General features: G+C 40.9%; 61 protein-coding genes (2 of these 61 cut by a window edge). All 61 read right to left on the bottom strand.

What is annotated here, in order from left to right:
• Window positions 1–76 carry the 5' end (the start) of a PolC-type DNA polymerase III gene (locus JI665_RS03855; protein WP_206836487.1) on the bottom strand. It extends 4,235 nt beyond the left edge of the window, so 76 of the gene's 4,311 nt are visible here — the first part of the coding sequence; the start codon lies at window positions 74–76; the stop codon falls past the left edge of the window.
• Window positions 77–509: 433 nt separating this feature from the next.
• Window positions 510–2,213 carry a proline--tRNA ligase gene (locus JI665_RS03850; protein ID WP_206836484.1) on the bottom strand — a complete coding sequence of 568 codons (1,704 nt, stop codon included), beginning with the start codon at window positions 2,211–2,213 and terminating at the stop codon, window positions 510–512.
• A 139-nt stretch (window positions 2,214–2,352) separates the two neighbouring features.
• Window positions 2,353–3,615, bottom strand: a complete 1,263-nt coding sequence (gene rseP, locus JI665_RS03845) for an RIP metalloprotease RseP (protein WP_206836481.1) — start codon at window positions 3,613–3,615, stop codon at window positions 2,353–2,355.
• Window positions 3,616–3,708: 93 nt separating this feature from the next.
• Entirely contained in the window at window positions 3,709–4,851 is a 1,143-nt protein-coding gene (gene dxr / locus JI665_RS03840; protein ID WP_206836479.1) for a 1-deoxy-D-xylulose-5-phosphate reductoisomerase, read from the bottom strand.
• Between the two features lie 173 nt (window positions 4,852–5,024).
• Window positions 5,025–5,819 carry a phosphatidate cytidylyltransferase gene (locus JI665_RS03835; protein ID WP_206836476.1) on the bottom strand — a complete coding sequence of 265 codons (795 nt, stop codon included), beginning with the start codon at window positions 5,817–5,819 and terminating at the stop codon, window positions 5,025–5,027.
• 17 nt (window positions 5,820–5,836) lie between these two features.
• A complete protein-coding gene (locus JI665_RS03830) occupies window positions 5,837–6,616 on the bottom strand; it encodes an isoprenyl transferase (RefSeq protein ID WP_206836474.1) in 780 nt (259 codons plus the stop codon).
• 354 nt (window positions 6,617–6,970) lie between these two features.
• On the bottom strand, window positions 6,971–7,528 hold the full coding sequence (gene frr / locus JI665_RS03825) for a ribosome recycling factor (RefSeq protein WP_206836471.1): 558 nt from the start codon (window positions 7,526–7,528) through the stop codon (window positions 6,971–6,973).
• Window positions 7,528–8,253, bottom strand: coding sequence for a UMP kinase (pyrH, locus tag JI665_RS03820; protein ID WP_009330717.1), 726 nt, complete (start codon window positions 8,251–8,253; stop codon window positions 7,528–7,530). The genes frr and pyrH overlap by 1 nt, the downstream gene beginning before the upstream one ends.
• A gap of 120 nt (window positions 8,254–8,373) precedes the next feature.
• Window positions 8,374–9,255, bottom strand: a complete 882-nt coding sequence (tsf, locus tag JI665_RS03815; protein ID WP_206836468.1) for a translation elongation factor Ts — start codon at window positions 9,253–9,255, stop codon at window positions 8,374–8,376.
• 189 nt (window positions 9,256–9,444) lie between these two features.
• Window positions 9,445–10,146, bottom strand: a complete 702-nt coding sequence (gene rpsB / locus JI665_RS03810) for a 30S ribosomal protein S2 (RefSeq protein WP_206836465.1) — start codon at window positions 10,144–10,146, stop codon at window positions 9,445–9,447.
• A 147-nt stretch (window positions 10,147–10,293) separates the two neighbouring features.
• Entirely contained in the window at window positions 10,294–10,884 is a 591-nt protein-coding gene (locus JI665_RS03805) for a hypothetical protein (protein ID WP_206836462.1), read from the bottom strand.
• A 9-nt stretch (window positions 10,885–10,893) separates the two neighbouring features.
• Window positions 10,894–11,205 (bottom strand): hypothetical protein, encoded by a 312-nt coding sequence (locus tag JI665_RS03800; RefSeq protein WP_206836459.1) that lies wholly within the window; start codon window positions 11,203–11,205, stop codon window positions 10,894–10,896.
• A 6-nt stretch (window positions 11,206–11,211) separates the two neighbouring features.
• A complete protein-coding gene (locus JI665_RS03795; RefSeq protein WP_206836456.1) occupies window positions 11,212–12,597 on the bottom strand; it encodes a DUF342 domain-containing protein in 1,386 nt (461 codons plus the stop codon).
• A 37-nt stretch (window positions 12,598–12,634) separates the two neighbouring features.
• Window positions 12,635–13,390: a FliA/WhiG family RNA polymerase sigma factor gene (locus JI665_RS03790; RefSeq protein ID WP_206836454.1), complete on the bottom strand. Its 756-nt coding sequence runs from the start codon at window positions 13,388–13,390 to the stop codon at window positions 12,635–12,637.
• 281 nt (window positions 13,391–13,671) lie between these two features.
• A complete protein-coding gene (locus JI665_RS03785) occupies window positions 13,672–14,169 on the bottom strand; it encodes a chemotaxis protein CheD (protein ID WP_206836451.1) in 498 nt (165 codons plus the stop codon).
• Window positions 14,162–14,803, bottom strand: a complete 642-nt coding sequence (locus JI665_RS03780) for a chemotaxis protein CheC (RefSeq protein WP_206836448.1) — start codon at window positions 14,801–14,803, stop codon at window positions 14,162–14,164. The genes JI665_RS03785 and JI665_RS03780 overlap by 8 nt, the downstream gene beginning before the upstream one ends.
• Window positions 14,800–15,276 (bottom strand): chemotaxis protein CheW, encoded by a 477-nt coding sequence (locus JI665_RS03775; RefSeq protein ID WP_206836446.1) that lies wholly within the window; start codon window positions 15,274–15,276, stop codon window positions 14,800–14,802. Before JI665_RS03775 ends, JI665_RS03780 begins: the two co-directional genes overlap by 4 nt.
• Before the next feature lie 32 nt (window positions 15,277–15,308).
• Window positions 15,309–17,345, bottom strand: a complete 2,037-nt coding sequence (locus tag JI665_RS03770; protein ID WP_206836443.1) for a chemotaxis protein CheA — start codon at window positions 17,343–17,345, stop codon at window positions 15,309–15,311.
• Window positions 17,346–17,364: 19 nt separating this feature from the next.
• On the bottom strand, window positions 17,365–18,462 hold the full coding sequence (locus tag JI665_RS03765) for a protein-glutamate methylesterase/protein-glutamine glutaminase (protein ID WP_211202421.1): 1,098 nt from the start codon (window positions 18,460–18,462) through the stop codon (window positions 17,365–17,367).
• Between the two features lie 6 nt (window positions 18,463–18,468).
• A complete protein-coding gene (locus JI665_RS03760) occupies window positions 18,469–19,341 on the bottom strand; it encodes a MinD/ParA family protein (protein WP_206836440.1) in 873 nt (290 codons plus the stop codon).
• Complete coding sequence (gene flhF, locus JI665_RS03755; RefSeq protein ID WP_206836437.1) at window positions 19,338–20,486, bottom strand: flagellar biosynthesis protein FlhF; 1,149 nt, start codon at window positions 20,484–20,486, stop codon at window positions 19,338–19,340. The genes JI665_RS03760 and flhF overlap by 4 nt, the downstream gene beginning before the upstream one ends.
• Window positions 20,483–22,519, bottom strand: coding sequence for a flagellar biosynthesis protein FlhA (gene flhA, locus JI665_RS03750; protein ID WP_206836434.1), 2,037 nt, complete (start codon window positions 22,517–22,519; stop codon window positions 20,483–20,485). The genes flhF and flhA overlap by 4 nt, the downstream gene beginning before the upstream one ends.
• 193 nt (window positions 22,520–22,712) lie before the next feature.
• A complete protein-coding gene (gene flhB, locus JI665_RS03745; protein WP_206836429.1) occupies window positions 22,713–23,798 on the bottom strand; it encodes a flagellar biosynthesis protein FlhB in 1,086 nt (361 codons plus the stop codon).
• Between the two features lies 1 nt (window position 23,799).
• Entirely contained in the window at window positions 23,800–24,576 is a 777-nt protein-coding gene (gene fliR / locus JI665_RS03740) for a flagellar biosynthetic protein FliR (protein WP_206837652.1), read from the bottom strand.
• 4 nt (window positions 24,577–24,580) lie between these two features.
• Window positions 24,581–24,850 (bottom strand): flagellar biosynthesis protein FliQ, encoded by a 270-nt coding sequence (gene fliQ / locus JI665_RS03735; protein ID WP_009330744.1) that lies wholly within the window; start codon window positions 24,848–24,850, stop codon window positions 24,581–24,583.
• A 17-nt stretch (window positions 24,851–24,867) separates the two neighbouring features.
• A complete protein-coding gene (gene fliP / locus JI665_RS03730) occupies window positions 24,868–25,533 on the bottom strand; it encodes a flagellar type III secretion system pore protein FliP (RefSeq protein WP_206836426.1) in 666 nt (221 codons plus the stop codon).
• Window positions 25,526–26,212 (bottom strand): flagellar biosynthetic protein FliO, encoded by a 687-nt coding sequence (locus JI665_RS03725; protein ID WP_206836424.1) that lies wholly within the window; start codon window positions 26,210–26,212, stop codon window positions 25,526–25,528. Before JI665_RS03725 ends, fliP begins: the two co-directional genes overlap by 8 nt.
• Window positions 26,213–26,238: 26 nt before the next feature.
• On the bottom strand, window positions 26,239–26,601 hold the full coding sequence (locus JI665_RS03720) for a response regulator (RefSeq protein WP_206836421.1): 363 nt from the start codon (window positions 26,599–26,601) through the stop codon (window positions 26,239–26,241).
• An 18-nt stretch (window positions 26,602–26,619) separates the two neighbouring features.
• The gene (gene fliY, locus JI665_RS03715) at window positions 26,620–27,918 is read right to left on the bottom strand and encodes a flagellar motor switch phosphatase FliY (RefSeq protein WP_206836418.1); all 1,299 of its coding nucleotides are present in this window, start codon (window positions 27,916–27,918) and stop codon (window positions 26,620–26,622) included.
• Window positions 27,908–28,906 carry a flagellar motor switch protein FliM gene (fliM, locus tag JI665_RS03710; protein ID WP_206836413.1) on the bottom strand — a complete coding sequence of 333 codons (999 nt, stop codon included), beginning with the start codon at window positions 28,904–28,906 and terminating at the stop codon, window positions 27,908–27,910. The genes fliY and fliM overlap by 11 nt, the downstream gene beginning before the upstream one ends.
• 40 nt (window positions 28,907–28,946) lie before the next feature.
• Window positions 28,947–29,375 (bottom strand): flagellar basal body-associated protein FliL, encoded by a 429-nt coding sequence (gene fliL, locus JI665_RS03705; protein ID WP_206836411.1) that lies wholly within the window; start codon window positions 29,373–29,375, stop codon window positions 28,947–28,949.
• Entirely contained in the window at window positions 29,362–29,583 is a 222-nt protein-coding gene (locus JI665_RS03700) for a flagellar FlbD family protein (RefSeq protein WP_206836406.1), read from the bottom strand. The genes fliL and JI665_RS03700 overlap by 14 nt, the downstream gene beginning before the upstream one ends.
• Window positions 29,584–29,637: 54 nt before the next feature.
• Window positions 29,638–30,822 (bottom strand): flagellar hook protein FlgE, encoded by a 1,185-nt coding sequence (locus JI665_RS03695; RefSeq protein ID WP_206836403.1) that lies wholly within the window; start codon window positions 30,820–30,822, stop codon window positions 29,638–29,640.
• Between the two features lie 83 nt (window positions 30,823–30,905).
• The gene (locus JI665_RS03690) at window positions 30,906–31,292 is read right to left on the bottom strand and encodes a TIGR02530 family flagellar biosynthesis protein (RefSeq protein WP_206836400.1); all 387 of its coding nucleotides are present in this window, start codon (window positions 31,290–31,292) and stop codon (window positions 30,906–30,908) included.
• Between the two features lie 18 nt (window positions 31,293–31,310).
• Entirely contained in the window at window positions 31,311–31,949 is a 639-nt protein-coding gene (flgD, locus tag JI665_RS03685) for a flagellar hook assembly protein FlgD (RefSeq protein WP_206836397.1), read from the bottom strand.
• A gap of 12 nt (window positions 31,950–31,961) precedes the next feature.
• A complete protein-coding gene (locus JI665_RS03680) occupies window positions 31,962–33,218 on the bottom strand; it encodes a flagellar hook-length control protein FliK (protein ID WP_206836394.1) in 1,257 nt (418 codons plus the stop codon).
• A 29-nt stretch (window positions 33,219–33,247) separates the two neighbouring features.
• Window positions 33,248–33,859 (bottom strand): MotE family protein, encoded by a 612-nt coding sequence (locus JI665_RS03675; RefSeq protein ID WP_206836389.1) that lies wholly within the window; start codon window positions 33,857–33,859, stop codon window positions 33,248–33,250.
• Window positions 33,860–33,867: 8 nt separating this feature from the next.
• A complete protein-coding gene (gene fliJ, locus JI665_RS03670; RefSeq protein WP_206836386.1) occupies window positions 33,868–34,311 on the bottom strand; it encodes a flagellar export protein FliJ in 444 nt (147 codons plus the stop codon).
• A 3-nt stretch (window positions 34,312–34,314) separates the two neighbouring features.
• The gene (gene fliI, locus JI665_RS03665; RefSeq protein WP_206836383.1) at window positions 34,315–35,631 is read right to left on the bottom strand and encodes a flagellar protein export ATPase FliI; all 1,317 of its coding nucleotides are present in this window, start codon (window positions 35,629–35,631) and stop codon (window positions 34,315–34,317) included.
• A complete protein-coding gene (gene fliH / locus JI665_RS03660) occupies window positions 35,628–36,413 on the bottom strand; it encodes a flagellar assembly protein FliH (protein WP_206836381.1) in 786 nt (261 codons plus the stop codon). The genes fliI and fliH overlap by 4 nt, the downstream gene beginning before the upstream one ends.
• On the bottom strand, window positions 36,397–37,413 hold the full coding sequence (fliG, locus tag JI665_RS03655; protein ID WP_206836377.1) for a flagellar motor switch protein FliG: 1,017 nt from the start codon (window positions 37,411–37,413) through the stop codon (window positions 36,397–36,399). Before fliG ends, fliH begins: the two co-directional genes overlap by 17 nt.
• A gap of 12 nt (window positions 37,414–37,425) precedes the next feature.
• Window positions 37,426–39,030 (bottom strand): flagellar basal-body MS-ring/collar protein FliF, encoded by a 1,605-nt coding sequence (gene fliF, locus JI665_RS03650; protein WP_206836374.1) that lies wholly within the window; start codon window positions 39,028–39,030, stop codon window positions 37,426–37,428.
• Window positions 39,031–39,163: 133 nt separating this feature from the next.
• Window positions 39,164–39,469, bottom strand: a complete 306-nt coding sequence (gene fliE / locus JI665_RS03645) for a flagellar hook-basal body complex protein FliE (RefSeq protein ID WP_206836372.1) — start codon at window positions 39,467–39,469, stop codon at window positions 39,164–39,166.
• A 12-nt stretch (window positions 39,470–39,481) separates the two neighbouring features.
• Window positions 39,482–39,934 carry a flagellar basal body rod protein FlgC gene (gene flgC, locus JI665_RS03640; RefSeq protein ID WP_206836369.1) on the bottom strand — a complete coding sequence of 151 codons (453 nt, stop codon included), beginning with the start codon at window positions 39,932–39,934 and terminating at the stop codon, window positions 39,482–39,484.
• Between the two features lie 2 nt (window positions 39,935–39,936).
• A complete protein-coding gene (gene flgB / locus JI665_RS03635) occupies window positions 39,937–40,332 on the bottom strand; it encodes a flagellar basal body rod protein FlgB (RefSeq protein ID WP_206836364.1) in 396 nt (131 codons plus the stop codon).
• A 429-nt stretch (window positions 40,333–40,761) separates the two neighbouring features.
• Complete coding sequence (gene codY, locus JI665_RS03630) at window positions 40,762–41,541, bottom strand: GTP-sensing pleiotropic transcriptional regulator CodY (RefSeq protein ID WP_206836360.1); 780 nt, start codon at window positions 41,539–41,541, stop codon at window positions 40,762–40,764.
• A gap of 138 nt (window positions 41,542–41,679) precedes the next feature.
• Window positions 41,680–43,083, bottom strand: a complete 1,404-nt coding sequence (hslU, locus tag JI665_RS03625) for an HslU--HslV peptidase ATPase subunit (protein ID WP_206836357.1) — start codon at window positions 43,081–43,083, stop codon at window positions 41,680–41,682.
• A gap of 18 nt (window positions 43,084–43,101) precedes the next feature.
• Window positions 43,102–43,644 carry an ATP-dependent protease subunit HslV gene (gene hslV / locus JI665_RS03620; RefSeq protein ID WP_009330767.1) on the bottom strand — a complete coding sequence of 181 codons (543 nt, stop codon included), beginning with the start codon at window positions 43,642–43,644 and terminating at the stop codon, window positions 43,102–43,104.
• Between the two features lie 70 nt (window positions 43,645–43,714).
• Entirely contained in the window at window positions 43,715–44,617 is a 903-nt protein-coding gene (xerC, locus tag JI665_RS03615; RefSeq protein ID WP_206836353.1) for a tyrosine recombinase XerC, read from the bottom strand.
• 64 nt (window positions 44,618–44,681) lie between these two features.
• Window positions 44,682–45,989 (bottom strand): FADH(2)-oxidizing methylenetetrahydrofolate--tRNA-(uracil(54)-C(5))-methyltransferase TrmFO, encoded by a 1,308-nt coding sequence (trmFO, locus tag JI665_RS03610; RefSeq protein ID WP_206836349.1) that lies wholly within the window; start codon window positions 45,987–45,989, stop codon window positions 44,682–44,684.
• 246 nt (window positions 45,990–46,235) lie between these two features.
• Window positions 46,236–48,311, bottom strand: coding sequence for a type I DNA topoisomerase (topA, locus tag JI665_RS03605; RefSeq protein ID WP_206836346.1), 2,076 nt, complete (start codon window positions 48,309–48,311; stop codon window positions 46,236–46,238).
• A gap of 496 nt (window positions 48,312–48,807) precedes the next feature.
• Complete coding sequence (gene dprA / locus JI665_RS03600) at window positions 48,808–49,683, bottom strand: DNA-processing protein DprA (protein WP_206836343.1); 876 nt, start codon at window positions 49,681–49,683, stop codon at window positions 48,808–48,810.
• A 113-nt stretch (window positions 49,684–49,796) separates the two neighbouring features.
• Window positions 49,797–50,699 (bottom strand): succinate--CoA ligase subunit alpha, encoded by a 903-nt coding sequence (sucD, locus tag JI665_RS03595; protein ID WP_009330772.1) that lies wholly within the window; start codon window positions 50,697–50,699, stop codon window positions 49,797–49,799.
• 131 nt (window positions 50,700–50,830) lie between these two features.
• Entirely contained in the window at window positions 50,831–51,991 is a 1,161-nt protein-coding gene (gene sucC, locus JI665_RS03590; protein ID WP_206836341.1) for an ADP-forming succinate--CoA ligase subunit beta, read from the bottom strand.
• Window positions 51,992–52,296: 305 nt separating this feature from the next.
• A complete protein-coding gene (locus JI665_RS03585) occupies window positions 52,297–52,593 on the bottom strand; it encodes an EscU/YscU/HrcU family type III secretion system export apparatus switch protein (protein WP_206836338.1) in 297 nt (98 codons plus the stop codon).
• A complete protein-coding gene (locus JI665_RS03580) occupies window positions 52,590–54,449 on the bottom strand; it encodes a hypothetical protein (RefSeq protein WP_206836335.1) in 1,860 nt (619 codons plus the stop codon). The genes JI665_RS03585 and JI665_RS03580 overlap by 4 nt, the downstream gene beginning before the upstream one ends.
• Before the next feature lie 11 nt (window positions 54,450–54,460).
• The gene (locus JI665_RS03575) at window positions 54,461–55,240 is read right to left on the bottom strand and encodes a ribonuclease HII (protein ID WP_206836333.1); all 780 of its coding nucleotides are present in this window, start codon (window positions 55,238–55,240) and stop codon (window positions 54,461–54,463) included.
• Between the two features lie 86 nt (window positions 55,241–55,326).
• Entirely contained in the window at window positions 55,327–56,199 is an 873-nt protein-coding gene (gene ylqF, locus JI665_RS03570; protein ID WP_206836330.1) for a ribosome biogenesis GTPase YlqF, read from the bottom strand.
• Window positions 56,200–56,241: 42 nt separating this feature from the next.
• The gene (lepB, locus tag JI665_RS03565; protein WP_035328928.1) at window positions 56,242–56,793 is read right to left on the bottom strand and encodes a signal peptidase I; all 552 of its coding nucleotides are present in this window, start codon (window positions 56,791–56,793) and stop codon (window positions 56,242–56,244) included.
• Window positions 56,794–57,004: 211 nt separating this feature from the next.
• Complete coding sequence (rplS, locus tag JI665_RS03560) at window positions 57,005–57,349, bottom strand: 50S ribosomal protein L19 (protein ID WP_009330779.1); 345 nt, start codon at window positions 57,347–57,349, stop codon at window positions 57,005–57,007.
• 137 nt (window positions 57,350–57,486) lie between these two features.
• On the bottom strand, window positions 57,487–57,671 hold the final stretch of the coding sequence (trmD, locus tag JI665_RS03555) for a tRNA (guanosine(37)-N1)-methyltransferase TrmD (protein WP_206837649.1). It continues 553 nt past the right edge of the window; the window shows 185 of its 738 coding nt (coding positions 554–738); its start codon lies off the right edge, out of view; its stop codon occupies window positions 57,487–57,489.

Raw genomic sequence — 57,671 nt, 5'->3', positions numbered from 1 at the left:
GAAAGTGCTGCACAAAGGCATCTTCAGTTAGCTGCATCTGCTGGAGCAAGAGCTGAAATCTAGAAGGTTCGCTCATCTTTCTCTCTCCCATCTTATAAACTTAGTTTTTACACTTCTATTATTTAAAGTTGTTTTTGCTTATGAATTCTGCCCGTTGATTTCCGCCTCAGGCACTTGCTTTCCGCGGGGAAAGATGAGAGCCTCCTCGGCTTCGCCTGCGGGGTCTCTCACATCCCTCACTTCCCGAAGGACATTGAATAAACTTCCAAGAATCAACACCGCACGAAGAAAATGTGGATGCATTTTCGAGGATCAAGTGCCCTCCGCTACAATCAACTCAGTATAAAATTAAGTTTCACCGTTCAAAAACAGAGCAAACTCTATCACAATTTAGAAAATAGACAGACGGACTTAATTATAACATATCGAATCAGATAGTGATTGAAAAAACGGATTCCATTTTGGAACCCGTTTTTTCCTCTAAATCAAAAGGAACACTGCCCATATTTTTATAGTGCAGACATCATTTCAGCGATTTTATTTGCAAGCTGATCTTTGTGAATTTCCTGCATTTCACCTGTTTTTCTAACTTTCACTTCGACGATGCCTTCTGAAGCTTTTTTGCCGACAGTTATGCGGATTGGCAAACCGATAAGGTCGGAATCTGCAAATTTGACACCGGGACGTTCCTGACGGTCATCCAGTAATACTTCATAGCGATCCCTCTTTAGCATTGTATATAATTCTTCAGCAACTGCAGCCTGAGCTTCGTCCTTCATGTTAATAGGGATGAGATGCAAGTCGAATGGAGACAGTGAGCGCGGCCATATAAAGCCATTCTCATCGTTGAACTGTTCGGCAACTGCAGCCATAGTGCGGGAAACTCCGATGCCATAGCAGCCCATAATCATTGGCTGTGTTCTGCCATTTTCATCTAAATAAGCCGCTTCCATTGCTTCACTATAGCGAGTTCCCAGCTTGAAGATATGTCCAACTTCAATTCCTTTTGCAAATTGAATCGTTCCTTGTCCATCTGGTGAAGGGTCGCCCTTTTGAATGAAACGAAGATCTGCATATTGGGTTACACTAAAATCACGCTCTGGATTAGCATTGACATAATGAATTCCTTCTTCATTGGCGCCGCATACACCATTCACAATAGCTTCCACTGCATGGTCTGCAATAATATCAATATCCTTCACTCCAATAGGTCCCAAAGAACCAACTGCACAGCCGAGAATTTGCTTCGTCTCTCCGGCATCGGCAAGCTCCACGGCAGAGGCCTCAAGCAGATTTTTAAGCTTGATGTCATTTACTTCATGGTCGCCGCGGACAAGAACAAGAACATATTTTTCATCAGCCTTAAAAAGAAGCGTCTTTATGCACTGCTCTTTAGCAACGTTTAGGAAAGCCGAAACTTCTTCAATTGATTTCTGGTTTTCTGTCGCTGCCTTTTCCAGTTCCTCAGGTTCCTCATTGCTCTTTGAGTATTGTGCAAGCACTGGGGCCATTTCAATATTGGCTGCATAGTCGGAAGTATCTGAATAAGCAATCGTATCTTCTCCAACTTCCGAAAGAACCATGAACTCATGTGTATCTTTACCGCCCATTGCACCCGAGTCAGCAATGACAGCTCTGAAATTCAGGCCGAAACGTCTGAACACATTGGAATAAGCTGTATAAAGTTTATTATACATTTCATCAAGGCTCCCTTGATTTGAGTGAAATGAATAAGCATCCTTCATGATAAACTCACGCCCGCGAAGAAGCCCAAAGCGAGGACGCTTCTCATCCCGGAACTTGGTCTGAATCTGATAAAGAGCCAATGGTAATTTCTTATATGATTTTACGGCATCACGAACCAGGCTGGTAATCACTTCTTCATGAGTGGCACCCAAAGCAAATTCCCGCTCATGGCGATCCTTCATTCTCATCAGTTCAGGTCCATATGTATACCAGCGCCCGGATTCCTGCCATAGTTCAGCCTGCTGAAGAGCTGGCATCAGAAGCTCGGCAGCCCCTGCATTATCCATTTCTTCCCTGATTATCGCTTCAGCCTTTTGCAGAACTTTTTTCGCTAAAGGCATATAGCTATAAATTCCGCTTGCGTTCTGGCGGATAAAACCAGCCCTAAGCAATAATTGGTGGCTTCTTGTTTCCGCATCTGCAGGCACTTCTTTTAATGTAGGAATAAGCATCATGCTCTGTTTCATTTATTTGCACCTCAATTAAAAATATGTATTGAAACTGCTTTCTAAACAAAAGAAGGGTCTCCCGGTCTTCAGAAAAAGCTATTAGCTTCCTAAAGACCTGAGCCCTCACCCTTCTTCTTCATGCAGCTCTTCTAAGTTTTTACAGGAAAAATCTCTGAATATCATTCCAAGTGACCACGAGCATTAATAGCATTAAAAGGGCAAACCCAATAAAGTGGACCATCCCCTCTTTATGGCGGTCAATTGGCTTCCCTCTTACAGCTTCAACAGCAAAGAACATTAATCTTCCGCCATCGAGAGCCGGAATTGGAAGCAGGTTCATAATTCCCAGATTTATACTTAGGATGCCTGCCCATTTCATTAAGTAATATATGCCTGATTTGGCTACTGTATCTGTTGAAACATAGATTCCTACCGGACCAGATAATGCATCAATGGAAAACTGTCCAGTGACAAGCTTGCCTAGCATGACAAAAATCTCTTTAGTCCAGAAATAGGTTTCCTTGGCTCCATATGTTATGGCCTTTAAAGGTGATTTCTCCATTGGACTATATACGCCAATGATTCCAATCTTTTCGCCTTCAACATCCTGAACCTTCGGAGTAACCGGTATTGTATATTCCTGGCCGTTTCTTTCCACTAAAAACTCCAATTCTTCACTTGGATTCTGTCTAATGATTTCCACCACATCTGACCAGCTTGAAATTTCTGCTCCATCAACACTTTGAACCAAATCGCCTTCCTTAAGCCCGGCTTCATAAGCTGCACCATCAGGGGTCAGCTTGCCCAACGCAGGTTCATTAGTCGGAATACCCTGAAGTAAGGCTATTAGAACAAAAACGATAAAGGCAAGAACAAAATTCATCATAGGGCCTGCGAAAATCGCCATTGTTCTCTGGCCTAATGTCTTTGATGCAAATTGACGGTCATAAGGGGCAATGAGCGTCTCTGTTCCATCCTCTACCAGCACCGCTGAACGGCTGATTTTAAAGATCTGGATTGACTCTTCCTCTTCACCCTCAACATATCCTTTTATTTCAAGGTCATGCTCAATGTCAGCATCCTCAACTTCAACTATTCTTGCATCTGGATATTTTTCTTTATTGTTTAATATAATTTTGCTTACTTCCTCGTTGTCATCAAGGATCAGGCCAATGCGGTATCCCGGTTTAATTTCCACCATCTCGGGATCTTCCCCGGCCATGCGCACAAACCCGCCTATCGGCAATAGACGAATCGTATAAACTGTTTCATCTTTTTTAAAGGAAAACACTTTAGGGCCGAACCCAATAGCGAACTCCCGGCAGAGAATTCCTGCTCTTTTTGCAAATATTAAATGTCCCAGTTCATGGAAAAATACCAGTGCCCCGAAAATAACAATAAAGGCTATTACTGTACTCAAGTTTTAACCACCTTTTTTTAGAGGTCGTTCAAATGCGCTGGTGAGTGTTAATGATTTTATACTGCTTCCACCATTCTGCACTTGAACGCAAGCTTATAGAAGCGAGTTAACATATTTCCTCGTTTCCAAATCTGTTTCCTGGATCTCATCAAGACTTGGATTTGAAATTATGTCATGGCTGCCCAGTGCTCTTTCGATGAAATCTTCTATTTGCAGAAAGGTAATCTTTCCATCTAAGAATGCAGCAACCGCAGCTTCATTTGCTGCATTTAATACAGCTGGCATTGACCCGCCAGCTTTTCCGGCTTCATAGGCAAACTTCAGGCAGCGAAAGCGTTCAAAGTCCATTTCTGCAAAATGGAGCTTGCCAATTTCAGCAAGGTTCAGCCGGTTTGCTGTTCGGAGCGGAAGCCTGTCAGGATAAGTTAAAGCATACTGAATAGGTACTCTCATATCAGGAGTGCCAAGCTGTGCGATTACACTGCTGTCATGAAATTCCACCATGGAATGGATAATGCTTTCTTTATGAAGAAGGACATCTATTTTACTGTAATCCATGGAGAAAAGCCAATGTGCCTCAATTACTTCAAGCCCCTTATTCATCATTGTGGCTGAATCGATGGTTATTTTTGCTCCCATTGACCAATTCGGATGATTAAGTGCCTGTTCAACTGTCACATTTTCCAATTCCTTGCGGGAGCGGTCTCTGAAGCTTCCTCCAGAAGCTGTCAAAATGAGCCTTTCAATATTTTTCTCTTTTTCCCCCTGAAGGGATTGAAAAATAGCTGAGTGTTCACTGTCTACAGGAAGAAGCATTACACCGTTTCGCTTTGCTGCTTCCATAACCAGATGGCCGGCAGTCACAAGGGTTTCTTTATTTGCGATGGCGATTGTCTTCTTTTCCTCAATCGCCTGCAATGTGGAATCAAGTCCTACGCTGCCTAAAACTGCATTAACCAGTATTTCAGATTTTGGGTAAACAGCTACTTCTATCAAACCTTCATGTCCATATGTAAATGTTATGCCGGGAAACTCAGCTTTAAGAATATCTGCAGAACTTTTTTCTGATAGTGAAACAAGTTCCGGCTGAAAATCAGAGATAATTTTCCGGGCAAGATCTATATTTCTGCCTGCAGACATGGCTGCTAGCTTAAATTCCTCTGGGTTTTCCTTAATGATATCAAGAGTCTGTGTACCAATGGACCCTGTTGCACCCATTAAACTGATATGTTTCATAGTCTCCTCCTATAAGAAAAGCGGAAGCGCCTTTGGAACAAGTAAAGATAGCTTGTTCCTGCAAAGTTAGTCCAAGGAAGCATTCCTTGGCGCCCACTCCAGACACCTCTAGGGAGCAGGCGCTGGAGCTAGGCAGATATCTGGTATTCGCACACTGCTCTCTGCCCAATGCATTACAGCAAGTGAAAAAAGTGGAGCAATGGCAGGACGAATAATAAGCTGTCAAAACGGTCCAGAATCCCGCCATGGCCAGGAAGAATATTCCCTGAGTCTTTTACATTATAATGACGCTTTAATGCTGATTCCACTAAATCCCCTATTTGCCCGAACACCGACAAGATGGCTGTAATCACTAATAATCCCAGCATGGACTCATCAATATCTGTGAAGATAATAAACAATACCGCCACGGCAAGAGCACAGACCACACCACCAAGTGACCCTTCCACAGTCTTATTTGGGCTGATTTCAGGCCAAAGCTTCTTCTTTCCCATCGCTTTCCCTATGAAGTAGGCACCAGAATCCGTTGCCCAAATAAGGAATAATGCAAAAAAGAGATAGGTCAGACCCTGATCTGCGAAGCGGGTCTCCATAAAATAGTAAAACCCAATTCCAACATATAAAGTAGACATAATCGAAAACGCCACATCATCAAAAGTAAATTTATTTTTTGTTGCGACTGTATACGTTAAGAAAAGAAGCACCCCAAAAAGGGCAACCTCAATTTTTGTATAATTCAAATCATCCAGGATTGACTGAAATTCTTTAGGCAAAAGGAAAATCCACAATAATAGTAAAGAAATAATGCCTGGAATCGAGAATAAGTTTAAATTTCTCATCTTCAATAGTTCATATAGTGCAATAGATGCCAGCAAGTATGCCAGGATGATGATTGGCATGCCTCCATAGATAATGACTGGCAGGAGGACTGCCCCAAATATAATTGCTGTGATAATACGCTGCTTCATTCAATATTTCAACACCTTTATTGTACTCCCCCAAAACGCCTTTGGCGGCTTTGGAATACCTCGATTGCTTCGAGCATTTGCTCTTCATTGAAATCCGGCCATAATACATCCGTAAACCAGAATTCTGTGTATGCAAGCTGCCAAAGCATAAAATTGCTTAATCTGATTTCACCGCTTGTACGAATCAGCAGATCGGGATCCTTCAGCCCGCCCGTCATGAGGTAGGATGAGAATTTTTCTTCATTCAATTCGTTTTCATTCATTATACCACTTTTGCAATCATTTAAGACATGCTTGACGGCTTCGAGTATTTCGGCTCTGCTTCCATAATTAAGTGCAAAGTTCAATACCAGACCCGTGTTATTTTTTGTCTCTTCCATCGCTTTGGAAACTGCATTGCGGGTATGGGCAGGCAAGTGGTCAAAATAACCAATCATTCTTACTTGCACATTCTCTTCTATCAGTTCTGGGAGGAAAGTTCCCAGAAATTCCTCAGGCAGTTTCATAAGAAAGTCCACTTCCATTTTAGGCCTTTTCCAATTTTCAGTAGAGAATGCATATAAAGTTAAGGTCTTTACTCCAATATCGCTCGCAAATCTTGTGATTTTTCGGACAACCTTCATTCCCTCATGATGGCCGGCAACTCTTGGTAAAGCTCTTTTTTTTGCCCATCTTCCGTTTCCATCCATAATGATGGCAACATGCTCAGGAATTTGCAATTCTTTTATTTTTTCAACTCTCTCTCGGAGATTGGAAGAACTGTTTTGGGACTTCCATAACTTCATTTTATCAAACATAAGTCTGCTCCTTTAAAATAGGTTAATCCTCCGATAAAAGATAAAGTGAAACTTCAGTCATTGGGGGGTTTTTCCCCGCTGATTGATAGCTGATATTCAGTCATAGTATCTTTTAGAGATTATTCTAATGGTAAAATTATGATATTTCCTCTTTCCGCATGATAATATCATACCAAAAATAATTAAATATATCTCTATAAAAGAGTATGTTGCCAGAAACTAAATTCAGGATAGGGCTGCTGGACTTCTGCGCATATTTCATTGATGTCAGCACGTAAACACACGATCTGAATATGTATACTCCCAAAGAGTAAAAGAACCCCCTATTGATAGAGGGTTCTTGGTATAGAGTCATTAGACTGCAAGAATTTCTTTTTCTTTTTCTTTAGTTAAATCGTCAATCTTACTGATGTGGTCATCAGTAAGTTTTTGAATGTCGTCAGAAAAACCGCGAAGATCATCTTCTGTGATCTCTCCATTTTTCTCAAGCTTTTTAAGGTCATCATTGGCATCGCGGCGAACATTCCGGATAGCAACTTTTGCGTCTTCAGATTCTTTTTTGACAACCTTTACTAGCTCTTTGCGGCGTTCTTCAGTAAGCTGAGGAATAGCCAGTCTGATAACACTGCCGTCATTTGACGGATTTAAGCCGATATCAGATTTAAGAATGGCTTTTTCAATTTCTCCAAGAATGGATTTGTCATAAGGAGTAATGACTAAAAGGCGTGCTTCTGGAGCAGACACCCCGGCAAGCTGATTTACAGGAGTCGGCGCACCATAGTAATCAACAGTGATGCGATCAAGTAATGAAGCATTTGCTTTACCTGCACGGATGCTTGCAAGCTCTCTTGTATAAGCTGAAATTGCCTTAGTCATTCTTTCTTTTGCATCTGCAATAACTTGTTTTGGCATTATTTTTTCCCCCTAACGATTGTTCCGATTGTTTCACCCATTACGGCGCGGTTAATATTGCCTTTTTCCATAATTGAGAACACAATTAATGGAATGTTGTTATCCATGCATAAAGATGAAGCTGTAGAATCCATGACAGCCAATCCTTCTTTCAGAACATCAAGATAGGAAAGCTCATCATATTTCTTAGCATTTTTATCAATGCGAGGGTCAGCTGAATAAACACCATCTACATTGTTTTTCGCCATTAGAATTACTTCTGCTTCAATTTCTGCAGCTCGCAATGCTGCTGTTGTATCAGTAGAGAAGTAAGGATTTCCGGTTCCTGCAGCAAAGATCACAACCCGCTTTTTCTCAAGATGGCGGATGGCTCTTCTGCGGATGTACGGTTCAGCGACCTGCCTCATCTCGATTGAGGTTTGAACTCTCGTCTCTACACCGAGATTCTCGAGGCTATCCTGCAACGCCAATGAGTTCATGACAGTAGCAAGCATTCCCATGTAGTCGGCATTTGCCCTGTCCATCCCCATTTCTTCTCCGATCTTTCCACGCCAGATGTTTCCGCCGCCGACAACAACGGCAACCTCAACACCTAATGCAGCCAGATCTTTAACCTGTGCAGCTATTGATTTAATCACTGAAGGATTAATTCCGAAACCTTGCTCTCCTGCTAAAGCTTCTCCACTTAATTTTAAGACCACGCGTTTGTATTTAGGGCTGCTCATAAGAACCTCCATATGTAGTATAAAAACTCACCATAGCTTCTTTAATTTTATCTCATTCTTGAAAAACAGGGAACACAAAGTGTTCCCTGAATCATAGCTGAATTAATTATTATTCAAAAATTACTTCTTAACCTGGTTCATTACTTCTTCAGCGAAGTTGTCTTCACGCTTTTCGATGCCTTCTCCAACTTCGTAGCGAACGAACTCAAGGATTTTTCCGCCTTTAGATTCAACGAATTTGCCTACTTTTTGATCAGGGTTTTTAACAAAAGCCTGGTCGTTTACGCAAACATCTTCGAAATATTTGCCAAGGCGTCCTTCAACCATCTTAGCAACGATGTTCTCAGGCTTGCCTTCGTTAAGAGCTTGCTGAGTCAATACTTGACGCTCGCGCTCTACTTCATCCTGTGATACTTCATCACGAGATACATATTTAGGGTTTAGGGCAGCAATATGCATTGCAACATCTTTCGCTGCATCTTCGTCAGTTGTTCCCTCAAGAACTGTTAACACACCAATGCGTCCGCCCATATGAAGATAAGCACCGAAAGCATCGCTCTCAGTTTTTGTTTTGATTTCGAAGCGGCGAAGAGAAAGCTTTTCACCGATTTTAGCAATTGCACTGTTGATGTGAGATTCTAAAGTTGCACCGTTAGCCATTGTCTGGCCAGCGGCTTCTTCTACTGAAGCCGGCTTGTTAGCAAGCAAATGCTCAGCGATTTCTTTTACAAGAGTTTGGAATCCTTCGTTTTTGGCAACGAAATCTGTTTCAGAGTTTACTTCAAGGATAACTGCTTCGTTTCCGTCAACTTTAACAGAAGTAAGACCTTCCGCAGCAATACGGTCACCTTTCTTAGCAGCTTTAGCGATTCCTTTTTCACGAAGGAAGTCGATTGCTTTTTCCATATCACCATCAGTTTCCTGAAGTGCTTTTTTGCAGTCCATCATGCCTGCGCCTGTTTTTTCACGAAGTTCTTTAACCATTTGAGCAGTAATTGCCATTATGAGATCCTCCTTAATGAGTTATGTAATAATATCTTTACCATTTATAGCTGTATGGAAAACTAAACTTTGCCTTTTCTTTAAAAAAAGGTGATAAAGGGTGCTCCCTCTTATCACCTTCTTTAAAATCAAGAAAAAGCACCTTAGAGCAGTACAGCTCCCGCGCTCCAAGGCGCCTCCGCTTTTTTATTAAGCAGTTGTAACTTCTTCACCTTGTTTAGCTTCAAGGATAGCATCTGCCATTTTGCCTGTTAACAATTTAACAGCACGGATAGCATCATCGTTTGCAGGAATTACAACATCAATTTCATCCGGATCACAGTTTGTATCAACGATACCAACGATAGGGATGTTTAATTTATGTGCTTCTGCAACAGCAATGCGCTCTTTGCGCGGGTCAATGATGAATAGAGCATCTGGAAGGCTCTTCATGTCTTTGATTCCGCCTAAGAACTTCTCTAAGCGCTCTTGCTCTTTCTTTAATTGAACAACTTCTTTTTTAGGAAGAACTTCGAAAGTTCCGTCTTCAGACATTCTTTCGATATCCTTTAAACGCGCAATACGCTTTTGGATTGTTTCAAAGTTTGTTAAAGTTCCGCCCAACCAGCGCTGGTTGACAAAGAACATACCAGAACGGATTGCTTCTTCTTTAACAGAATCTTGAGCTTGTTTCTTAGTTCCTACGAAAAGGATTGTACCGCCGTTTCCAGCAAGCTCCTTAACGAAGTTGTAAGCTTCTTCTACCTTCTTAACAGTCTTTTGAAGGTCGATGATGTAGATGCCGTTACGCTCAGTGAAGATGTATTTCTTCATCTTAGGGTTCCAGCGGCGTGTTTGGTGTCCGAAGTGTACACCAGCTTCAAGCAATTGCTTCATTGAAATTACTGACATTTGTGTTTCCTCCTAATGGTTTTTATTTCCTCCGCCCATATCATTTTCAGCCGGCAACTGCATGTGAACAGCACCATCCGGCTAAATCCATAAGCGTGTGTATTAACACCATTTGTTAATATAGCATAAGTGTTTTTCACAATCAAGCTATTCTTGCTGATTTTGACGAAATTTAAGCATTAATTCGATTTCTGTCTTCCCTTTTCCTAATTTTTTTGCAATATCCTCCACATTCATTCCCTGTTTTTTCATCATAAACACTTGATCTTCCAATGATGAAAAAATCGCTGCTTTAGCCCGCTGACTGCTGTCTGACTGCATTACAGATTCAGCTTCCTTCAAACCTTCTGTTTCATTCAATTCTTCCTCTAAAGCCCTTAAATTATTTTTGTAGGCTTTAGAAGCCTGGTATACAGATGCTCTGGCTAATCGCATTGATTTCTCCTCAGCTCCAGCTATATGTTCATCACTTTTTCTTTCCTTATTTAACTGGATACTTTTTTCTTTTACAGATATTTGGTTTTTAGCATTTATCTGCGAAAATTTGTTTATAAAATCATCGTTTTCTTCCTTCATTTGAATAAGGTAAGAAGATATGACTTCTTCCATTTCAACAAGCACTCTTTCCTGTTTTTTCTCTGTTTCCATTAATTTGTTCTGACGCAGAAACAGCAGAATAATGGCTAATAACGCTACAATATTAAGCAGCAGGCTAATAGCTAATAGAAAAGCTGTCATGATATCCCTCTATCCGCTGTAGTCAATAACCTTCCCTTTGTATGGATGGTTCTGTTTGTCATGGTTATCCTTTTTCTGATTTTCTTTCCGATCATGTCCACCGGCCTCTTTTTGGCTTTCGCTTTCATCATTGAAAAGAGTGACATTTTGTTTTTGCTCATGTTTTATCACGGTCGTCCGCCGTTTCTCAGCATTTTCCCGTGTGCTTTCGGCAGCAAACCCGCTGATTGCCTGTCCCCTCTGCTGAAGCTGATCCTGGATTTTACCTGCGTCAAACGTTCTTGGCAGTGCTATCTGCAGTTCTATTGATTTTAAACTCATCCCGGATCACTTCCTTATTAAAGGATCGTTTTTGGCTGTTTCTAAAGGATCACTTCTTATTTCTCCATTTGAAAAACGGAACTTAAATGATTTAACTGTCTGCCGGATCACTTTTGAATATTTTCCAAAATGCATAGTAGTGTTTGGATAAACCTTCCCATAGATAAGAATCGAAGCATTTATTTTTTCTTCTTTTTCTTTTTCCAGTTCGGCAAGCTCTTCATTAAGTTTGGTCAATTTATCCTGCAAATGGGCTTTTGTGGCCCTTTGTTTGAGAATAATAGTTCTTTGCTCTTCCGACAGATTTCCTGTAAGCCTGGCCATTTCTGTCAGTCTTCCTTCAATACTATCCAGCTTTTTGATTGTTTCCTGCAGTCTGGCTGATTCGTTTAAGAGATCTTTTTCGGCCTTAGCCAATTTGGAGTCCATCCCTGCAAAAAGCTCCGTTTTAGTAAATAAGTGATTCCCCAGCTCTTTAATCTCCATATCAGAGCCGGACAGAAGCTTGCCTCCAATGACCAAAGCGCCGCCGCACCTGATCGCTCCGCCAGCATGTACATGACTGTGAAGGATTGACTTTGTAATAACTACGTCCTGTTCAGCCTTCACTTTTGCCTGATTTAGATATGCTGCCTGAACAGAGCCACCCGATATAACTGAACCTCTATGACTTCCGGAAATTCCGCCAGAAATAAGCACATTGCCATCAGCCTGAAGGAAAGAGCCTTCCACCAGACCGGTAACAATGATGTCGCCTCCAGCTTTAATTTCATAACCGGCAGGAACATTGCCGCGTATCATAACATTCCCAACAAAATTTATATTCCCGGTTTTCAAATCAAGGTCGCCTATCACTTCAAACACCGGATTTACAGAAATGCTGATTGGAGTAAAGCTAACCTGACCATCCATTAGCGAATAATATTTGCCGCCATTTTCTAATACATTGTTTCCTGCTTTGACTCTTAAAGGTTTTCCATTCCTTGCTGGTATGGACTGTCCAAAAATATCTTTTCCGGGAGCACCGGGGGTAGAAGGAATTACAGATGCCAGGAGCTGTCCCTGTTTAACAGAAGGAATATGGAGAACATCTCTAAAATTAAACCCCTTTCTCCTCGTTTGCTGGTCAAAAGAGACTTCATTTAACAGGTATGCATCACTGCCGTTTTCTGCAGGAATTCCTTTTGCTACTAAAATGGGATATTCCACTGAGAAAGGGTCTTTGCAGATACTCTGGATTATTTCTTCGCTTACACCAAATGTGATTTTTTCGTCAGTAAGCAATTTGTGCAAATATTCAGAGTGAACGGCTCCATCCAGCTTATTAATATCTAACGGCTTAATCAATGCAGCTAAGCGTTGAGCATCGACTAAAATTTGAAATTTTTCCATGCTGATTCCTTCCTTTGCAGAAAGAAATGACATAAGATTATATTGCTTTTTCCAGCAGCTGCCTCAGCTTAAAAATTGACTTTGAATGTATTTGGGATATACGGGAGGTAGATAAACCCATTACTTCGCCAATTTCTGTCAGCGTTAATTCCTCTTTATAAAATAAACTTAGCACCAGCTGTTCTTTTTCATTTAATTGTAAGATTTTTTCAGCCATTTCTTCCAAAATTTCATTCTTTAATACCTTTTCTTCTGGAATAATTGCTTTTTCATCCTTAATGGAGTAACTGCCATCTTTTTCTTCAGCATCGGGCTGTTCATCAATTGAAAGGATGTTTGCGTAAAAATGTTCGTTCATAACAGAATATACTTCATCTTCCTGCATCTCTGCTTCTTCAGCAATTTCATGAACAGTTGCATTTCGCATCAGCCGCTGCTCCAGCTTCTCAATGGCAGCTTCAATTTTTTTCGCCTTATCCCGCGTACTTCGGGGAAGCCAATCTTCTTTTCTTAATCCATCAAGAATTGCACCGCGAATGCGAAAAGAAGCATATGTATCAAATTTCAAATCTCTTGCAGGATCAAATTTTTCCAGCGCGTCATATAACCCCATTAGCCCCAGGCTTCGAATATCATCTCTTGAAACATTCTTCGGCAGGGTAGCGGATATCCGCTGTACATGATAGCTTACAAGAGGCAAATATTTTTTCACAAGAAAATTCCCCGCTTGAGCATCTCGAGAGTCGACCCATTTAGCCCAGTATGTGCTTTCTTCAGTTATCAGGTCTGCCATGGCCATCCTCCTCAAACGTTTCCATTTCTATTAACTATTGTTAGTATATCAAAATGTTTCCTATAAAAATATTAACTTCAGCCTTCACCGCTCACTTTTTAATCGATAAAGAGGGGAGGTTTTCTTCGAAGAGTTATTGTAGAGATTTATAAATAAGCCGGAGAAAAATCTGATTTTATGGCTAGCGGTGATAATCTTGTTATTTGCGATTTTGCTTTAAAGATTTATAAAGCCGAAATAAAAAAGCTGATTCACTAACTGCAAATTCATAAATCTGGAGCTTAAATAATCACTTGGCCTTTGTTTACAGTCCGAATCATTAGTTCTCCTGATTGAGGGTTGAATTCGATAGTTCTGCCGCTATGGCCCCCCACATCTTCCCCTAAAATGGCAATTTTTAAAGATGAGAGTTCTTTTTTTACCGCCTCTACATTCCTTGGGCCAATCCTCATTAAATCACTTCCAGAAGAGTACTTAAACATTTGAGCTCCGCCGGCAATTTTCGCTTTTAATCCTGTTGGTCTTGCTCCACTTTTCGAAAGAAGGCTCACTAAGTCACTGATAGCTGTATCAGCATATTTAGCTGAATTAAAGCTCGTACCTTTGGCAAGAGATGAATCAGGCAGCATAATATGTGCAAGCCCGGCAATTTCTGCACTGAGGTCATATAGAACCACACCGACACAGGAACCAAGTCCTGATGTCCTGATTAAGCTGGGGGTTTTCACAATATTCATATCTGCGATGCCAACTTTTACAACTTCAAGAAGATTATTCATGCTCTGAGACTCCCAAGGCCTTAAAAATAATTTGAAATGATTCAGGATCTGGAAGCAAAAAAAAGTGGCCATTTACAGCATCCGTATTATGGACTTCTTCATTTAAAGCTGTATCAATGACTATAGCGTAATCGCTCACTTGTGAAATTTCCAGCAGCCCCGTGCCAATTATTGCTCCCACCATATCGATGCTTAGCATCGGCACTGAAGGAAAAAGTGATAGTTTCGTAAAATCCGATAAAGAAGATAAATAAGAACCTGAGAGAATGTTTCCAAGCTCCTGAAGTGCCGATAATGCAAGTTCATCATATGGCAGCTCATCTGTACAGAAAGGTATGTTTCCAGGCAGTTCCCGAATAAAGATTTCAGCCTGTTCAAGAGGCAGGACAAAAAACATGCTGCCAGGGGCGTCTCCTTCTATCCTCAGAAACACCCCGGCCACTACATTTTCTGCCCCTCCAGCCATATTGATCATTTCATCAAAAGAAACTATTTTTACATCCGGGACAGACATATCAATTTTTTTATTAAGAAGAGTTGATAATGCAGTCGCCGCATGTCCTGCTCCAATATTCCCGATTTCTTTAAGAATATCCAATTTCAGGCTGCTGATATTCTTGTCTAAAAAATTCATCCCGCTATCCCTTGTCCATCCTGAGCTGCCAATTCTTCAGGATTGAGGACTCTTTCCAAATCTATAAGGATAAATAATCGCTTTTCGATTTTCGTTACACCCTTGATAAAATCGGCCTCTTCAGAACCGATTACCTCCGGCGGGGGTTCAATCGATTCAAAGGCCACGTCAATGACATCATTTGCAGAGTCTACAATCAGCCCAACTTCCATATCATCCAATACCGCGATAATTACTCGTGAATGCTCATTATATTCAGCCTCTTCCAGATTAAATCTGCTTCTGAGACTAATGATCGGCGTCACAACACCCCGTAAATTGATTACTCCTTTTACAAAGCCTGCTGTTCGTGGAACCCGGGTTATATGCTCAACCTTTTCAATTGAACGCACCTGATTAACCGGAATCGCATACTCTTTATCTTTCAGCTGAAATACAATCAATTTTAAATCCGCGGCTGCCGTCTCAGTCATCCTGTTCACTCCTTTATAAACGTCAAATTAATTTATTTAATCAATGCATTGCAGTCCACTATCAGAGCCACCTGTCCATCACCTAATATGGTTGCACCGGAAATAGCAAACACACTGGTTAAGTAGTTTCCAAGGGACTTTAAAACTACTTCCTGCTGTCCAATAAAGGAATCTACAACAAGCCCGGCCATCTTTTCCCCTTTTCTGACAATGACAACAGAAATGAATTCGTCTTCCAGACTCTCGGATGGCACCTCAAAGATTTCCTTTAACGAAAGGAGCGGAACCACTTTTCCTCTGAAATCAATCACCTTTTGATTATGTGCACTTAAGATGTCTCCTTTTCTGATAATAGCTGTTTCAATAATAGACGATAGAGGGATTGCATATTTTTCCTTCTCAATCTCAACTAGCATGACTGAAATAATGGATAAGGTTAATGGCAGCTGTATGGAGAAAATGGATCCCTGTCCCACTTTTGAATCAATTGAAACTGATCCTCCCAATGACTCGATTGTATTCTTTACAACATCAAGCCCCACACCCCGACCGGAAACATCTGAGATTTTATCCGCAGTCGAGAAGCCAGAAGCAAAAATCAGTTCATAAGCTTGTTTGTCCGTTAGAGTGGAAGCCGTTTGCTCTGTAATGATACCGTTTTTCAGTGCTTTCTTAATAACCTTATCTTTGTTTATGCCTGCACCATCGTCCTCTATTTCAATGAACACATGATTGCCGCTGTGATATGCCTTTAATACGACATTTCCTTCTTCACTTTTTCCATTTTCTTTGCGGACTTCTGGTGTTTCAACCCCATGGTCCAATGCATTTCGGATTAAGTGCACAAGCGGATCGCCAATTTCATCAATAACCGTCCGGTCAAGTTCAGTTTCTGCCCCGACAATTTCGAGATTGATCTTTTTATTTAAATCCCTTGCCAATTGTCTGACCATTCTTGGAAAACGATTAAATACCGTTTCAATTGGGACCATTCGCATATTCAGAATAATATTCTGAAGGTCTCCTGAGATCCTTGACATATGCTCAACCGTTTCATGCAGTTCCTGATTGTTTAATTCCTTGGATATTTGTTCAAGCCTTCCTCTGTCAATCACCAATTCTTCAAACAGATTCATAAGGATATCCAATCTCTCGATATTTACCCTAATCGTTTTATTGCTGACTTGCTTTGCTGCCGGGGCTTTCTTCTCCTCTTTTGGCATATCTGAAGCAGCCTCTGCGACCTCTTCCGCGGCAGGCAGTGCAGCTTCTTCCACTTTCACAGCTTCCTGAAGGCTATAGTCCCCCATAGATAGCGGCAGCACTTCTATTCTTTCCACTTCCGATACCTTCAAGAGTTTCTGACGGATAGCTTCAGTTGTTTCTTTTGTCACAATTGTTACGGAGAATTCCTGATCAAATTGCTCTTCTTCGAGCTGCTCAACTGATGGTGTTGCTTTGATCACTTCCCCACTCTTCTCGAGTACTTCAAAAACCATATATACTCTGGCAGCTTTCAGCAGGCAATCTGCCCGCAATGCTATTGATATTTCATAGGACTCAAAGCCCTGCTCCTTCGATTGCTGAATAACTGTCCATTCAAAATCATCATATGTAGTCTTGATCAGTCCTTGCGGTTCTGCAATGGCTGCCGCCGTTTCAGCTCTTGCCGAAGACTGTGCCGGACTTTCCCCTTTTTCGATCAGCATTAATTTTTCTACTGCTTCGGAAACATCCCTTTTGCCGTCACCGCCTTCCGCAATTGACTGGACCATTGCTTCAAGATCATCAACAGCCAGAAAAACGACATCCAGAATTTCAGCATTTACTTTAATTTTCTGATTTCTGATTGCATCAAGCACATTTTCCATTTGATGGGTTAGATTTGCTAGATCTTCGTACCCCATGGTGGCTGACATGCCTTTAAGCGTATGCGCTGACCTGAATATCTCATTAACTATTTTTATATCTTCAGGATTTTTCTCTAATTCAAGAAGCTGTTCATTGCACGCCTGCAAATGCTCCTTGCTTTCTTCAATAAATACTTCTAAATATTGATTCATCTCCATGTGCCTGCACCCCTCGGCTTTAAACAAATTTCAATATGGATTCTGCTATACGTTCAATATTCTGCACATCATCTGCCAGACCGGACTCAACCACTGCTCTCGGCATTCCAAATACAATCGATGTTTCTTTTGATTCAGCAATGGCCTTTACTTCAACGTTTTTCTTCATTGCCATCAGGCCATTTTTTCCATCTGCACCCATTCCTGTCATGATAACAGCAGTTATTTGAATCCCATTAATTTCACCTAATGACTCAAACATCACATCAACCGAAGGCCTGTGTCCGTTCCTTGGCGGTGAATCATCCAGATGAATAACAAGATCATTGCCTGATCTTACTGCAGTCAGATGAAAGCCACCTGGAGCTATATATGCCGTGCCGTTCTGAAGAATATCCCCTTCCTCAGCTTCCTTTACCGTTAAATCTGATAAACCGTTTAATCTGATTGCCAGCGATTTCGTAAATCCGGCAGGCATATGCTGTACAACCAGGACCGGTGCACTAAGATTTCCAGGAAGGTCACTCAGCACTCTTTGAAGAGCACGCGGTCCGCCTGTCGAAGTACCTATGCAAACTAGCTTTCTGAGATTTGAGTTCGGTATGAAAGCAGATCGGCTGATCTGTATAGATTGACATGGTTCTATTTTACTATAATTTTGCTGAAGTACGGCAGATTTTTTTCCAATAGCTGAAAATTTAACCAGCCCTTTCAAATTAGCATTGCTCGCCTGTACTATTTTTTCAGTTAATTCAGTTTTTATTTTATGCAGGTCCAGTGAGATTGGACCTGATGGCTTCGCAATAAAATCTACTGCACCATATTCCATAGCTGTGAGGGTGTTTTCAGCTCCTGCCTTCGTGGTGCTTGAAAGCATCACTACAGGGACCGGCATGGTCTTCATGATAATTTTGAGAGCTTCCAGGCCATTTAAAACCGGCATTTCAACATCCATGGTTACTGCGTCAGGATTTAATTCTTTTATCTTCCTTAGTCCCTCTTCCCCATTTCTGGCTGTACCGACAACTTGAATTCTGTCATCTTCAGAAAGGAAATCCGCTATCAGTTTTCTCATAAAGGCTGAATCATCTACTACAAGCACTCTGACTATCTTCATGCTGATTCACCCCCTATTAAAAAGAAATTTTTTCAGTTTTGTAATAAATTGGGCAGAATGGAGTTCACCAGTATGGCCGATAGGCCTTCCGCCAACTTTCTCAGTCATATTCCGAATTGCTTTCGAAGCCGCTGAATTCCCTTGATGCAAAATGAAAGGGACTTGCCGTTTAACAGCCTGCTGTAAGCTGCGATCATCCGGAATGATTCCTAAGAGGTCAGCTTTCCTCCCTAAAAATCTTGAGACGACAGCAGAAATCCTCTTATACGTTTCCTGCCCTTCTCTCTCTCCTTCAGATCGATTAATGACCAAATGAAATGGAATATTATCATCCAAAAGATGTATATGCTTCATTACTGAGTATGCATCAGTGATAGACGTTGGTTCTGGTGTAGTAATAACCGCAATTTCCTGGACTGAGAGTATGAACTTCGCCGATTCTTCTGTAATGCCAGCACCCATATCAAAGATGATATAATCATAATTTTGAATGAGATCAGCAAGTTCTCCTGTGAATCTGGAAATTTGCTCATCATCCAGTTTCACAAAATGCGAAAGGCCAGACCCTCCGCCAATATAGTCAAGTCCCTGAGGTCCCTCAGAAATAATATTTTTCAGTGGGATATTTTTTTCTAAAAAGTCAGCAATTGAATATTTAGCCGACCTTCCCATTAGAATCTCAATATTTCCCATACCAATATCCAAATCGAATAACAATACCCTGTGCCCGTTTTTGCATAGGGAAATGGAAAAATTCAATGAAAAATTAGATTTCCCTACTCCCCCTTTTCCGCTTACAACTGCTATTGTTTTAAATTGATGATTTCGGCTGTCTACTTCTTTCAGCCTGGCTCTTAGCCTTTCTGCCTGATCGTTCATTTCTTATTCCCCATTAGTTGATTAACAATAACCTCTGGCCCTGCCATCAGGATATCATCAGGAACATCCTGTCCATTTGTAATATAAGCAGCACCTTTTTTATATTTGTGAATTATGTTATACATGGAACCATAAGTTGAGGTTTCATCTGCCTTTGTGAAGATAAGCTTATCAATGTCTATAATGGAAAACTGGTTATAGATATCTTCCATATCCTTTTGTTTCGCGGTAAGCGAAAGCACTAAAAAGGTTTCCATATCATTCTCAAAATCAATGACATTCTTTAAATCTTCTACATACTGTTTGTTTCTGAAATTCCGCCCTGCTGTATCAATTAAAACCAAGTCATATTCTTTCAGTTTATCGGCTGCATGTCTGAAATCTTCTATTGTGTAGCAAACTTCCAAAGGTACATTCAGGATACTTGCATAGGTTTTTAATTGATCGATTGCTGCTATCCTGTATGTGTCTGCTGTGATAAATGCAGCCTTTTTTTTATGTTTAATTACACACTCTGCTGCCATTTTTGCCAATGTAGTAGTTTTTCCTACACCTGTTGGACCTGCTACATTAATATATTTTTTGCTGAAAGAAATCCCACTGAATGGAATATCCTCAATTTGCTTTATTAGTTCATCGTGCAGCCAGGCCATTATTTCAGAATCCTTAGCGTTCCCTTTGCACAGATACCACTTTTCCATTAGCCCTTGAAGCACCAGATCCTGTACGGACTTTTCAATTTCCTGCTCATCAAGAATGAACAGGACTTCTCTTATCGCTTCAGGGTAAACAGTACCTGCCTGCTTTGTACTGGTCAAAGATGACATCATCTTTTTCAGGCTGCTTATCTCCCTAATCAGCTCATCTGAAGTTTTCGAACTGGAAAATTGAGCTTCTCTTTCATTCCACTTGTTATGGTCTGATGGAGACGGAACCGCAGCAGGCTTTACTGCTGGCTTTTGCTCTAATTCCTGATTCGAGTCTACCGCGGCCATCACTTCAATATTCCTCTTCTTAAAAAAACCTAGGACTCCGCCGGTAAATACTATTCTTGAATTTAGAATTACAGCATCCTTGCCTAGCTCCGCACGGATTTGTTTCATCGCATCAGGCATCGATGCTGCCATAAACTTTTTTACCTTCAATCAATATTCACCACCCCGACACTTTGAACTTCCGCATTTGCTTCCAGTTCGTTATAGGAAAGAATCGGTATTTGCGGAAAATACCTTTCTGTTAATTGCCTTACATACATTCTGACTGCAGGAGAACAAAGGACAATTGGCGTCTGCTCCATCAGTGAGAGCTGTTCTACCTGCGATGCAATGGATTCCAGGATATTCTGCGATACCGTTGGGTCCATGGATAAATAATTGCCATGCTCTGTCTGCTGAACGCCTTCTGCAACCATTTTCTCGACTTTCCCTGATAGGGTTACGACTTTTATGGAGTCACCCTGCTGTGAAAACTGGTTAGTAATTTGTCTGGCCAATGCCTGGCGGGCATACTCGGTAAGAAGGTCAGTATCACTGGTAGACTTTGCAAAATCAGCAAGTGTTTCAAAAATAACCGGTAAATTCCGGATGGAAACATTTTCCCTTAATAATTTTGCAAGTACCTTTTGAACTTCACCCACTGCCAATGGGTTTGGGGTCACCTCGTCAACAAGGATAGGATAGCTTTCCTTGACATGGTCAATCAGCTGTTTTGTTTCCTGGCGGCCTAATAACTCATGGGCATTGCTTTTAATTACTTCTGTAATATGAGTAGACACAACAGATGGCGGGTCAACGACTGTATAGCCAAATATTTCTGCCTGCTCTTTCATTTCTTCTGTTATCCATTTAGCTGGCAGACCAAATGATGGCTCAATCGTATCAATACCTTCGATGCTATCATCTTCTATACCAGGACTCATGGCTAAATAATGATCGAGCAGAAGCTCGCCGCGTGCCATTTCATTTCCTTTTATCTTCAATCTGTATTCATTCGGCTGCAGCTGAATATTGTCACGGATCCTTACCACAGGTATGACAAGCCCTAACTCGATTGCCAGCTGCCTTCTGATCATAACAATCCTGTCCAGAAGGTCGCCGCCCTGATTTGTATCAGCAAGTGGAATTAGCCCATAGCCAAACTCGAATTCAATTGGATCTACATTTAAAAGGTTAACCACACTTTCAGGACTTTTCATTTCGTCGGTTTCAATTTCTTCTTCCATCTCCAGCAATTGTTCCTTATCAGGCTGAGGAGTCCTTGCAATCGTGTAACCTCCGAAAATCATTAAACCGCCAATCGGCAAGGTTAGTACGAGCCCGATTGGAGTCAGTAAGCCTAAAAGAATAATAGTACCGCCAGTAACATATAACATTTTCGGATAAGCAAACAGCTGGGAAGTAATATCTTTACCAATATTTCCATCAGATGCTGCCCTTGTTACCACAATACCCGTTGCAGTGGATATTAACAGTGCCGGGATTTGGCTGACAATTCCGTCACCAACCGTTAGCGTCGAGTATTTCATGGCTGCCTCTCCAAACGGAAGTCCGAGCTGCATCATCCCGATGACCACACCGAATAGAAGGTTAATTAGAGTTATAATGATCCCGGCAATAGCGTCACCTTTTACAAATTTGCTGGCACCATCCATCGAACCGTAAAAATCAGATTCACGGCTGATTTTTTCGCGGCGTTCCCTGGCTTCATGCTCAGAAATCATACCTGCATTCAAATCTGCGTCGATACTCATTTGTTTACCTGGCATCGCGTCAAGTGTAAAACGCGCTGCTACTTCGGAAACCCTCTCAGATCCCTTAGTAATGACGATAAACTGGATAATGATGAGTATTAAGAATACAACGAGACCGACAATGACGTTTCCCCCTGTTACGAAAGAGCCAAATGTTTCAACAACTTTCCCTGCTTCCCCTTCTGATAGAATGGATCTGGTCGTAGAAACATTTAACCCAAGCCTGAATAAAGTCATTAACAATATTAATGAAGGAAAAATGGAAAATTCGAGCGCTTCCTTCATATTCATGGCTGTCAGCAAAACCATAAGTGCAAGCGCAATATTAATAATGATCAGTACACTTAAAAGCCAAGGCGGAAAAGGAATAATAAGCATGGCTACTATTAGAATTACACTCATCAATACTGATAAGTCTCTTACTTGCATCGAAACTCTCTCCTTACAAGAAAAGCGCAAGTGCCTTGCTCACCCCCGACACCTCGAGGGGGTAGGCGCTGGAGCTAGACAGTTATCACAGTTCAAAGATCAATACTTTTTTTATTTCACAAAAAGCGAAAACGCCTTGGCAGCCATTCAACAGCTCCCTAAGACCAGCTATTTCTAATAAATATTTCTCTGGTTAAATTTTGTTTTTGGTTCTATACACATAAGCTAAAATCTCTGCGACAGCTTTGAAAAATTCCTCAGGGATGGCCTGCCCTATTTCCGCCTGGCTGTATAGTGCCCTGGCAAGCGGCCTGTTTTCAACAGCAATCACATCATGTTCCTTGGCAATTAATTTAATTTTTTGGGCAACAAAGTCAACGCCTTTCGCTACCACAATGGGGGCATCACTTTTGGATTCATCATAGCTCAGGGCAATGGCAAAATGAGTTGGATTGGTGATGACCACATCCGCTTTAGGGACTTCCTGCATCATCCTTCTCATCGCCATTTCCCGCTGCCTCTGTTTAATCTTGGATTTAATTAATGGATCCCCTTCAATATTTTTGTGCTCATCTTTAATATCCTGTTTTGACATTCGAATGTTCTTTTCAAAATCATATTTTTGATATAGATAATCCAGCACGGATAAAAACAAGAGTGCCGCTGAAGCAATCAAACCCATTTGAACGGTCAGGCTGGCAAGAGTGGCCATCGCCGTTCCAACCGATTTTTGAGAGAGAATTAATATTTCATCTATTCTTAGCCATAAAACAGCAAATGCAGCGACACCCACAAAAGCTATTTTGAGCATCGACTTCAACAGCTCCACAATTGCTCTCATGGAAAAAATCCGCTTGAATCCTTTTATTGGATCCAGTTTCTCCATTTTAGGCTGTATAGCTTCTGTTGAAAAAAGAGTGCCCACCTGCATGAAGTTTGCAGCAATACCCGCCAGCATAGCAACCAGCATGATTGGACCTAAAAAAAGAACCAATTCCTTTAAGACATCGAGAAAGATTACCTGTATATTCGCCTCCGTCAGCGGCATCATCATATAATCATTAAATGAGTGCGTAAAAATATATAGGATGATATTCTTCAAATACGATCCGGCAAACAGCAGAAACAGAAACACCGCAATTAGGACGATGGCTGTATTTACATCCTGGCTTTTTGCTACCTGTCCCTTTTTTCTGGAATCCTGCCTCTTTTTCGGAGTGGCTTTTTCTGTTTTTTCTCCGGAAAAAAGCTGAAGATCTAAAGAGAGCAAAAAATTCATTCTAAGAACCTCCCATAAGCTCCATAAGCCCTCTCATTGTCTGCAGCATCGTTTCAAACGCAAGGGATACAGCATACATTAATATGCTCATTACAATGATTATAACAATAAAACTTACGCCAATTTTCAAAGGAAGGCCGACGACAAAAACATTTAGCTGCGGAACTGTCCTTGCAACAATCCCTAATGCGACATCTACAAGAAATAGACTGCCGACAACAGGAATGGACATCTGAAAGGCAATAACGAACATCGTATTCAGGGCTTTTATAACATATTCAGCCATATCCTCATCCCCAAAAGAAATCCATGCCTGATCCAAAGGGATAAAATGATAGCTGTAGAATACTCCATCAAGCATTAAATGGTGCCCATTGACAGTTAATAGAAAAAAGAGAGCTATCGTATACAAATACTGGCCCATTAATGGACTTTGTGCACCTGTTTGAGGATCAATCACATTTGCAATGGCAAAACCCATCTGGAAATCAATGAATCCCCCGGCAATTTGAATCGCAGAAAGAATCAAATACGCTATAAATCCGACCATCAGCCCTACTAATGCTTCTTTAATTATTAAAAGAAAATAAGTGCCGTCAATTTCAATCACTGGCACGTCCATTCCCAGGAACATTATCCATGCCAGAAAGAAGCCAAGGCCGATTTTATGTGCAGCCGGAATGGATCTGTATGAAAAAAGGGGCATCATTAAAAAGAAAGATGTCACCCTAACAAAAATAAGTAAAAAGGCAGGAAAAGAAGGCAGGAAATCTAACATGTCATCAGCCAACAAACCTGGTCAAATTAGAGAAAATTTCATTTGCATAGGAGAGCATATGGCTAAGCATCCAGGGCCCAAAGAAAACAACACCTACTAGGACTGCTACGATCTTAGGAATAAATGCCAGCGTCTGTTCCTGAATTTGAGTTGTTGCCTGAAAGATGCTGACAACCAAGCCGACTACTAGAGCCAGAATTAGCAAGGGACCGCAAATCATAAGTACGGTAATAATTCCTCTTTCTGCAATGGATATAACGGTTTCTGGAGTCATTCTGAATGTTCACCTGCTTAAAAGCTTTGTAAAAGGGATTTAACAACTAAATACCAGCCGTCTACAAGTACAAATAATAATATTTTAAACGGCAAAGAAATCATGACTGGTGGAAGCATCATCATCCCCATGGACATTAATACACTGGCGACAACCATGTCGATAACGAGAAATGGAATAAAAATCATAAAACCAATTTGGAAAGCTGTTTTGATTTCACTGATGGCAAACGCCGGAACAAGACTCGTAAGCGGGATATCTTCAATGGAAGATGGCGTCTCAGCCCCGGAATATTCAAGAAATAAAGCCAAATCTTTCTGTCTTGTGTGGGCACTCATAAACTCTTTAAAAGGAATTGAAGCTTTGTTATAAGCTTCTTCCAGATTTATTTCTTCATTAAATAAAGGTGTTAAAGCCTGTTCGTTCACTTCCTGCATTGTCGGTGCCATTACAAAAAATGTCAGGAACAAGGATAAGCCGATTAAAACTTGATTCGGTGGCATCTGCTGAGTAGCCAGCGCCGTTCTGACAAAGGAAAGAACGATGACAATTCTTGTGAAACACGTCATTAAAATTAGAATACTTGGCGCGAGAGAAAGTACCGTCAGCAATAAAAAAAGCTTCACAGATACAGATACATTTTCAGGAGAACTGCTATTAAAAAACTCCATGAATTCATTCATCTTTCTTCTGGCCCTTTCTTTCTAACTCATCAAACAGTTTCTTTCTGCCCTTTTTGATCTCATCCAGCTGAATACCGAGCAGCGAGCTGAAGTTCGGGCTGCCTTGCTTGCTTCCTTCTGTTTGCTGTGTTCTTTTCATCACCTTTGTCACAATATCGCTTGGACGGATAAGCTGTTCCAGTTTGTCATTATGTTCTTTGATGATTTGACTGTATTCTTCCGAATCGTCTATTTCTTTTAACAGCTGAATATTTTCTCCTACCCCTACTACAAAAATGCGATTTCCCACTTTTATCAGCTGAACTGACCTGTTCGCACCTAAAGCTGTACCACCGAGGTTTTCAACTAACTGCGACCTGTTATATACCTTACTTTTTTTGTTAATGAACTTTAGAAGAGCATACAAAAGTCCGATAGTGAAACCTGTTGCTAAAATCATCTTTATAAAGTCCCAGAAAGTAAGACCAATTTTGCCGCTTTCATCCTGCTGAGTCTGCTCTTCGTCTGTCTTTGAATCTTTTGATTCCTTTGTTTCCTGCTTTTCGCATTCCTTGGGATTTTCCATACATTCTTTAACACTATTATTCAATTGCTCTGCCTGGGCCAGAGGCTGCACGCCCGGCAGAACAATTGAAAACAACAGCAGCAAAGAAATTACTTTCTTTACATTCAACACCATTTTGCACCCTCTAAAAAGAATTATCACTAGCCCAAAGTTTTGCCGATTGCCTCAAGTACCCTATCAGCCTGGAAAGGTTTTACGATAAAATCCTTGGCACCTGCCTGAATGGCATCAATGACCATTGCCTGCTGGCCCATAGCAGAACACATAATGACTTTTGCACTCGGATTTAATTTTTTGATTTCTTTTAGAGCTGTAATTCCATCCATTTCCGGCATGGTTATATCCATTGTGACAAGATCAGGCTGAGTTTCCTTATATTTTTCAACAGCTTGTGCACCGTCAGCAGCTTCACCCACTACCTCATAGCCATTCTTGGACAAAATATCTTTTATCATCATTCGCATAAAAGCTGCATCATCAACTATTAATATTTTATGTGCCATTTTAATAACCCCCGCTTATCATCTTAGTTTTTTTATTCTGTCGCTCTGGCTGATAATATCTGTAACCCTCACACCAAAGTTTTCATCAATGACAACCACTTCACCCTGTGCGATTAATCGGTTATTAACCAGAATGTCAACAGGTTCCCCTGCCAGTTTATCCAGTTCAATAATCGATCCGGAAGACAGTTCAAGAATTTCTTTAACGGAGCGTTTGGTCCTTCCGAGTTCGACCGTTACCTGAAGCGGTATGTCCAAAAGCATATCTAAATTCTTTGTTTCATTCTCCTGCATGTGGTATGGTTCAAAGCTCGAAAAAGCAGCCGGCTGTACATTCGGCTGCACTCCATTTGAATAAGAGCCTCCGAAATGCTGCGGACCGGATTGCTGAGCCTGGTTTTGAGCCGGTATATAGCTTTGATTGTTTGATGCCTGATTCATAACTGGCGGTGAATATGCCGTCTGCTCTCCGGAATAACCTGTTTGACTGTATGGCTGGTCAAATCTGACTGAGTGTACTTCATTTTTCTGATCAAACGAAAGCTGGCTTTCCTGATAATCGGGCTGTACTTGAGCCGCTGTCTTCTCATCAGAAACAGCGCTATCTTCTGGAAGATCCTGACCCGGATTTAATAATTCATTAACTAGGCTTTTTCCAAATTCCAGAGGAAGCAGCTGCATAATATTCGAGTCGATCAGACTTCCTATTTTTAATCGGAATGAAATTCTTATTAGCATGTCATCAGCAGGAACTCGATCAGCACCTTCTCCCTGCGGCAAATCGAGAATATCAATTGCCGGCGGTGAAATATCAACCTTTTTTCCAAAGATGGTTGACATCGAAGTTGCTGCAGAACCCATCATCTGGTTCATTGCCTCCTGAACCGCGCTTAACTGAATTTCCCCCATTAGTTCAGCCGGATTGGTTCCATCTCCCCCAAGCATCAAGTCAGCAATGATGGCTGCATCCGACTGCTGAATTACAAGCAAGTTGCTTCCGAAAAAACCTTCTGTATAATTCACCTGAATTGCTACATAAGGATGTGGGAATTCCTCAGCTAATTTCTGACGCAAGACAACTGAAACAGCTGGAGTTGTGATATCAACTTTCTGATTCAATAACGTAGACAATGCTGTTGCAGAGCTTCCAAAAGAGATATTGCCGATTTCCCCTAACGCATCCTGCTCCATATGGGACAGATAATCTTCGGTTTGAAAAAATGCTTCATTATAACTTTCTGTTTCATCGCTGTCGTCAGCTGCTCCCCTTAACAGAGCATCAATTTCATCTTGTGAAAGCATATCATCACTCATCATCCTCATCTCCCCCTTTCACTGTGTCTAAAATTTGCACGGCCATTTTTTTGTTCAATTTTCCAGGCTGACCGATGAATTTTGGAATATTCCCGACTTTAATAGTGAGCGACTGGTCAATTCCCTGATTTAACTCAATGACATCACCAATATCTAGAGATAGGAAATCCTGAATGGCTATGTCGGAACTGCCGAGTTCACATATGACTGGAACTTCCGCTTTATGAATATTTCGTTCAAGCCGGGCAATGACCTCAGGCTCCCTTTCCTTTTTGTCAGTCTGCATCCAATAATGTACAGACAGCTTGGGAATTATTGGCTCAAGAACGACGTGAGGTATACATATATTAATCATCCCGCTCGTTTCCCCAATAGTCGTGTTTAATGAAATAACGACGACTGTTTCATTCGGTGAGACCATTTGCAGAAATTGCGGATTCACCTCAAAATCAGCCAGAAGCGGATCAATATCCGCGATTGTGCTCCAGGCTTCCCTTAGGTTTTCAAATGCCCTTTCAAATGTAGCAGACATGATTTTTGTTTCAATTTCTGTTAAGTTGTCAACTTTATTTATGCTTGTCCCCCTGCCGCCCATCAGCCTGTCCATCATGGCATAGGCTACATTTGGATTCACTTCCATAAGAATTCTTCCATCCAGAGGCGGCACTTCGATTACATTAAGTATTGTCATTTTCGGAATGGACCGGATAAATTCCTCATATGGTATCTGATCTGCAGAAGCAACCGATATCTGCACATAGGTCCTCAGCTGGGCAGAAAAAAAGGTGGTTAAGAGCCTGGCAAAATTCTCATGTATTCTTGTTAAACTGCGAATTTGATCTTTAGAGAATCTTAATGCTCTCTTAAAATCATAAACTTTTACTTTTTTCTCTGTTTGTTCTTTTTTCAGCTCATCTGCATCCATTTCTCCGGTAGAGAGAGCGGAAAGCAGTGCATCAATCTCGCTTTGCGATAAAACCTCACCTGACATGAATCCTCACCTCCATTTATTGCAGTTAGTTATTTGATTATCACTGGAGGAGAGATTCAGTAATGTACACCTGAACGATCTTTCCTTCTTGCATTAAACCGTTAATTTTGGTTTTCAAATCTTCCTGCAGCTTGATTTGACCTTCTTTCCCCTGTATATCCTCAGCTTTCATTTCAGACAATTCCTGAATGATAAGGTTTTTCACCTGAAAATCTCTTTTCTGCAATTCCTCTTTAGCTTTTTTGTTTTCAGTCTGGATTTTAAAAGAAATCCTGATATAATCATCACTCGCTAAATTGGCTGTTATTTGCGGGATATCAACAGAGGCTTCCAGTACATCATCAATGGTCGGCTCTTTTGTTTCATCATCACCCGAAAATTTCATTACAATCACCAGGGCAATAGCTCCTACAAGTGTGATCGCTACAAGCATCATTAACATTATCATTAACAGCTTATTGTTCTTCATTTTCATTTCCCTCCGCCAGCTGCCCCAGAAGATTAACAGATTGATAGAATCCTAAAATCGATTGCATTACTTGATCTTCAGATTCTTTTACAACATACTTCTTTCCATTAGTGAGCGTAATCGTCGTATCTGGAAAAGATTCTACTGTTTCTATGTACAAAGCATTTAATACAAATGATTTGCCGTTCAGGCGAGATACTTTAATCAATGTCATTTCCAGGGCTAAAGAATTCTGTGCCTTCAGCCCTGACCCTCCTTTAGATTATCGTTTTAAATTAACAAGCTCCTGCAGGATTTCATCTGATGTTGTAATGATGCGGGTATTAGCCTGGAAACCGCGCTGAGCTGTAATCATTTCAGTGAATTCTTCTGAAAGGTCTACGTTGGACATTTCCAAAGAGCCCGAAGCAATTGAGCGCCGTCCTTCACCTGCTACGTTGATATTTGCCGTACCTGAGTTAATAGATTCCTGGAAAAGATTATTTCCAGATTTTGTAAGACCTGAGGTGTTACTGAATTTCGCTAAGGCTAAGACACCAAGTGTCCTAACTAAACCATTTGAATAAACACCATTTATTTCACCCATTGCTCCAATGTTGAAACTCTCAAGAGAACCCTCAGTATTTCCATTAGGGTTAACTAACGCATTTGATTGATTCCCATTTTGCACAAGTTTGGATATATCAAGAGTTATTGTATCTGGATTTCCAGAACCATCTAAATCTAGTGGCCATGTTATTGGCCCAGTAGGAGGAGTGTTTTGAAAGTTAATATTTCCGGCACTCGTTCCATTAACTGAAACATTCCATTGGTTCGCAACGTTTAATTTCTTAAACGTAACCTCCACTGTATGGGAAACACCCTTCGAATCGACTACTTTTATTTGTTGCATATACTCGTAGTCTTCAGTAGCAGTCGCACTTAGTGCCCCCTCAATAGGAATATTTGAAGTAGGTGTTGGTGACATAATAGAATTTACATTTACTGCAATATCTCCTAATTGATTTGTTACATCTCCTGTTGCTGGATTAACTCCATAAGCTTGGACTTTAAGGCCATCTGCATTTACGAGATTTCCATTATCATCTAGATAAAAGTTACCGGCCCTAGTATAAAATTGTGCATCACCCTGTCTTACAACAAAATAACCATCACCATCAATCCCCAGATCCAATGAGCGGCCGGTGGTCTGCAAACTTGATCCAGTATGAATCGTATCAATAGTTGCAAGTGTTGTACCAAGTCCAACCTGCATCGGGTTCTTACCACCGCGATTATCCTGTGCGGCACTTGCTCCAGAAATTGTCTGGCTCATTGTATCTTTAAACGTTACGCGGCCCTTTTTATAGCCGAATGTATTTACATTCGCAATATTATTCCCAATGACATCAAGCTTCGTCTGAAAATTTTTCATTCCGCTTATTCCTGAGTACATCGAACGTAGCATATCTTAAATGGCTCCTCTCTTTATTGGCTGCTTCTGTCAGTCCGCAGCCCAGGCTTCCTTTATGAAGGTCCAGCCTTGTTTATTTAATCAAGAATAATAGTTCCATTAATGTTGGTGAATATTTGAGCACCTGCTTCTTGTCGATCCATAGCAGTAATTACAGTATTGTTTTTTGCGCTGACAACGAGTGCCGCATCCTTTAGTATTACAAGGGATTCATTTACGCCCATCTTTTTTGCTTCATGGATTTTATTTTCAATTTGCTGCCAGCGGTCGCTTGTAATTTCTATGCCTCTTTGGTTCATCCGCTGTTCAGCATGCTTGCTGACAATTAGTGTGCTGTTATTTTCCAGGGCAGTCTGTAAATGTTTTGAAAAACCATTTTGCACCTGGTATGCTGCAGGAACAGCTTTTGCCTGTTTGGTGACTACATGCTGTGTATGGATCGGACGAAACATCAATTTATCCATCCAACCACGCTCCTTTGGTTATTCGACACCTATAATTTGTGACGCTGTTATACTCTTTTCTCCATCATCTAATTGGAAAAGTGTCTTGCCGTCTCTAAAAGAAACTGACTTGATTAGGGAAGTAACCTCTTTATCATTAGCATCCAAAAAAGTAACCTTTTTGCCAATCATCAAACTCGCCTGCAGTATATGACTATCATTTGATGCTTCATTTACTTCTGAAATATTTGCTGGTTCCAGATTTGTGCCGTCTTCTAAGATAAATACAACACTATTATTCTTAAACTGAATAGAAGCTATTTTCCCTCTGCCCTCTTCAATTGTGGGAGGCTGAGTTGGATCATCTGACTCTTTAAGTTTATGCCATGTAACATCCTTCCCCACAAATTGATTGTATGAAATTAATTGATTTTGCTCATTGGCTTGAACAAACTTCTCCATCGTCTTATTCATATTAGTCATTTGCTCCAATGACGAAAAGGTTGCCATCTGTGCAATAAAGTCCTTGTCCTGCATAGGGTTCATAGGATCCTGGTTTTGCAGCTGTGTCATTAGAATCTTAAGAAAATCATCTTTGCCTAATATATCTGAGCCCGTTTTGCGGTTTTGGCTTTGGTAGTTTGATAGCATTAGGGAAGAATCTATTGTGTTTGCCAATTACTATCACTCCTATGCTTCTGTATTAAGAAGGGCTTCTTCAAAAGAGCTGTTAAATTCACTCTCAGGCTGCTGCTGATTATTTTCATTCTTGTTCTGCTGATGTTTCTGTTCCTGCTGCTGGGGGTCCCTGTTAAAGGAGCGATCCTGCTGCGTCATTTGCTGAGAGATTTCAATTCTCTCAATCTGAATGTTTTGTGAACTGAAAGCCTGCTTTAGGCCATTAATATGTGAATCAAGAATTTCTTTTGCTGAACCAGTTGATGTAAGAATCCTGGCAATCATCGCAGAGTCCTTTTGAATAATCTCTATGCGCAGCGCTCCGAGATGGTCAGGATTCAGCTTGATAAACAACTTTTGTGTTCCTCCTGTTTTGAGAAAGCTGCTCTTGGATAATATGTTTTCAAATTGATGCATAAGCTGATCTGGACTTACTGTCCTTCCCTGCGGATTCAGCAGAGACATCTGTTCCGGTTTTGAAAATGATTGAACCTGAATAAATCCCTGCAAAGCAGTTTCCGGTCTGTTAATGATCTTAATGGCTGCCTGACCCGAATTTTCATTAGCTGAGTTATTTTGTGGCTTTGCAGAGTTTAATTCGTTTGCAAGCGGGGCAAAAACTTTTTGTATAATACTGCCTTTATCAACAGAAGTACTGTTTATTAACCCATCAATTTTTACCTGGACATAATTTAGAAATTCCTTCAGATTTATTTTGCTGCTGAAAAAATCCTTCTTTGCAGACAGAATGTCATACAATTTCAAAACTTTTAGTGCTCCGCTAAAATCTTTCCCTTGCAGGATGATACCTTCTTTTTGATCAAAATTTAAAATTGCTGAAATTAATAATTGGATTTTGCTGCCATCACCTATATCTTCTTTAGAATATACATCTTCAAGCTTTACACCTGGCAGAACCTGGTCCATAAAACCCTCCAGCATCTGCACCAATTCTTCCTGTGAAAGATTCAGCTGCTCTGAAATGACCTCTATGATGCCAGATTCTGTTTGAAAGGAAATCTTCTCCAGAAGCTCGCTTCCGTTTTCTAATTCGGTGATCTCACTCACTTTAAGAAACTCCATTAATTCTGTTAACTGTTCGATCTTTTCCTCATCAGCTGATGCAGGTAAGCTTTCTGCTTGCGGTTTGGCGGTTCCGGTTAAAGAAAAGAAAAGACTCCCAAAGCCAGTTCTGCTTGTATCTTGCAGAGATCTTTTAGCTTCGGATGAATATTGTGCCTGAATAAATCCTAATCCTCCGATTTGCACTTAAATTCACCTCCTCTCAAGACTTTTTGTTAATTATCCGATCCGCTTTTTTCTTTGGCAGCGGTCAGGAGTGCAGTATAACGTGCGGCATCCTCCGGGTTCATCTTCTCCATAATGGCGGCCAGCGTGTCAGAATTAACATTTGATAATATTCTTACAGCTTCCTCATCCTTCATCTCAGTTAAAATGGGTGCTGCTTTTTTAGCGGAAATATTTTCATAGGTCTTTACGATATCTTTAAATGCTCGCTTGTTTTCTTCCTTTATAGCCGTAAGCTCGCTGATTTCTTCTTCCAGCCTCTGCTTTTCGAGTCCTGCTCTTTCTAATTCCAGATCTTTGCTGTCAAGCTGGCTTTCCAGCTGAGATATCCTTGCTTCTCGATCTTTAACTTCTGCCTGCAGTCCGATGAGCTGCTCCTCCATTACCTCCTGCGAATGGGATTTATCCCCATCAATAACGGAAGCTAAAAATGGAACTTTTTGGCTATATTCTCTGGCTGTTTCAAAAATATTGTTTCCTGATAATGTGAAAACCAGCAGGGCCACTGTTATTCCGAAAAGAATCGGAATCAGGAAAGCGAATATAAACCATTGAAACCTGCTGGTTTTGGGTGTCTCTTGTTCTTCTGGCATTTTTTCCATTTAACCACCTAATTTCCCCGATTCATATACATCTGTATCGAGATATCATCCATTTGCCTTCCTTCTGCTTGCTTCATGTTTTCCAAAAAGCCAATTAAATCTTTTTCCTGCATCTTTTCATATTTCTTAACTTCAATATTCTTTTCCATTAGTTTTTCCTGCTGGAAATTCATTTGGGTTCGCGCATTGGCGACCATCTTTTGATAATGGTCAATTGTTTTCTCAAGACTGCTTACAAAATGCTGGTGATGCCTGATTTCCTGAACCGGAAGTCCTTCAGCCAGTCTTGATTGCTGATATTCCTCCAGATCTTCTTTCTTTTTCAGAAGATCGTACAGCTTATTGGCAGTTTCTTCAAATCGTTTGACAGCCTGATTGTATACATCAAACGCATGATCTTTTTCTCTTTCTTTTATCTTCAAGATTTTTTTGAACTTAAATTGATACTGCAATTTTTATTCCCCTTTTCCAGCTAATCCTTTTAATTGGCCGATGCTTTCCAAGATAGAAATTTTTTCATTCGTTTCTTGTTTCAAGAAAGAGATAATCGAAGGATACAACCGAATGGCTTCGTCTATTTCCATTGAGGACCCGCGCTTGTAGGCTCCAATATTAATCAAATCCTCTGCATTTATATATGTGCTCAGCATTTCTCTTACTTTTTCAGCTGATTTTATATGGGAGGCATCTGCAATATGGTTCATAACCCGGCTTACACTTTTCAGGACATTAATAGCCGGATATTGCCCTTTGTTCGCTAACGCCCGATCCAAAATAAAGTGTCCATCCAGTATTCCCCTGACTGTATCTGCGATTGGTTCATTCATGTCGTCACCGTCGACCAATACAGTATAAAATGCAGTTATAGAGCCATATTCGTTTGTTCCTGTTCTTTCAAGCAGTTTAGGAAGGACCGCGAAAACAGAAGGAGTATACCCTTTTGTTGTTGGCGGTTCACCGACTGCGAGGCCGACTTCCCTCTGTGCCATTGCAACCCGGGTTACTGAATCCATCATTAACATGACCTTTAAGCCTTTGTCCCTGAAATACTCAGCAATCGCTGTGGCGGTGTATGCCCCTTTAATTCTCATGAGTGCCGGCTGGTCTGACGTAGCTACCACAACAATGGACCTTTGCAGACCTTCCGGACCGAGGTCCCGCTCAATAAACTCCCTAACCTCTCTGCCCCTCTCCCCAATAAGGGCGATCACATTTAAATCTGCATTGGTATTGCGGGCTATCATTCCAAGAAGGGTACTCTTACCGACACCACTTCCCGCAAATATTCCGACCCTCTGCCCGTTTCCTACTGTCAGCAGGCTATCAATCATCCTTACTCCTACTTCAATAGGTTCTGAGATTGGCGGCCTTTTGAGCGGATTAGGAGGTGTTTGTTCAGTTAGAACCGGTGTCAAACCCTTTGGCAAATCCCCTCCATCGAGAGGCTGTCCCAGTGAGTCTATTGCCTGTCCTATAAGAGCTGGGCCAATTTTCACCTCAAGAGGTCCTGAGGTTGTCTCGACAAGAGAGCCTGGTGAAATATCCTGTACATCTGTATAAGGCATAAGTATCACATTCTCATTCTTAAAACCGACTACTTCCGCCTGGATCCTTCTTGTGCGCCCTTTGCCTATATGAATAATGCATACATCCCCAATAGAACTTTCAGGCCCTTGAGACTCAATCATCAAACCGACAACTCTTTTTACTCTGCCAAACCGCTTAAAGGTATCAATTTTTTCCACCTCGCTGATCAGCTGTTCAAGTTTCAATTTGGTTCACTCTCCAGCATCTCAAAGAGTTTTCTTTTTATTTCTTCAAGCTGGCTGTCAACACTGGCTTCAATTCGTCCATTTGCCGATTCAATTATGCAGCTTGTGTTGCTCAGTTCCTCATCGGGATAAATATATAAATCCGTCTCTTTTGGAAATACCCGGATTAGTTCTTCCTTATGGGATAGAATCAAATCATAATGCATAGGGTGTACATGGAGCTGAATCTCAGTGTACTCTCTCACTTCCTTTAGTGCTCTTTTTACTATAGAAAGGAATTGGTCGCTATTTTGATCTAGAACTTCTCCAAGAATTTTTCCTGCAACCTTTAATCCCAGATTTAGAATGGTCCTTTCTGATGATTCGATATGCTGCTTATAATCATGTTTGGCTGAGTTTACAACTTCTCTTGCCATATGAATCAGTTCACTGTATTCCCGGAGAGAGCTTTGTCTGCCTTCATCAGCGCCAGCAGCAAATCCTTCAGAGCGGGCTTCCTCAAGAACCTTTTGTTTTTCCTGTTCCAGCGCTTCAAGCTGCTCCTCCATTTGCCGAGTCTTTTTTTCTGAATCTATTCTCGCAGCATTTACAATCCTTTCAGCTTCCTCACGGGCACTGTTCATCATGGCTTGAAGCTCTTCATCTGTTCTATCCGTGTTTTGCTCAGATACATCTTCAATATGATTTAAATTGCTTTGCAGCAGTCTGATAGAAATGACTTTCTTTTCTTCTTTTGGCACTGCGGAAGTATATGATTTAATAAGCCTAGACAATAATATCATCCCCTCCGCCGCGAGCGACGATGATCTCTCCTGATTCTTCTAATCTTCGGATAATGCCGACTATTCTTGATTGGGCTTCCTCAACATCTCTTAATCTCACAGGACCCATGTATTCCATCTCATCCTTAAAGGTTTCAACCATTCTGGATGACATATTTTTAAAGACGATTTCTTTAACTTCATCACTGGACACTTTCAAAGAAAGCATGAGGTCCTCACTTTCACAATCGCGGATCACACGCTGTATGGCGCGGCTGTCAAGGGTAACGATATCCTCAAATACAAACATTCTTTTCTTAATTTCCTCAGCAAGCTCTGGATCCTGAATTTCCAGTGCGTCCAGAATGGTCCTTTCTGTCGCCCGGTCAACTCCATTAAGAACATCCACAACCGATTCAATGCCGCCGGTCTGAGTATAATCCTGTGTTACAGTAGATGACAGCTTTCTCTCAAGAATCTGTTCAACTTCATTGATAATTTCGGGAGATGTGCTATCCATAACGGCAATCCTTCTTGCAATATCCGCCTGCATTTCCTGCGGCAGCTCAGAAAGGATTTGCCCCGCCTGCGCTGGATCAAGATAGGACAATATCAATGAGATCGTTTGCGGATGCTCATTTTGAATAAAATTCAGGATTTGTGCCGGATCTGCCTTTCTGGCAAAATCGAATGGCCTTACCTGCAGAGAAGACGTCAGTCTGTTAATAATGGCCGATGCCTGCTCGGTACCGAGTGCTTTCTCGAGAACAGTTTTTGCATAACCAATCCCGCCCTGAGTGATATAGTCCTGTGCCAGGGCAATTTGATGGAATTCTTCAAGTATTTCTTCTTTAGCAAACGAATCAACTTTTCGGACTCCCGAGATTTCCAGGGTCAATTTCTCAATTTCTTCCTCGCTTAAATGTTTATAAACAGAGGATGCTACATCAGGACCAAGTGATATAAGAAGAATTGCCGCTTTTTGTTTACCTGTTAGTTCTCTTTGCTCTTTCTTTGGCATTTTTCATCCCCCTTAGTCTTCTGCGATCCAGGTGCGAAGCAGTTTTGCAAAGTCTTCAGGCTTTTCCTTCGCCATTTTTTCCAGCTGCTTGCGCCTCATTGTACTTTCGGTTTCATGCTCTTCATTCACATCCGGAAGATTGAATGTCTCTGCAGTTTGTTCTTCCATCTCTTCTTCCTGCTTCTGCCTCTTTCTAGCTTTAACAAAAAGGAAGATTAATAGAGCAATGATTAAGAGCAATACTCCGCCAATTGCATATATCCACCAAGGAATACTGGTGCTAGTCTCATTAGAAAACTCAACTTTTCCATTGAAAGGCTGTACTGAGACGACAATTTTGTCCTGGATTGCTTCGTCTGTTAATTCAGCATCAGCAGCATCCTTATTAATGGTTGTACGAACAACAGTCCCAAGTATTTGGGTAATATCATTAATTCTTTCCTGCGGAAGTGATGCAGGATCATCAGCTGTCGGCGGTTCCACCATAACCTGAATGCCAAGGTCCCTGACTTTATACGGACTTTCGACAATCTCCCTGCGGATTTTATTTACTTCATTATTAATTGTCTCTTCTATCCGTTCATAATCCCCATTAGAATTTCCGCTTTCCTGATAAGTAGCCGAATCAGTGCCTGCAGGTTCATCGCTGCCGCCAGCCGGAGTAAATCCTCCAGCAGCATCGCCATTGCCAGTAAACGTTTCCGTAATCTTTTGAGCACTAATAGCTATACCTTCCATATTTTCTTCATCAACAGGTGTAACGAGGTTTTCTTCTCTGTTTTCCTGGGTAAAGTCAATATCGGCGGTTACAGACACAACAACCTTATCCTGCCCCATTAAAGTGCCCAGCATATTCTGCACCTGCCGCTGTACATCGCGTTCTATCTCTTTTTTAATTTCGTGCTGAGCTGCAAAGGTGCTTTCCGGTGAAGAATTTTGTTTATTTTTTAAGTCAAAATACTCAAAAAACTGATTAGTAATGACGATATTATCTGTGGGAAGATTTGGTATACTTTTCGCCGCCAGGTGATAAAGCGCCTGGATTTGCGATTCTTCAAATTGGTAGCCTGGTTTTGTGTTAAGAACAATAGAGGCAGATGCTTCCTCAGAAGAATCATTTACAAAAATGCCTTTCTCCGGAAGGTTTATCATTACCTTGGCATCGTTTACTCCGTCGATCCCTTTCATCAAATTTGCCAGTTCAGTCTGCATTGCTTCCAGCTTTAGGACATTAAATTCGTTTTCGGTCATGCCAATGCCGGCATTTTGGCTGAAAAATGAATAATCAATACTTCCAGATTTCGGGATTCCTTCTGCTGCCAGTTCTACTTTCAGAGTATCTACTACCTCTTCAGGAACTTTAATCGTTGTTCCGCCATCTGCGATTTCAGATACAACACCCCTGGTATCGAGACTTTCTTTTATCGTCCCAGTCTCCGACGGTGTTAAGTTGCTGTATAGTGGAACGAGAGTAGTCCTGGTACTTAAGATGGCAGCAGCCGCAATCAGCAATATACATATTGCAGCAGCACCAATCATAAACGTCTTCTGTTTTTTAGTCCTGCTGCCCCAGTATTCTTTCACTTTACCTATATATCTCTGTAGCGTCTCATTCATCACAATCCTCCGGTTATTCTGTCTAAGCTAATAACCGCCTTAACTAGTTTTTAGCTTTAATCATTTTCATTCATTAAAAAATTGAAAAAACCTCACCATTCAGTGGATTCTTTCAATTTTTTAAATTTAAGAATTAGACTTGCATTCTCATCGCTTCCTGATAGGCTTCAATTACTTTATTTCTAATTTCCAGCGCAGCCTGCATCGTAATGCTTGCTTTCTGTGATGTAATCATCACCTGGTGAAGGTCTACGTTTTCTCCCTTTGCAAGCTTTTCAGTCATTACATCTGACTGAATTTGCGCATTATTTATTTTTTCAATTGATTGCTTTAAAACGGACGAAAAACTTTGCTGAGCATCGAATGCTGTATATGTATGAGTCTTTTGATTTTCAGCAGGCTTTAAAGCATTCACTGGCATAAAAGTTACAGTATTCATTTAAAGTTCTCCTTATTTGCCGATTTCCAAAGCTTTCATCATCATGCCTTTAGAGGCATTAAAAACAGTTACGTTGGCTTCATAAGATCTAGTTGCACTCATCAGATCCGTCATTTCTCTTAAAGGATCCACATTTGGCATTTCAACATATCCATTCTCATTAGCATCGACATGTGTTGGATCATAAACCATTTTAGTTGGCGTCTCCCGATCTTCTGAAATTCTTGACACCTTTACACCGTATCCTGGAGAGCTCCCGCCATTTCGGCTCATTGCCAAATTTAAAAAAGAAGAAAATTGGCCTTCTTTCGGTTCCAATACTACTGACTTCCTTCTGTAGGGTCCATCTCCATTCACACTTCTGGTAGAGTCCGCATTGGCCATATTTGAAGAAATTACATCCATGCGGAGCCTTTGGGCAGTAAGAGCCGATGCTGTGTTATTCATACTATGAAACATAGACATTACTATTTTCCTCCCCGCAATACATTTTGCAGACTGGAAAACTTCCCGCTTACTCGTTCAATCAATGCATTATAATAAATCTGATTTGTAGCAAGATCAGCCATTTCCTTATCTACATCGACGCTATTGCCATTATGATTGTAAGAAGCATTGCGTTTTGTCACTACACCTTGTCCTGAGGATGATGCATTCTTAAAGTCATAATGCCTGAAATCACTTTTGTTTGCTTCCATTGATCCATCTAGAGCGCTCTGAAAAGCCTCTTTAAAGCTTGCATCTTTCGCTTTATAGTTTGGAGTATCTGCATTTGCAATATTTTGAGATATTACCTTTTGCTTAAGCGAAGAGTAATCCAATGCTTGTTCTAATGTTGATATAGTGCCTGAAAACAGTTTCAATCATAACACCTCATATAAAACAATTTTATCTTGGTAATTTTTGTAGAAATTTGTTGATAATGGACAAAATATGTCATCATAAACATTATTGTAATGAATATGAAATAATATGTCTATGAACATAAGGTTAATTTTAATGATTCTTTTGTCCTATTTTCGACAAATCTTTTAAATATGCTGAAAGTTATATTGAATTTTTCAAATAATTACCAAAAACCCGCCATTTCATTCTCCCATCTAATTTTATCTTACATTCCGACAATAGGTCTTTTTGACCATACAAGATTAACACCACAATCGCAAATTATGTAAACTAAGACTAAAATACTTATAAAAAATGATAAAAATACATAAATTTACCAAAATTTAATGTAATCTATTTGTAATAAAAAAACCCGTCAATTAAGGACGGGTTTTTAGCGGACTATATTAGTTTGATTTAAGTTTTTCTAATTCCACCAGGAACTTATCGTTAAGAACTTTGATATAAGTACCTTTCATGCCTAATGAACGGGATTCAATAACTCCTGCACTTTCCAGTTTTCTTAGGGCATTTACGATTACAGAGCGCGTAATGCCTACACGATCAGCGATTTTCGATGCTACAAGAAGCCCTTCGTTGCCGTTAAGCTCTTCAAAGATATGCTCTATCGCTTCCAGCTCACTGTATGAAAGAGAACTGATTGCCATTTGTACAACCGCCTTGCTGCGTGCTTCTTCTTCAATTTCTTCAGCTTTTTCACGAAGAATTTCCATACCAACAACAGTAGCACCATATTCAGCAAGAATTAAATCATCATCATGGAACTGTTCCTGCAATCTGGCAAGAATTAATGTGCCCAGACGCTCACCGCCGCCAATGATAGGAACAATTGTAGTCAAACCATTTGCGAAAAGATCTTTGTTTTCAACCGGGAACGCAGTATATTCACTTTCTACATCCAGATTTGATGAAGTTTCCTGGATGTTAAATAAATTTTTAGTATATTCCTCAGGGAATTGGCGATCTGCCAGCATTTGCTTCATGCGCTCATTTTCAATTTGCTGGTTTACAGCAAATCCAAGCAGTTTACCTCTGCGGCTCACTACGAAGATATTTGCTTCGATTACTTCACTTAGTGTTTCTGACATTTCCTTGAAGTTAACCGGTTTTCCGGCAGCTCTTTGGAGCATTGCATTAATTTTTCTTGTTTTTGTTAATAAATCCATTATATTTCCTCCTATTTGCTACAACCCATAAACATATATTTTGTTAAGATTAATTATCTTATTGCTTATTGGATCATTCTTATAAAATTTTGGATACATTCCTCGTGTACCCTATGACCCGGAAAATTAAACAATGGGTCATAGAATAAACTGGCTTAGATCCTTGTTGCGGGAAATGGCTCCCAGTTTCTCCTCGACATACTGAGGAGTAATTGTGATTTTTTCCATTGTGATATCCGGTGCTTCAAACGATAAATCCTCCAGCAGTTTTTCCATGATGGTATGAAGACGCCTTGCACCGATATTATCTGTATTTTGGTTAACTTCGAATGCAAATTGTGCAATCCTACGAATAGCATCGTCAGAAAATTCAATTTGTATACCTTCAGTTACCAATAATGCTTCATATTGTTTTATTAATGCATTATCAGGCTCAACGAGTATTTTATAGAAATCATCAACGGTTAGCTTCGTGAGCTCCACACGGATCGGAAAACGTCCCTGTAATTCAGGAATCAGGTCTGAAGGCTTAGCCATGTGGAATGCCCCGGCAGCAATAAACAATACATGGTCTGTCTTTACAGAACCGTATTTGGTTACTACTGTTGAACCTTCTACCACCGGCAAAATGTCTCTTTGAACCCCTTCCCTTGAAACATCAGCCGAAGAACCGCCGCTATTTTTGCTGGCTATTTTATCGATTTCATCAATGAAAATAATTCCTGACTGTTCAGCGCGGAATACAGCCTCCTGACTGACTTCGTCCATATCTATCAGCTTTTGGGCTTCTTCATTTGTTAAAATCTTTCTCGCTTCCCGTACAGTCAGTTTTCTTTTTTTCCTTTTCTTTGGCATAAGGCTGCTCAGAGCATCCTGCATATTCATGCCCATTTGCTCCATACCTGAGCCCTGCAGCATGTCAAACATTGAAGGCTGCTGCTCTTCTACTTCTACGGTAATAACTTCATTTTCCAATTCGCCAAGTGTAAGCTTTTCTTTTATAATCTTGCGCTTTTCCTGGAGGTTTAAATCTTCTGTCTGATACGTATCCTGCTGCTGATCATTACCTCCGCCAAATAGCATTTCAAGAGGATTTTTATAATTAGCTGCCTTTTTGGAACCCGGTACGAGCAGTTCAAGAATGCGGCGGTTGGCACTTTCTTCGGCTCTTTCCTTTACACTGATCATCTTTTCTTCTTTAACCAAACGGACGGATGTTTCCACAAGATCTCTGACCATGGATTCAACATCCCTTCCTACATATCCGACTTCCGTGAATTTGGTTGCCTCCACTTTGACAAATGGGGCACCAACCAATTTAGCCATTCTGCGTGCTATTTCAGTTTTTCCGACTCCAGTCGGGCCGATCATCAGTATATTTTTAGGATTTACTTCATCCCTCAATTTTTCTTCAAGCAAGCTGCGGCGATAGCGATTTCTAAGTGCTACAGCAACTGCTTTTTTTGCATCTTTTTGACCGATGATAAATTGATCCAAACGCTCAACAATTTGGCGGGGAGTTAAATTTGTTCCTTTACCCATACAACAGCACTCCTTTTATTAGAGTTCTTCCACAATGATGTTGTGGTTTGTATATACACATATTTCCGCAGCCATTTCAAGCGAGGCCTTCGCAATTTCTCTTGCTGATAAGTGCTCGCCTGCAAATCTCTTTAAAGATCGTCCAGCTGCAAGAGCATAGTTGCCACCTGATCCAATAGCCAGAATTCCATCATCCGGCTCAATAACTTCACCTGTACCAGAGATAAGCAGCAGACTGTCGGTATTCATAACAATAAGCATTGCTTCGAGTTTGCGCAAAACCTTATCGCTTCTCCACTCTTTTGCAAGCTCAACAGCTGCTCTCTCAAGGTTTCCATTATACTCTTCAAGCTTTCCTTCAAACATTTCGAATAACGTAAATGCATCGGCTACTGAGCCTGCAAATCCAGCCAGCACCTTACCATTAAATAGCTTTCTGACTTTTCTTGCAGTGTGTTTCATCACAACTGCGTTTCCAAAGGTAACCTGGCCGTCGCCAGACATTGCACATTCTCCATTATGATGCACAGCAAATATTGTTGTAGCATGAAATTCGGACATGAAAGACTCCTCCTTTGGAGCATATTGCCTTTGATTTTTCTGCAGACTATCCGGTAATTAAATTCTGCTGCTAAGCCCGCGGATGATGGGCCATATAAGTTTTTTTCAAGTATTCATTCGTAACATGTGTATACACCTGGGTTGAAGATAGAAATGCGTGTCCAAGTAATTCCTGAACTGTCCTCATATCAGCCCCATTTGCCATTAAATGCGTCGCAAATGTGTGACGAAGCATATGGGGATGGATTTTGCCTGATAAGGATGATCTTTCGATGATCTTATTCAGTATAGTCCTGATTCCCCTTGCTGTAAGCGGACCGCCTCGGGCATTCAGAAACAAATTATCCTGCACGTTCCCATTAGAAAGCAATTCTTTACGTCCATGGTTTATGTATGTGTCAAGTGCGTCCTGGGCAAAGCTTCCGAAAGGGACATACCGCTCTTTACTGCCCTTGCCGCGGACAAGAACCGTTGATAAATACATATCCAGGTCTTTTAAGCGGATTTGGCTGCACTCGCTGACGCGGATGCCGGTTGCATACAATAGTTCAAGAAGTGCTTTATTTCTTTGCCCTAGAGGAGTACTTGTTTCACAAGCATCGAAAAGCTGCTTCATTTCCTCCTCATAGAAAAATTCCGGCAGCTTTTTCTGCGCTTTCGGAATGGAAACAAGTGCAAAAGGATTTTCAGCCACTTTCTCTTCTCTGAGCAAAAATTTAAAATAGCTCCTTAAGCTTGATATTTTCCTGGCAACGGACTTACGGGACATCTTTTTATCGTATAGATCAGTAAGATATATCCTGACATCCTGATACTCGACTTTTGTTATATCTGCAATGGCTTGTTCAGACATGAACATAAAAAATTCACTAATATCATGCTGGTAATGCTCAATTGTATATTGTGAATAATTTTTCTCAATTTGTAAATATTCAATAAACAACTTTAAAGAAACGTTCACATTTTCAGACATTAAATGTTCACCTCGCAAGGGCTACTAAATAGTATCACAACTAAGCAGCCCAACGCAACATAATTTACAAATTTTTCACAAAGTTCTGAATTGTTCCTAATGCTCTTTCCGCATGTTTTTCATTTCTTTCTTTTTTCCCTCTGATTTTTTCAGGAAGTTCAGGAAATAAACCAAAATTAGCGTTCATAGGCTGGAAACTTTTCGGGTTAGCTGTAGTAATATAACGCGCCATGCTTCCAATCGCAGTCTCATGAGGAAACTCTATAGGATCTTCTCCTTTAACAAGTCTTGCAGCATTGATGCCTGCCACAAGTCCGCTGGCAGCAGATTCGACATACCCTTCAACCCCTGTCATTTGCCCTGCAAAGAATAAGTCATCCCGGTTCTTGAACTGATATGTTGCGCGCAGGACTTTTGGAGAGTTGATAAATGTATTCCGGTGCATAACGCCATACCTTACTATTTCAGCATTTTCGAGACCTGGAATCAAGCGGATTACTTCTTTTTGCGGCCCCCATTTCAAATGAGTTTGAAAACCTACAATATTATAAAGTGTTCCGGCGGCATCATCCTGTCGAAGCTGAACAACTGCATATGGCCTTTTTCCTGTTTTCGGATCTTCTAAACCAACCGGCTTCATCGGGCCAAAAAGCATTGTTTTCTTTCCTCTATTTGCCATCACCTCTATTGGCATACAGCCCTCGAAAAAGATTTCCTTTTCAAATTCCTTTAATGGAACTGTTTCGGCCGTGGTAAGAGCCTCATAAAAACGATCAAATTCTGCTTCTGTCATAGGGCAATTCAAATATGCCGCTTCTCCCTTATCATATCGTGATTTCAAATAAACTTTATTCATATCGATTGAGTCTTTTTCTAAAATTGGAGCAGCAGCATCATAAAAATATAAATAATCTTCTCCGGACAGCTCTTTTAATTTTCCTGAAAGTGCTTCACTTGTCAGCGGTCCAGTAGCAATCACTGTTGGCCCTTCCGGAATATCTGTCACTTCTTCGTTGATTACCGTTACATTCGGATGGTTTTTGACTTGTTCCGTTACACGAGCGGCAAAATCATGGCGGTCAACCGCCAAGGCTCCGCCAGCAGGAACGGCACTGCTGTCAGCTGAATGGATGATAACAGAATTCAGCTTCCGCATTTCTTCTTTTAATACCCCTACTGCATTTGTTAAGGTATTTGCACGCAGTGAGTTGCTGCAGACAAGTTCCGCAAATTTATCTGTGTGATGGGCAGGAGTCTGCCTTACTGGCCTCATTTCATAGAGCTTTACTTTTATGCCCCTGCTGGCCAGCTGCCACGCGGCCTCACTGCCTGCCAATCCCGCTCCTATTACATTTACTGCTGTATCTCTCATTAAATGAACCTCCATATATACTTATGATGACAATGTCCTGATTAATTAGTATTTTTAAAAACAGTCTCTCTTACTTTACCCTGTTCTTATTCATTTTGCCATTTTACAATACGATTTAAAAATAAAAAAGTTTCATGAACGAATTGCAGCTGCATTACCTTGGGATAAACGAAAGAAAGAAATCGGGCTGGAAGTAATCTGGATGCTCATCCCTCAATAGAAAAGAGTGAGCATTTAAGCCCACCCTTAACTTTGCTTTTCTTCCTTATAGTCGCATTCAACACACTGAACCTGGACACCTTTTTTGAGTTTTTTCTCAACTAGAAGGTTATCACATTTTGGACAGCTTCTTGGCAGCGGCTTATCCCATGAAATAAAGTCACATTCAGGGAATCTATCACAACCATAGAAAATCCGGCGTTTTTTGCTTTTTCTTTCTATTATATTTCCTTCTTTGCACTTCGGACACTTCACACCTATATCCTTTACAATCGGCTTGGTATTGCGGCAATCAGGGAAATTACTGCATGCCATGAATTTTCCATAGCGCCCCATCTTGAACACCATTGGATTTCCGCATTGCTCACAATCCTCACCTGCAGGTTCATCCTTAATTTCGACTTCCTGCATCTCTTTTTCCGCAATTTCAAGATGCTTTTCAAAATCTTTATAGAATTCATCAATGATCTGCACCCAGTTAACTTTGCCTTCTTCAACATAGTCCAGGTCTTTTTCCATCTTTGCAGTAAACTCGATATCAAGGATTTCAGGGAAAAATTCCATGATTAGTTCAAGAACAATTTCCCCCAGTTCAGTCGGAACGAAACGTTTATTGTCCAGAGCAACATAACCACGTTTTTGAATTGTATCAAGAGTCGGAGCAAAAGTGGATGGCCGCCCAATCCCCTGTTCTTCGAGTGTTTTTACGAGTCTTGCCTCAGTATACCTTGGAGGAGGCTGTGTGAAGTGCTGTTTGGGTTCGATGTCTTTTTTAAGGACTTCATCCCCTTCCTTAAGGTCTGGGAGCATATTATCTTTTTCCTCTGACTGATCATCTGTGCCTTCAACATAGACCTTCATGAATCCAGGGAACTTCACTTTTGACCCTGTTGCACGGAAAATCACTTCTCCATTCTTTAAATCCACACTCATCGTATCCATAACGGCTGGTGCCATCTGGCTTGCAACAAATCGTTCCCAAATGAGCCTGTATAATCGAAGCTGATCACGCGACAAGTATTCTTTTAAACTTGCAGGCGACCTTAATGTACTCGTCGGGCGGATGGCCTCATGAGCATCCTGAGCATTGTTGTTTTTCTTTTCTTTTTTCTTTTCACCCTGCAGGAATTCTTTCCCGTAAGAGTTTTGAATATAATCTGCTGCTTCATTTTGCGCAATTTCAGATATGCGTGTTGAATCAGTTCTCATATAGGTAATTAATCCGACAGTTCCTTCTTTGCCTAGGTCAATCCCCTCGTAAAGCTGCTGTGCAAGCATCATTGTTTTCTTGGCGCGGAAATTTAATTTCCTTGCAGCTTCCTGCTGAAGTGAGGACGTAGTAAAAGGGGCGGCGGGATTCCGCTTTCTTTCCTTCTTGGTAACCGATACCACCTTGAATTTATTGCCCTTCATTTTACTCAATATATTTTGAACATCGCTTTCAGACTTCAATTCCACTTTTTCATTCTCCAGCCCGTAAAAAGCTGCATCAAAGGCTGTTTTTCCTTTTAGGAACTCTCCATCAATGGACCAGTATTCTTCTGGTATAAAGTCCTTAATTTCCTTTTCGCGGTCGATAATCAAACGGACTGCAACAGACTGTACTCTGCCAGCACTTAATCCTTTTTTCACTTTCTTCCATAATAAGGGACTGATATTATAACCGACTAAACGGTCAAGCATCCGTCTTGCCTGCTGGGCATCAACAAGATCCATGTTGATTGGCCTTGGATGCTTAAAAGATTCTTTAATGGCGTCTTTCGTAATTTCATTAAAAACAACCCGGCAATCCGATGTAATATCCATGTCCAGGCTATGTGCCAAATGCCAGGCAATTGCTTCCCCTTCTCTGTCGGGGTCAGCCGCGAGATAAATTTTCTTGGCTTTTTTGGCCGCTGACTTAAGTTCCTTTAAAACAGGGCCCTTTCCACGAATGGTTATGTATTTTGGTTCAAAATTATTTTCCACATCTATGCCCATTTGGCTTTTAGGAAGATCCCTGACATGTCCCATGGAAGCTCTAACTTTATATTTTTTTCCTAAATAACGCTCAATCGTTTTTGCCTTTGCAGGTGACTCAACGATTACAAGAAACTCTGACATCAATAGTCCTCCTTGAGAGGGATTTTTAAACATTCAGGCAAAATCAATCTTGAAATGCAGTATTTGTTGCCATGCTATACTTGCCTGCTTTCATTTATCAATAACCTATAAAACAGCCTCAGGTTGGATATTTATATCCTGAGGAGCGGTTTAAGTGTCTTTTTAGCATACTTGAATTAATTAGAATTATTCTTCATCAGCTTGCTGTTATCATCAGCTTTACTGCCTGCGTATTGAAATATTCATTATTATTCTACATTCTATTCAAGTTTGTCAAACTTAAGAGGAATATTTCCGCAACCGTTTCCAAGAAAAAATTCTAAAATGTATAAAGAAGCAGTCTTTTTCTTTCCATAATACCTGTTGCAAAATGTATAACAGTTTTAATAGAATTTCAACCTTTTTATAAAAAATCCTTTAAATTAACACAATTATTATGGCTGATATAAGAAAAGGAGCACTTAATTAATATCAAGGCCCCTATTTCATTGACTGATCAGTAAAGGAACTCTTCTAAAATATCTTCAGCTGATTTTACCAGTTTGGCGCCTTGCTGAATTAATTCATTAGTGCCCCCTGAAAACGGGCTAAATATATTTCCGGGAATTGCAAAGACATCTCTCCCTTCCTGAACTGCATAATTAGCTGTGATAAGGGAGCCGCTTTTGCTTTTTGCCTGGATTATCAGTGTGCCTCTGCTAATGCCGCTGATGATTCGGTTTCTCATTGGAAAATGCCATCTTGAGGGTCTAGTGTCTGGCGGATATTCAGAAATAACCAGCTGATTTTTCATCATTTCATATGCCAGCTTTTGATTAGCCTGGGGATAAATATGGAACAGTCCGCCAGCTATGACACCAATTGTTTTTCCTTTATTTTTGATTGCTTCCTTATGCGCAATGGCATCAATGCCAGCCGCCAGTCCGCTTACAATAATAATCCCTTTTTCAATAAGCTTGGGAACCATGTATTGAATGGCTTTTTCTCCATACTCTGTTGCCTGTCTGGATCCGACAACGGCGAGGTTAGTTCCTCTATTCAGAAGACCGATATCACCTTTCGCATAAATAACCCATGGCGGCTGGTACGTTTCTTTTAATAGCCTTGGATATTCTTCATCAAAAATAGTTATGGTTCTAATGCCATTTGTTGAGTATTGGCGGATTTGTTTCTGGATTCGATCGGAATGAAGGTCTTGGAGTGCATTGGAAAGTGAATCTAGAGTGGTGAAAATCTGGGGCATCATTCGGCGCATTGCATCATTATACATAAATTTCAATTGGGGATCTTTCTTCAGAATGTAATAAATCATCTTCCAGCTCATTCCTCTGCAATGATGGAGATGGATGAGCCTCATATTAAATTCATTCATGGGGAGCCTCCTGAATTTTTTAAAAAGCGGGGTATGGGCGGGGATAGCCGTTTTTCACAATGCAGAAATAGCCCCTCAAAAAGAGGGACTACTCTTAAGTCAATTAATTAAGATTAATGAGTTTTACACTGATCATAAAGGCCTTTTTCTTTTAAAACCTTTATCAGGGTTTCACCCATTACGGATGGAGTATCTGCTACCTGAATACCGCATTCATTCATTACACGGATTTTTTCATCAGCTGTTCCTTTGCCTCCTGAAATAATGGCGCCGGCATGGCCCATACGCTTTCCTGGAGGTGCAGTGCGTCCGCCGATAAAGCCTACAACAGGCTTAGTCATGTTTGCTTTAACCCACTCTGCAGCTTCTTCTTCAGCTGTTCCGCCGATTTCACCAATCATGATTACAGCATACGTTTCTGGATCTTCATTAAATGCTTTTAATACATCGATGAAGTTAGTTCCGTTTACCGGGTCTCCGCCGATTCCAACAGCAGTAGACTGGCCGATTCCAGCCTGTGAAAGCTGGTGTACCGCTTCATAAGTCAATGTTCCAGAACGGGAAACAACCCCTACATGACCTTTAGTATGGATATATCCAGGCATAATGCCGATCTTACACTCATCAGGAGTAATAACACCAGGGCAGTTAGGACCTACAAGGCGAGTCTTTTTGCCTTCCATATAACGCTTAACTTTAACCATATCCAATACAGGAATATGCTCAGTGATGCAAATGGCAAGATCCAATTCTGCATCTACCGCCTCAAGAATAGCATCTGCAGCAAATGGAGCTGGAACATAGATAACGGAGGCATTGGCACCTGTCGCCTTAACGGCTTCCTCCACAGTATTGAAGACAGGAACCCCTTCTACTTCAGTACCGCCTTTACCCGGAGTTACACCGCCGACAATTTGCGTTCCGTATTCAAGCATTTGCTTTGTATGGAAAAGGGCTGTTGAACCAGTAATCCCTTGAACTATAACTTTAGTATCTTTATTAATAAATACGCTCACGTTAATTCTCCTTTCTGGTCTAAAGAGTGCCATCCTGCGCTCAAAAGGCTTCAGCATAAAACTTTCAGGCAAAATGCCATTAGGAATCCGCTAAATTACATTGGCACTGAACGGCCGCTCAATTTTGATTCTTAGCCTACTAAAGAAACGATTTTCTGTGCGCCGTCAGCCATTGATTCAGCTGCGATGATATCGATATCGGATTCAGCAAGGATCTTCTTGCCCAATTCAACATTCGTACCTTCCAAACGTACAACTAAAGGCACATTCAAGCCTACTTGCTTCGCTGCTTCCACTACACCAGTGGCGATGACGTCGCACTTCATAATTCCGCCAAAGATATTAACAAAAATACCTTTTACATTTTTATCAGAAAGGATGATTTTGAAAGCTTCAGTAACCTTCTCAGCTGTAGCTCCGCCCCCAACATCAAGGAAGTTGGCCGGGTCTCCCCCATAGTGCTTAACGATATCCATAGTAGCCATCGCCAATCCCGCACCGTTAACCATGCAGCCGATGTTGCCATCTAGAGAAATATAGCTTAAGTCGTATTTTGATGCTTCGATTTCCTTTGCATCCTCTTCTTCAAGGTCGCGAAGAGCCATGATATCTTTTTGACGGTAAAGAGCATTTGAATCAAAGTTCAGCTTTGCATCCAGAGCCATTACCTTGCCGTCACCAGTTACTACTAATGGATTGATTTCAGCGATGGAGCAATCTTTTTCAATATAAGCTCTATATAAGCCCATCATGAATTTAACTGCTTGTCCGACAAGTTTTGACGGGATATTGATATTAAAAGCGATTCTGCGCGCCTGGAATGCTGTTAATCCAAGTACAGGATCGATTTCTTCCTTGAAGATTTTTTCAGGCGTCTGTTCTGCCACTTCTTCGATTTCTGTGCCGCCCTCTTCAGAAGCCATTAAAACTACGCGTGATGTTGCGCGGTCCAATACTAGACCAACATAGTATTCCTTCTTAATGTCACAGCCCTCTTCAATCAGTAAACGCTTTACTTCCTTGCCTTCCGGGCCTGTTTGATGTGTAACAAGTGTTTTCCCCAGGATTTCACCTGCATATGTACGAACTTCATCAAGATTTTTGGCAACTTTTACACCGCCAGCTTTACCGCGTCCTCCGGCGTGGATTTGTGCCTTAACCACACATACCTCAGTGCCAAGTTCTTTAGCAGCTTCAACAGCTTCTTCTACTGTAAATGCCACTTTTCCGTTCGGAACTGATACCCCGTATTGTCTGAGGACTTCTTTACCTTGATACTCATGTATATTCATTTCCCATCCTCCTATCTAACTCTTCAAAAAAATAGACTGCGCTTTCATTTTATTAAATGAAAAACCCCTTGTCTACCATTTACTCTAAAATATTATATTTCTTTAAAAATTAAAAATATTAAAAAGTGCAGAAACCCAGTCATAATACCTGTTTTGAACATTATTTATTATAAAAACATTTTTTTAAAATAAAGAAAAACCGCCTTTTCGACAGTTTTCTTTTCTATTAGACTCAAGTAAAATCCCGCTCTCTCCCCTTCGAAATGATTTGATGAGAAAGAACCATATTGGTTTACCAGAATAGATTATTTTTTAATTTCCTTATTCCCAGCTTCCTGATCAGCCCTGTAGATGAAAGCAAACACCTCAGCAACAGCCTGATAAAGTTCTTCTGGTATTCCCTCATTGATATTAAGCTTGCCCAGAAGCTCCACAAGGGCCGGATCTTCCTGAACCGGAATATCATGTTCCTTAGCTTTTGCAAGGATATTCTCAGCAACCAGTCCCTTTCCTTTTGCAGATATTTTTGGAGCAACCTGCTTCACAGGATCATAGGTTAATGCTATCGCTTCTTTCCTTTGTCTATCATGATCTTTTTTCATATCCTTATATCTACTCCGCTGAATTGATTTGATTGCACAATCGATGTCATTGTTTCCCTTGCCAAAAGTGTATCTCCCGCAGACTCCGGCTTTTGGAAGGAAACTGAGGACAGCTTATAATTTATTTTCAAAAGATTTTCTTTTAAGTCAGCGGCAAATGGAGCTGTTAAGTCCTTTATTTCTTTGTTCTCATTAATAACTGAAATATTTATGATTCTATTTTGGACTTGAAGATCGACAATCGTTTCATTTAGATGTTCCAAATTCAAATAAAATATTACCCGGCAATGGCTGGGATCAATTTTTCCCTTTTCCGTTTTCCTGCCGCTCCATTGCATTGTCAAATCGGTGATCTTCCCCCATAAGGAAACCGGCAGCTGAAAGATATAGTGCTGCAAGGGGCCAGATTCCTGTGAGAGAGCCTGAAAGCCGGTTAATTTATGCAGTAACCGTTCGGCTGCATCTTTAGCTGAATGTGATGTTTCTTCATTTAAGAGGCCCATTAGGAGCGGTTTAAGGGTGTCCAGCTTTTCGGCGGCTTCCTCATCGTGATGTTTTATTAAATTTAGAACGTCATGTTCATGAGAAAGCCCCAATGTTCTGATTATTCTCTTCAATTCACTTTGAATATTCCCCTGGTCATATGTGAAATTCAACTCTGTTCGCATGATATTTTTCAGTTCATCCAGCATTGTCTTTTCCAGCAGAGTGAGAGCCGCTGCTGTCGAAGGTTTCTCACCGGCCAGTAATATCCCCGCCTGAACAGCAGCCTGCTTAAACTCAGGTTCACCTGACAATAATTGGCCCAAATCAGCGTTTAATGTGTGAGAAAGAGCTGATTTGAAAAGGGCGTTAAGCAGATTCTTTTCTGCAGGAAAAGAAATCTTTCCATTTCGAATATCATTGAATAAGGTTTCTAATGTTTGAGCTTGTCCAATGCTTTCCGATCTTTGTGAAATAATCCCATTGAGCTTGGCAAAGTTCAATATAAATTCCTGCCTGTTTTCTGATTCGTTTGCTTTCAGAAGTTCTGTCAGGACATGACTAATCGGTTTATTTTGGAGACTTCCTTCCGTAAGCTGCTTTAGAGCCGCATCCTCATCTGCTTCACCCGGCATCAGCCCCAATACTTTCAGGAGCTGGAAAGCAGTGTGTGAACTTGCCTGGTTTTTTGTATCCAGCCACTCAGAAAACAATCGGAATATCGCCTGCTGGCCCAGTTTTTCTCTTGAAGTCGTTATCAGATCCCCAAGGAGAGAATATAATCGCTGCCCTTTGGGTGATAAATCAGCATCTCTTAACTCTTCCTGTAATTCTCCCATAAGCGAAGAAAGAGTATCACCATGCAAGACTGAGGATAGCGCTAAAAAAATATTCTTTGATAAAGGAAGCTGCCTTACAATCAGCTCTTTTACTGTCCTCAGGCCATCTTCAGCAGATTGGCTTTCCTTGATCCATTCAGATGCCATTTTTAAAGTTTCAGCTGTTATTGGAAGCTGTTCTTTAAGAAAAAATTGAATTAGCATTTTATTTTCTCTGGATAACTGCATTCCAAGCTGGCTTAGAAGGCTTTCAGCCGGAGCTGACGTACCTGGTCTGTTTGCTGATTCCATTACCTTTAAGCGCAGCATTCCTTCATCTGGCTCAACTTTAAACCAATATCTGCTGTTGGCTGACAAAGGGGTTTCAAGCTGCGCAATCACCTTATGAGACCCGATGTGCACCTCTGCCCTCTGGTTTGGAAATAGCTTAACTATTCTTCCGCTGACAATTTGCCCAGGCCTAAATGCAGCTGTTTTTACTGCATTGTTCTGGTCATTCCTTATTATTCTTTGGATAATATCAGACGGCTTCATGCCTTCACCTTCTATTCTATTTCACTAATAAGATCTTTTATTGGCGCAAAGCTCTTTCGATGATAAGAAGAAATTCCATGATTTTTTATGGCTTCAAGATGCTCTTTCGTCCCATAGCCCATATTTTTCTCGAATCCATACTGGGGAAACTCTGCACCTATTTCAGCCATCATTCTGTCTCGCGTGACTTTAGCTATGATAGAGGCCGCTGCAATCGATATGCTTTTGCCATCTCCCTTAATGATTGCTTCCATTGGGTAAGGCGTTAAAAGTTTTACGGCATCTACCAGCAGGAAGTCTGGTTTTGGGTTCAGCCCTTCAATTGCTGATAACATTGCTTTTTTAGTCGCTTCAAATATATTGATGCGGTCAATTTCTTCAGGCTCAATGATTCCAATGCTGACTGCTTCAGCCTTAGCCTTAATTGTCTCAAAAAATTCTTCTCTTCTCCTCTCAGGCACTTTTTTTGAATCATCTAAACCCGGCAGGCAGAAGTCTTCAGGCAAAATAACTGCTGCAGCTACCACTGGCCCTGCAAGAGGCCCCCTGCCTACTTCATCAATTCCGGCAATAAACTGAAAACCCTGGCTCCTGTACCGAACTTCATACCGGGTCATTTCTTTATGCTTTTCAAATATCTTCTTTTGCTGCAGCTTTCGGGAATTCCATTTTGCTAAAAGCTGCTGTACGCCTTTTCTGTCATCGTGTTTTATAGAGTGAAGGAAGGGGTCATCCTCTAATTTAATTGTTTTGATCTTTTCTTCTATTTGGCGGATAGTTAACTTTTCCATGGCCTTCTCCTTTTCAATCTATGGTATGTATCGGCATTTTTTCAAAAAAATAAAGGCCTCCTGTGGACAGAAGGTCTTCATCTAAATTATTCAGCTTCACCCCGAACAACCATTTCTTCAGGCAGTTCCAAAGTGATTGGCCCCAATTTTTCAGCACGGAATTCTCTGATTACGAGCTCTGTTACCTTATCATAATCAATTTCTGCGCCGCCCATCAGACAGCCGCGCAGCCTGCCAATTTTATCAAATACTTCAACAATATCTTCCGGGATTTCATCAAGCTGATATCGCTCATTCAGGCGATCTGGATATTTGTCGCCGAGAAAACGGAGGGCATATACTGCAACATCCTGAAGATTTAATATAGTATCTTTTATTGCTCCAGTCAGAGCAAGCTTAAGACCTACTTCCTGATCTTCAAATTTAGGCCATAGGATTCCAGGGGTATCGAGAAGCTCCAGCTCTTTCCCTACCTTAATCCATTGCTGGGCTTTCGTAACGCCGGGAGTATTTCCTGTCCTGGCTATATTCTTTTTGGCCAGGCGATTGATAAGGGTGGACTTTCCTGCGTTTGGAATACCTACAATCATTGCCCGGATTGCTCTTGGCTTAACACCCTTCGCTTTCATTCGATCGAACTTTTCCTGAAGAATTCCCTGAGACGAGGAGACTATTTCCTTCATGCCTTGTCCCGCCTGTGAGTTTATCGCAAGAGCTTTTATGCCCTTATTTTCAAAATGTTTGATCCACTTTCTTGTCGCTTCTTTATCAGCCATGTCAGCTTTATTCAATAAAACAAGCCGGGGTTTGTGCTGAATAATTTCATCTATCATCGGATTCCGTGATGAATAAGGAATCCTTGCATCAACGAGCTCAAAGATGATATCGACCAGTTTTAATTTTTCTGTAACCTGCCTGCGGGCTTTCGCCATATGGCCGGGAAACCACTGTATCGTCACAGCTGGCCACCTCCATCCAATATGTATTTACAATAGGAAGAATCAATCAACGATTCGAATGTCCTCTATAGGCCAATATATTACTCCGGCATCGCCAAGGACTTCTTCCATAGCAACAGGGCCAATGTGACGGCTGTCCTTGCTGAAGCGGCGGTTGTCACCCATTACAAACAAGTGGCCTTCTGGCACTGTTTCCTGTCCTATCTTTTCTTTTAAAGTAAACGGCTCCGTCAGCGGACCGTCAATTACCTGCTTCTTATATTCATCCAGGTATGGCTCTTCATAAGCTTTTCCATTTACATAAAGAGTATCATCTTTATATTCAATCTTATCTCCTGGAAGACCTATTACTCTTTTGATGTAATCTTTGTTTTCCGGTGCATGGAATACAATGATGTCGAAGCGCTCCGGCTCTCCAATCTTATAGCTGAACTTATTAACAATCATTCGATCCTGATCATGCAATGTTGGCATCATGGATAAGCCGTCAACCACAATCGGCGCAAATAAAAAATATCTGATGACTGCCGCTAACAGGACTGCAATTACAAGAGCTTTTGTCCATTCCCACAATTCATTTTTCTTTTTTGCCATAGCCTTCCCCACCATTCTTCCGTCAAAAATTATGCTTATATCCCTGCATGTACCGCAGTAAGTGATTTCTATTGTTTATTGTACAAAAATTCATCTTAATAAACACGATGGGAATCTCATTTATATATTATTTAACATTTATGTAATATTATTTGCATTCTGCTTCATGAAAGAAAAAGGAGCTTGATTATCAAGCTCCTTCTTTTCTTTATTATCGAATTTCTTTGATACGAGCTTTTTTACCGCGAAGGTTACGCAGGTAGTAAAGTTTCGCACGGCGGACTTTACCGCGGCGGATAACTTCAAGCTTCGCAATCTTAGGTGTGTGTACAGGGAATGTACGCTCAACGCCTACACCGTAAGAAATCTTACGAACTGTGAAAGTTTCGCTGATTCCACCACCACGACGCTTAATCACAACACCTTCGTATACCTGAACACGCTCACGAGTTCCCTCAACAATACTTACGTGTACACGTACAGTATCACCAGGACGGAAAGACGGAAGGTCCGTACGAAGCTGTTCTTTTGTGATTTCTTCAATCAATTTTTGCATCGTTTTCAACTCCTCTCAGCAGACGCTCATGCACAACCTATATGTTTGCAGCGGAACATCTTTATCAGACGTAAACTGAACAGGTTCAGCCTAAGTCACAAAAAGTATCATACCATACTTGGACGGCAACTTCAATGTTATTTATCTTCTTTTTTTATTTCTTCCAGCCATTTTTGCTGTTCTTTTGTTAATTCAGAGTGCTCAAGAAGATCAGGACGCCTTACATACGTCCTTCTCAAGGATTCTTTGGCTCGCCACTCATCGATAAGGCGATGATTCCCTGACATGAGGACATCCGGAACTTTAATTCCCCTGAAATCCG

The sequence above is a fragment of the Bacillus sp. NTK034 genome (assembly GCF_017303275.1).
In the GTDB taxonomy this organism is placed as follows: domain Bacteria; phylum Bacillota; class Bacilli; order Bacillales; family Cytobacillaceae; genus Cytobacillus.
Note: the sequence above shows the minus strand (reverse complement) of the source record. Positions and strands in the feature narration are given on the sequence as shown.

Coding starts and splice junctions, on each gene's coding strand:
- JI665_RS03585 (WP_206836338.1), bottom strand. CDS start 52,593: ATGAAAAAAGATCATGATAGACAAAGGAAAGAAGCGATAGCATTAACC.
- topA (WP_206836346.1), bottom strand. CDS start 48,311: ATGTCAGAGTTTCTTGTAATCGTTGAGTCACCTGCAAAGGCAAAAACG.
- pyrH (WP_009330717.1), bottom strand. CDS start 8,253: ATGAGCAGCCCTAAATACAAACGCGTGGTCTTAAAATTAAGTGGAGAA.
- frr (WP_206836471.1), bottom strand. CDS start 7,528: ATGCCAAAACAAGTTATTGCAGATGCAAAAGAAAGAATGACTAAGGCA.
- fliY (WP_206836418.1), bottom strand. CDS start 27,918: ATGATGAGTGATGATATGCTTTCACAAGATGAAATTGATGCTCTGTTA.
- rplS (WP_009330779.1), bottom strand. CDS start 57,349: ATGCAAAAATTGATTGAAGAAATCACAAAAGAACAGCTTCGTACGGAC.
- JI665_RS03720 (WP_206836421.1), bottom strand. CDS start 26,601: ATGGCACATAAAATATTAATAGTTGATGATGCAGCTTTTATGCGAATG.
- JI665_RS03575 (WP_206836333.1), bottom strand. CDS start 55,240: ATGGAAAAGTTAACTATCCGCCAAATAGAAGAAAAGATCAAAACAATT.
- JI665_RS03835 (WP_206836476.1), bottom strand. CDS start 5,819: ATGAAGCAGCGTATTATCACAGCAATTATATTTGGGGCAGTCCTCCTG.
- xerC (WP_206836353.1), bottom strand. CDS start 44,617: ATGTCTGAAAATGTGAACGTTTCTTTAAAGTTGTTTATTGAATATTTA.
- flhB (WP_206836429.1), bottom strand. CDS start 23,798: ATGAATTTTTTGCTCTCTTTAGATCTTCAGCTTTTTTCCGGAGAAAAA.
- JI665_RS03760 (WP_206836440.1), bottom strand. CDS start 19,341: ATGAACGATCAGGCAGAAAGGCTAAGAGCCAGGCTGAAAGAAGTAGAC.
- JI665_RS03805 (WP_206836462.1), bottom strand. CDS start 10,884: ATGACAGCTTTTCTATTAGCTATTAGCCTGCTGCTTAATATTGTAGCG.
- JI665_RS03770 (WP_206836443.1), bottom strand. CDS start 17,345: ATGGAGATGAATCAATATTTAGAAGTATTTATTGAAGAAAGCAAGGAG.
- codY (WP_206836360.1), bottom strand. CDS start 41,541: ATGGATTTATTAACAAAAACAAGAAAAATTAATGCAATGCTCCAAAGA.
- fliR (WP_206837652.1), bottom strand. CDS start 24,576: ATGTTAGATTTCCTGCCTTCTTTTCCTGCCTTTTTACTTATTTTTGTT.
- trmFO (WP_206836349.1), bottom strand. CDS start 45,989: ATGAGAGATACAGCAGTAAATGTAATAGGAGCGGGATTGGCAGGCAGT.
- dxr (WP_206836479.1), bottom strand. CDS start 4,851: ATGAAACATATCAGTTTAATGGGTGCAACAGGGTCCATTGGTACACAG.
- fliH (WP_206836381.1), bottom strand. CDS start 36,413: ATGATATTATTGTCTAGGCTTATTAAATCATATACTTCCGCAGTGCCA.
- hslU (WP_206836357.1), bottom strand. CDS start 43,083: ATGGGTAAAGGAACAAATTTAACTCCCCGCCAAATTGTTGAGCGTTTG.
- JI665_RS03675 (WP_206836389.1), bottom strand. CDS start 33,859: ATGGAAAAAATGCCAGAAGAACAAGAGACACCCAAAACCAGCAGGTTT.
- JI665_RS03775 (WP_206836446.1), bottom strand. CDS start 15,276: ATGACTGAGACGGCAGCCGCGGATTTAAAATTGATTGTATTTCAGCTG.
- rpsB (WP_206836465.1), bottom strand. CDS start 10,146: ATGTCAGTAATTTCAATGAAGCAATTGCTTGAAGCTGGTGTACACTTC.
- JI665_RS03690 (WP_206836400.1), bottom strand. CDS start 31,292: ATGGATAAATTGATGTTTCGTCCGATCCATACACAGCATGTAGTCACC.
- fliE (WP_206836372.1), bottom strand. CDS start 39,469: ATGAATACTGTAACTTTTATGCCAGTGAATGCTTTAAAGCCTGCTGAA.
- flhA (WP_206836434.1), bottom strand. CDS start 22,519: ATGCAAGTAAGAGACTTATCAGTATTGATGAGTGTAATTCTAATAGTA.
- JI665_RS03765 (WP_211202421.1), bottom strand. CDS start 18,462: ATGAAGATAGTCAGAGTGCTTGTAGTAGATGATTCAGCCTTTATGAGA.
- fliG (WP_206836377.1), bottom strand. CDS start 37,413: ATGCCAAAGAAAGAGCAAAGAGAACTAACAGGTAAACAAAAAGCGGCA.
- sucC (WP_206836341.1), bottom strand. CDS start 51,991: ATGAATATACATGAGTATCAAGGTAAAGAAGTCCTCAGACAATACGGG.
- dprA (WP_206836343.1), bottom strand. CDS start 49,683: ATGAATGAATTTAATATGAGGCTCATCCATCTCCATCATTGCAGAGGA.
- JI665_RS03785 (WP_206836451.1), bottom strand. CDS start 14,169: ATGAATAATCTTCTTGAAGTTGTAAAAGTTGGCATCGCAGATATGAAT.
- flgC (WP_206836369.1), bottom strand. CDS start 39,934: ATGTCTATGTTTCATAGTATGAATAACACAGCATCGGCTCTTACTGCC.
- JI665_RS03790 (WP_206836454.1), bottom strand. CDS start 13,390: ATGGCAGACCTGATAACTGAAGAAAGCACATACTGGGCTAAATGGGTC.
- fliM (WP_206836413.1), bottom strand. CDS start 28,906: ATGTCAGGTGAGGTTTTATCGCAAAGCGAGATTGATGCACTGCTTTCC.
- fliF (WP_206836374.1), bottom strand. CDS start 39,030: ATGAATGAGACGCTACAGAGATATATAGGTAAAGTGAAAGAATACTGG.
- JI665_RS03695 (WP_206836403.1), bottom strand. CDS start 30,822: ATGCTACGTTCGATGTACTCAGGAATAAGCGGAATGAAAAATTTTCAG.
- JI665_RS03780 (WP_206836448.1), bottom strand. CDS start 14,803: ATGAATTTTTTAGACAAGAATATCAGCAGCCTGAAATTGGATATTCTT.
- tsf (WP_206836468.1), bottom strand. CDS start 9,255: ATGGCAATTACTGCTCAAATGGTTAAAGAACTTCGTGAAAAAACAGGC.
- JI665_RS03800 (WP_206836459.1), bottom strand. CDS start 11,205: ATGAGTTTAAAATCAATAGAACTGCAGATAGCACTGCCAAGAACGTTT.
- JI665_RS03580 (WP_206836335.1), bottom strand. CDS start 54,449: ATGAAGCCGTCTGATATTATCCAAAGAATAATAAGGAATGACCAGAAC.
- JI665_RS03725 (WP_206836424.1), bottom strand. CDS start 26,212: ATGGTGTTGAATGTAAAGAAAGTAATTTCTTTGCTGCTGTTGTTTTCA.
- fliQ (WP_009330744.1), bottom strand. CDS start 24,850: ATGACTCCAGAAACCGTTATATCCATTGCAGAAAGAGGAATTATTACC.
- lepB (WP_035328928.1), bottom strand. CDS start 56,793: ATGGCAAAAAAGAAAAATGAATTGTGGGAATGGACAAAAGCTCTTGTA.
- fliP (WP_206836426.1), bottom strand. CDS start 25,533: ATGAATGAATTCATGGAGTTTTTTAATAGCAGTTCTCCTGAAAATGTA.
- JI665_RS03795 (WP_206836456.1), bottom strand. CDS start 12,597: ATGGAAAAATTTCAAATTTTAGTCGATGCTCAACGCTTAGCTGCATTG.
- fliL (WP_206836411.1), bottom strand. CDS start 29,375: ATGAAGAACAATAAGCTGTTAATGATAATGTTAATGATGCTTGTAGCG.
- JI665_RS03830 (WP_206836474.1), bottom strand. CDS start 6,616: ATGTTTGATAAAATGAAGTTATGGAAGTCCCAAAACAGTTCTTCCAAT.
- hslV (WP_009330767.1), bottom strand. CDS start 43,644: ATGTCCGAATTTCATGCTACAACAATATTTGCTGTGCATCATAATGGA.
- JI665_RS03850 (WP_206836484.1), bottom strand. CDS start 2,213: ATGAAACAGAGCATGATGCTTATTCCTACATTAAAAGAAGTGCCTGCA.